Here is a 56,820-nt window from a genome sequence, read left to right as displayed (position 1 = left end):
CGAGCTGGTTGACATCATCGTCGCCGACGGCCGTTGCCAGGGTGCCATCATGCGTAACCTCATCAATGGTGAGCTGACCGTTCACACTGCTCACGCAGTTATTCTGGCTACCGGCGGTTACGGCAACGTCTACCACATGTCCACGCTGGCCAAGAACTCCAACGCTTCGGCCATCATGCGTGCATACGACCAGGGTGCTTACTTCGCATCCCCGTCCTTCATCCAGTTCCACCCGACCGGTCTTCCGGTTAACGCGCACTGGCAGTCGAAGACCATTCTGATGTCCGAGTCCCTGCGTAACGACGCACGTATTTGGACCCCGAAGAAGAAGGGCGACGAGCGCCCGGCCAACGACATCCCGGAGGACGAGCGCGACTACTTCCTGGAGCGTCGCTACCCGGCATTCGGTAACCTCGTCCCGCGTGACGTCGCTTCCCGTGCCAACTCTCAGCAGATTAACGCCGGCTACGGTGTTGGTCCGCTGAAGAACTCCGTCTACCTGGATCTGCGTGACGCAATTGAGCGCCTGGGCCAGCCGGTCATCAAGGAACGCTACTCGAACCTGATTCAGATGTACGAAGAGGCAATCGGTGAGGACCCGTACAAGGTTCCGATGCGTATTGCTCCGACCTGCCACTTCACCATGGGTGGTCTGTGGTCTGACTTCAACCAGATGACCTCCATCCCGGGTCTGTTCACCGGTGGCGAGGCATCCTGGACCTACCACGGTGCAAACCGTCTTGGTGCAAACTCCCTGCTGTCCGGTTCGGTCGACGGTTGGTTCACCCTGCCGTTCACCATTCCGAACTACCTTGGCCCGCTGCTCGGTACCGACCGCCTGGCTGAGGATGCCCCGGAGGCCAAGGAAGCACTGGACCGCGCTCAGGCTCGCCTGGACAAGCTGATGAGCATCCAGGGTAAGCACGGCGCTGAGTACTTCCACCGTCAGCTCGGTGAGATTCTCTACCGCGACTGTGGTGTGGCTCGTAACAAGGAAGACCTGGCTCGCGGTATCGAGGAGATCCGCGAACTGCGTAAGGCATTCTGGTCTGACCTGTTCATTCCGGGTGAGCCGAACGAGATGAACCAGCAGCTCGAGTACGCTAACCGCGTTGCTGACTACATCGACCTCGGTGAGCTCATGTGTGTCGACGCCCTCGACCGCGATGAGTCCTGCGGTGCTCACTACCGCGATGACCACATCTCCGAAGATGGCGAGGCAGAGCGCGATGACGCTAACTGGTGCTTCGTTTCCGCATGGGAGCGAGGCAACAATGGTCCTGCATGGGATCAGTCCGGTCACGAATTCATTCGCCACGCCGAGCCGCTCACCTTCGAAGCCGTCCCGCTCATGACAAGGAACTACAAGTAATGAAACTGCACCTTGAAATCTGGCGCCAAGCAGGTCCGAACGTCGAGGGACACTTTGAATCCGTTGACGTTGACGACGCCGTCGCAGAGATGTCGATCCTGGAGCTGCTTGACCACGTCAACTCCAAGTACGTCGAGTCCGGCAAGGAGCCGTTCGCGTTCGCATCTGACTGCCGTGAGGGTATCTGTGGTACCTGTGGTCTGAACGTCAACGGTCGTCCGCACGGCCCGGGCCAGAACACCCCGACTTGTCAGCAGCGTCTGCACCAGTTCAGCGATGGTGACACCCTGAAGATTGAGCCGATGCGCTCCGCCGCATACCCGGTCATCAAGGACATGGTCGTTGACCGCTCCGCTCTGGACCGTGTCCTCGAGCAGGGTGGCTACGTCTCCATCAACGCTGGTACCGCTCCGGATGCAGATACTCTGCACCTGAACCACGAGACCGCTGAGTTCGCACTTGACCACGCAGCCTGCATCGGCTGTGGTGCTTGTGTGGCAGCTTGCCCGAACGGTGCTGCACACCTGTTCACCGGCGCAAAGCTGGTTCACCTCTCCCTGGTCCCGCTGGGTAAGGAAGAGCGTGGCAAGCGTGCTCGCAAGATGGTTGACGAGGTCGAAGGCACCTTCGGTCCGTGCTCCCTCTATGGTGAATGTGCTGATGTCTGCCCGGCCGGTATCCCGCTGACTGCGGTTGCCGCCGTTACCAAGGAACGAGCTCGTTCGTTCTTCCGCGGTAAGGACGACTAAACTCTTTCTCGATTAGAGTTTTCCAGAAGGGACATAGATTATGGCGAATGCAGTCAAGCGTTACCAGGGCGAAGAGCACTTCGTCGACGGTTACGTGCCTCAGAGCATGAATGCCGAATACTCCTCGCTTCACAAGAGCATTACCTGGATTGGCATGGGACTCATGCTCGCCTCTCTGGCGGCTTGGGGCACCTTCATTTTCGGTCTCGCAACGACCGTTTTTGCCGACCAGACTGCTGCCTCTCACAGCAACGGTTTCCTGGCTAAGGATGCCGCCAACTACACCGACTACACCGGTGGTTGGAACTTCGACGGCAGCGTGTTCATGTGGGCTGGCCTGGTAGTCGGACTGGTTATGGTTATTGCGGGTCTGGCCTGCATCTCCATCGGTCGTCGTGACTACAAGGCTTACCGAAAGGAATTCGGCACTCACCACTAAAGGCTTGCCCCAGTTTAAAGGGGCTCGCCTCTAGGCGGATGCAACGCTAGCCTTTTGAACTAGCACCTCCACAGTTGATGCCACTGTGCACAGTGCGCTGGAGTAGGGAAGTATTGAGAAGTACCTCTCTCACCAACAGCGGACTGCGGCGCGGTGGCATTTTCGCGTTTTTGGCGCCTAATCTATACACATGGATAACAACCCCGCTAAGCTCCCGGCAGCTGTAGATACGGTCTCGGACCGTCTCGAAGTTCCCGGGCCATCACCAGAGGTTGAGGCGGAAAAACGTGCGCAACTGCGTAAGGCTAAGGCCTTCGCTACGATGCTGCTGGTCATCGCAACCGCTGTGTATTTCACATGCCGCGGTATTGAGTCTTCACACTTATCCGCGGGCGAAGTTGTGCCCGCGTGGGTGGGCTACGTTCGCGCTGCTTCTGAGGCTGGCATGGTCGGTGCCCTCGCCGACTGGTTCGCAGTCGTAGCTCTGTTCCGCCACCCGCTCGGCATTCCTATCCCACACACCGCTATCGTCCGCCGCAAGAAGGACCAGGTCGGTGAGTCCCTGGCGCAGTTCGTCGGAGACAACTTCCTGAACCCCGCTTTGATTGTGGACAAGGTGCGTAAGGCCGAGATTCCTGAGCGTATCGGCGAATGGCTGGTAGCGCCGGGAAACGCCGACAAAGTGTCAGCAGAGGTCGGTAAGTTCACTGGAAATGTGCTGGAGGCGATTAATCCCGACGATGCCGCCGCAGTGCTGAAGTCAGCAGTCATCGACGAAGTTGCAGCTCCGGAGTGGGGGCCACCAGCGGGTAAGGTTCTCGAGCAGCTCATCGAAGAGGGGCGCACCGAGCCTATTGTCCAGCAGATGGCTGAGTGGCTGCACCGGAAGTCGCTGGGCTCGCAGAATCTTATCGACCGCCTCGTCGGAGAGCGCGCCCCATCCTGGGCGCCGAGCTTTGTCAACGATCTCATCGGCGACAAGGTCTATCGCGAGCTGGTTGATTGGACCTGGCAGGTGCAGCATGACCCTAAGCACGACGCGCGCCTGGCGCTCCACCGCTTCCTCACGCAGCTCGCCATTGATTTGCAAAACGACGAGAAAACCATCGCCAAGGTCGAAGAAATTAAGACTGACATTCTTTCGTCCGCCGCCGTCACACAGGCACCGGCGAAGATTTGGGCATCGACATCCGCAAAGCTTGTCGACGCTGCCCGCGACCCGGACTCTCTGCTCCGTCGGAAGGTCTCGGAAACGGCCGCCCGCTACGGCGAGCGGATCCAGTCCGATCCTGAGTTGCGCAAACGAATGGACCGCCGTCTGGAAGCGGCTGTCGTCTTCATCGCTGAGAATTACGCGGGCGAGATTACCTCGATCATTTCCGAGACCGTCGAGCGTTGGGACGCCGATGAGGCTTCCGACAAGATTGAACTGATGGTCGGTCGCGATCTGCAGTTCATTCGCGTTAACGGCACTGTTGTCGGATCACTGGCCGGTTTGGCTATTTACACCCTATCGACCTTGGTGTTTGGGGCTATTTAGCAGCACAACCCAGCACATCAGACCGTGTGCGTTAGCATGTAAAAAGCAATGCATCCCTGTTAAAGGAGTTGTTCCCCCGGTGCGCCTGTTACCATCTTTGCCCAGTCTTGCGGATTCGCCGCTGATGGCAATTTCCGTCTATGTGGACGTCCTGTTTCAGTTCGCCATTCCGTTTGTCATCGGCATCTTGGCGCTAATCGGTGCGGTGCTTGTCATCACCACCCGCGCGGATGCCTTTGACGCCGCAGACCGCAAGAGCCGCAACGTCTGGGCCGGCATGCTGGTCGGTTCGGCTATCTTCCTGCTCCTGCCGTGGCTGGGCTGGGCAATGCTGGGCATCCCGCTGATTGCCGGGCTGGTCATCACGGGTATTTACTGGTTGGATGTTCGCCCACAGATCAAGGACATTTTGTCGAACGCACAGGGCGGGTATTAGTCCCGGGCGGGTGCTAGCCCAGGGCGGGTGTTAGCCCGCACAACTGAGAAAGTGTCTGGGTTTATGACAGTTTCTGGGTGAAAACCCGGTTATTTGGTCATAAACCCAGACACTTTCTTTTTGGGGGAGAGGATAGGGATAGGTCTGGCTCCCCGAAAACCTACTGGAACACCACGGTAACCTACTGGAACACCACGGTGCGGTTGCCGTAGACCTGCACACGGTCCTCCAGGTGCCAGCGCAAACCGCGGGCGAGGACCTGCTTCTCCGCATCGCGGCCCTCACGCTGCATGTCCGCAGCGGTGTACTTGTGGGAGACACGCATGACGTCCTGCTCAATAATCGGGCCGTCGTCGAGGTCCTCAGTGGCGTAGTGGCAGGTGGCACCGATGAGCTTCACACCACGTCGATAAGCCTGCAGGTACGGGCGCGCGCCCATGAACGACGGCAGGAAGCTGTGGTGGATATTGATTGCGCGGCCTTCCCACTTTTCGCACAGATCCGGCGGCAGAATCTGCATGAAACGTGCGAGCACGATGGCATCCGGGTTTTCGGCGTCGACAATCTCGGCGACCTCATCGAATGCCTTACGCTTGCCGACGGCATCCTTGGGGAAGGGCACGTGGTGGAAGGGAATGTCATACGCTGCGACCAGTGGCTCCAGATCGCGGTGGTTACCAATTACTGCAGCGATTTCCATCGGATAGTCGGACTGTGCGACGCGGCCGAGCAGATCCTGCAGGCAGTGGCCTTCCTTGGTCACCAGGATGACAGCGCGCTTCGGGACAGCGTTGTCGGTGACCTTCCAGCGGACCTCAGGGCCCCAATCACCGACGAGCTCAGCGAACTTCTCGCGCAGCTCTTCTACCGTCAGGTCGAGAGCGTCGGCGCGGACCGCCTGGCGAGTGAAAAACCATCCGGTCTCCGGGTCGGAGAAGAAGTCCGCCTCGGTAATCCACGCACCAATGTCGGACAGGAAGGTCGACAGGGTGGAAACGATACCGGTACGGTCTGGACAGCCGAGCGAGAAGATGTACTGGCGCTCGGTGGGAGTACCGCTATTTGCGGTGATGAGAGAGCGAGTCATTCTCGGTATCTTACCTGCTAGCTAAAGGTAAGTTCGCTCACGGTCGACAAAGGCAGATTTGCGCCCGTCAGCGTCAACGCCAGGCCCTCCCCGGTGACGTGCGCTTCCTCCACCTGCATACCGTGGCCGATGTCGTAGCTCAACAGCGTACCGCTCGCTTCTCCCAGCCAGCCGGCCAGGCCATCGAGGTTTAAGCCGAGGATTGAGCCGCCCTCCAAGTTGATTTCGATATGACCGCCGTTGGCAATCGGGCGGAACTTGGAGGTCGCAAATCCGGAGGCGAATTCAATGTTGAACAGGCCTTCGTCCGGCAACGGCGTGATTGTGGAAGCGCGTACACCGCTTTCCCGGTTAATTAGCGCCTGCAGCAGTTGAGGTGGGATTGTGACGTCTACTCGCAGCGACTCTGCCGTCGGATCCGCACGATTGCTCAGATCCACGTTTTCCAGGTGCACTTCCGCTGCCGGGTCACCGTTGATCTCCGGTGCGCCACCCAGCGCCTCCGGGTTCTTGACCTCCAGCGTGTTCGGAGTGGACAGATCCATCGAGGGCACTGACTTGGTGGCCAAGGCGAGCAGCATCGGGCGGGTGCCGAAAGAAACCTTGGGGTCCTCAGTGACCGTCGCACCACGCTCTTCAGCGGAGGTGCGGTAGCCGTCGGAAATCTCCTTGCTCACGAACATCCGGACGCCGATTTCGCCGGCAATCGCAACGAGTGCCACCACGATGATGACACCGAGGACGGTGGGCAGGACTTTGACGCTCGATGAGCGTTTAGCAGAACTCATGGTTCCCAGTCTTGCTTAACGACGGCTCCGCCGCTACCACCTTTCTTCGCCCGGGTGTCCGCCCCCGGTGCCGCCTCGGTGTGCCCTGCTGCGCAACCTACTTAGTGACGTAGTCCGCCAGCACAGCGGTCTCAGCGTTGAGGACGCGCTCCAGGTACGGAGCTGCCTTCTCCTCGAGCTTGCCACCGAGCAGCGGCACGTTGATGGCGAACTCGGAGTTGGTGGTCAGCACTGAACCTTCACCCTGGGCGGTGAGCTTCTGGGACGCACTGAAGGACGCCGGTACGCCCGAAGCTTCTGTGGTCACGGTGGAGGTCGCGCCGTCGTCGTTAAGCGGGCTGATGACGAACGTGCGCGTCATGCCGACCCCGGACTTAACGAACTTCTGTGCCTGCGCCGGAATCTTGTCAGCAGAGACGGTCTGGCGAATCACGACGGTGGTGCCAGCGTCGGTGGTCTCGAACTTTTCCACCTTGCCGTCAGCTGCCGAGAAACGGTTTGCGACCTTCTCCCAGAAACCGGCGTCGGTGAGGGCCTCGTAAACCTTCTCAATCGGCTGGTCGAAGTTGACGGTGTGCGTGTTAGTCGTAGTCATGCGCTTGATGATACGTAATTTGCACTACGCTAGGGGCGTGGAAAATCTCGACCAATCGCCGAACCCAATTCACCTGACCTCCGACATGGAAGAAGCCATCGATGGGCTTGCGGGGCTAGAGGGGGTGGAGCTCAGCACGCATACCGCTTTCGCGGATTTGACGACGCTCCGCCTCGGCGGGGTGCCACGCGCGGTCGTCCGGTGTAGCACGACGGACGCTGTGGTCGATGTCGTACGCGCGCTTGACGACGCTAACGTGCCCCTCCTCATCGTGGGAGGCGGATCCAACCTGGTGGTAGCCGATGAACTCGAGCCGCTGGTGGCTGTGGTGATCGAGGCCGACAACGTGACCATGAGCACTCGCGGACACGGGCTGGAGTCCGTGTCGGCAATCGTGGAGGCCGAGGCCGGTGCGGTCTGGGACGAGGTCGTGGCGATGAGTGTCGACGCAGGTTTTGGCGGCCTGGAATGCCTGTCGGGTATTCCGGGATCGGCCGGAGCCACTCCGGTGCAAAACGTGGGCGCCTACGGTGCTGAGGTGTCGCAGGTCCTGGACGCGGTGCAGCTTTACGACCGCGCAACCGGCTCGGTCGAGTGGGTGGAACCGGAGTCTCTCGACCTTTCCTACCGCTACTCGAACCTGAAGTTCACCGCACGGGCAGTGGTGCTGGCCGTGCGGTTCGAGCTCAGCGTGGATGGCATGTCCGCGCCACTTCGCTATGGCGAACTGGCGCGGCGCCTGGGCGTCGACGAGGCCGAGGCTGCGGCTGGCGAGATTCGCAGGCCGGCTGCGCTGGTGCGCGAAAAGGTGCTTGAGCTGCGTCGGGGCAAGGGCATGGTGCTCGAAGATGCTGACCGCGATACCTGGTCGGCGGGTTCTTTCTTTACCAACCCGATCATTCCGGAGAACTCGGTGGAGGCCGTGCGTGCAAAGGTTGCCGCGCTGCGTGGGGCCGATGAGGCCGCGAATATGCCCGCATTCCCCGCTGGCCCCGGCCACGAGGGAGCCGTGAAGCTCTCAGCGGCGTGGCTTATCGAGCGCGCCGGGTTCCCCAAGGGCTACCCCGGTGACGGTGCGCCCGCGCGACTGTCGACTAAGCACACTCTTGCCCTGACCAACCGCGGGGAGTCCGGCGATGGTACGCCTACGACCGCCGCCGACTTGGTGGCTTTAGCGCGCGATGTGCGCGCTGGTGTGGAAAAGGCCTTCGGCGTGACCCTGGTGCCCGAGCCGGTGTGGGTCGGCGTGAGCATCGATTAGGCCCGCGGCGGGTGGCTGATGGCCAGTGGGGGCGGACTGGAGAGGCTGGCGTGCCTGATGGGGCTGGCGGGCTTGATGGGGGCGCTGGAGCCGCTGGAGCCGCTGGAGCCGCTGAGTAGTCCTCAGCTTGCGCTCCCGGGCCTTCTCTCAGGGTCGGGGATAGAGAAAGTGACTAGGTTTATGACATGTGAATATTATTCACCCTCAGTTTTTTGTCATAAACCTAGTCACTAAGTCCGGGGGGAGCCGGGGATCAACCTTAAGGGGATAGGAGCCCGCTCTACTCAGGCCCCTATCCCAACTACAAAACCACCGTGAACTAATGGTGCTTGCGGTGGGAAAGCGAATCGACGCTCTGGCCCTTCTGCTCCAGCTGTGTGAGCAGTACGTCGCGGACATCGCGGCGGCGGACCTTGCCCATCTGGTCGCGAGGAAGTTCCTCCAGGTGGAAGAATGCGCGCGGCACCTTGTACCGGGTCAGGTTGTCGTAGCAGTGGTCGCGGTAGGCGTCGGAATCCAGTCGGGCGTAGTCAGCAAGGGTGATCGCGGCTACGACCATCTCGGAGCCGTCGCTCTTCGGCAGGCCGACGACCGTGGCATCGGTGATGTCCGGGTGAGAGAGCAGTACTTCCTCGACTTCGGCCGGGTAGACATTGAAGCCACCTGTGATGATGACCTCCTTGATGCGGGCAACCAGCTTGATGAAGCCGTCCGACTCCATGACTCCGACATCGCCGGTGCGGTACCAACGGTCGCCAGCGGGAAGCTCAGCAGGCCCATCGGTGAAGGACTTCTCCGTTGCCTCCGGGAGGTTGAGATAACCGGCGAAAACCTGTGGGCCTCGGACGATGACCTCGCCCTCCTCGCCGTCAGCGCGGAGCTTGGTGGGATCTTCGGGGTCAACGATGGCGACCTCGGTGTCAGGGAATGGCAGGCCAACGTAGCCGGGGCGGCGGTTGCCGTCCATTGGGTTGCCGACGATAATCGGTGACGTTTCGGTGAGGCCGTAGCCCTCGACGAGACGACCTCCAGTGAGTTTCTCCCACTTCTGCACGAGGGAAACCGGCAGGGTAGCAGCACCGCAGAAGGCGAACTTCACGCCGGAGAGGTCGACATTATCGCGCTCGGCGGCTTCGACAATCTTCTCGTAGAGAGTCGGCACACCAGGCACCCATGTCGGGCGATTGTTCTTCATCACCTTCATAATCAGCGGAATCTCCGGTGCCGGCACCAGCACCAGTTCAGCGCCAATCAGCATGGACAAGTTGGTGACAATGGTCAGACCGTAGGCATGGAACATTGGCAGGATGCCGAGGGAGATTTCCCGCTCCTTGCCAAGACCCGGCACCCAGGCCTTACCCTGCAGAATGTTGGCGACCAGCCCGCGGTGGCTCAGCTGAGCGCCCTTCGGCGATCCCGTGGTACCAGAGGTGTACATCATCACTGCAGTGTCATCGGCAGTGATGGATTCATCGGCCTGGAGGTCGTGGCCGTCTCCGCCGACGGCGTCGTGAAGCAAAGCGTCAAAACCCATGACCTGCGGTGCGGAGGAGTGCAGCTTAGCGCGGGCGGCGCGGAGTTTCGGCAGCGGGATCGACAGGGCGGTGCGCATGACAAACGGCAGGTCCTGCAGCATATTGACCGCGATGATGGTCTCGAGCGGGGTGTTGTTGCGGAGGTCTTCAAGTACGGGGACGATCTTGTCCCAGCAGATGGCAAAGCGGGCGCCGTGGTCGTTGAATGGGTGGCGCAGTTCGTGGGCGGTGTAGAGGGGGTTGTGCTCTACGGCAACAGCGCCGAGGTGCAGAACTGCCCAGTAGGCGATGACGTGCTGCGGGCAGTTCGGCATGAGCAGTGCCACGCGATCGCCTTTGCGTACGCCAAGTGCGCGCAGGCCGGCGGCAACGCTGCGAACCTTGGCATCCAGCTCGGCGTAGGAGGTGGAGCGACCGAAGAAGGTCAGTGCCTTGCGGCGCGGGTGGTTGCTCAGAGTGTGGCGGTAGACGTCTAGGAGGGTGTCGAAGTTGTAGTCGATGTGGGGTGGGGTCCACTCCGGATACAGGTTCAGCCAGGCTTTGGAAACCGCAGCGTTGGGTGTGGAACCGTGAGCTGGGGCGGAGTCATTTGCAGCGTGTGAGCTGGATGTATCGGCCATGGGGTCCTCCTAAATTTTTGTTTAGCACCTGAATACGTCGTGAGGTGATAATAACCTACGACGTAGTAGGTATCGACCTTTATTGTGCCGTACGTCGCACTGCGATGCCGGAATTCCGATACACGTATTTGAGGTATCCATTTGCGGGGTTGCCCCTGGCGTAGGCACTCTGGGCAGTATGAGCGAAACATTTCCGGCGGCAACGGCGGGCGCAGACGCGGCGACCTCTAACACCCCGGCGTGGCCGAACCGCATCGCGATGATCTCCATGCATACCTCTCCGCTGGAGCAACCGGGCATCGGTGACGCTGGTGGCATGAATGTCTACGTGCTGCGCACCTGCGAGGAGCTGGCGCGACGCGGTGTGAAGGTGGATGTTTTCACCCGCGCCACGCGTTCCAGCGATGGGCCGGTGATTCAGGTCAGTGAGAACTTCCGCGTCATCAACATTGTGGCTGGTCCATATGAGGGGTTAGAGAAGTCAGACCTGGCTACGCAGATGCCGGCCTTTGCCGGTGGGGTCATTGAATTCGCCCGCAAACAGGGGATTGAATACGACCTCATTCATTCGCACTACTGGCTCTCTGGCCAGGTGGGGTGGCTGCTGTCGGATTTGCTCGACATTCCGTTTGTGCACACGGCGCACACACTGGCGGCAGTGAAGAATCTCCATCTGGCGGAGGGAGATACCCCGGAGCCGGAGTCGCGTCGTATCTGTGAGCAGCAGATTGTGGACAATGCGTGCCGGCTCATTGTCAACACAGATGCCGAGGCTAAGCAGCTCGCGGATCTTCACGATGCCGACCCGTGGCGCATTAATGTCGTGCCGCCCGGGGTGGACGTGGAGCTCTTTTCGCCGGGCAGTGATCGCGCCACCGAGCGGTCCCGTCGTGAGTTGGGCATCCCGTTGCACACTAAGGTCATTTTGTTCGTCGGTAGGCTGCAGCGGCTGAAAGGCCCGCAGGTATTGCTGCGGGGTGTCGGTGAGCTCATGCGTCGCCATCCCGCCACTAATGTCCGAGTGATTATCTGCGGTGGACTTTCCGGTTCTGGGCTGCATGCGCCCGACGAATTCACCAATCTCGCCGCGGAAGAGGGGATCGACCACCTGGTCCGTTTCATGCCCCCGCGCCCGCCGCAGGACCTGGCGAAGCTCTACCAGGCCGCAGATATTGTCGCCGTGCCCAGTTACAACGAAACTTTCGGGTTGGTGGCGATGGAGGCTCAGGCCACCGGTACTCCCGTTGTCGCGGCGAATGTCGGCGGACTCTCCATCGCTGTCGACGATGGGGTCAGCGGTTTGCTTGTCGACGGTCACGAGTCCGCAGCCTGGGCCGATGCCCTCGGTCGCCTGGTGGAGGACGACGAGCTGCGCATTAAGTTGGCCACCCAGGCGCGCGAGCACTCCTTGGAGTTTTCCTGGCAAAAGACCGTGGATCGGTTGGCCGATGTCTATCATCGAACCGAACTCCAAAAGGAAAATTGTCCCGGCTCTATCCGGGATGCGGGCGGCTCCCGGTAGGTTTCGTTAGCTTCAGTACCGCCAGAGCCGTAGCCACAAAAGCAGGGAGATGATTCACGATGAGCACGGACATCCAAGTACAGCTGAAATCCCTCGGTGAGCAGCTGGAACGCCTCGGTGTCGAGCATGGTCTTGCAGACAATGCCGCCGTGGTGGTCCTGCCTGGTAAGAAGAAGCTCAAGACTGTCGTCGGCCTCATCCCGGCGCCCGACTCCCTGCGTGTTGAAGCCTTCGTCTGTCGCGCGGTCGAAGAAAACCACGAGGCCGTCTACAAGTGGTTGCTGCAGCGCAACCGTCGTCTGTTCGGCATCGGTTACACCATCGATGCCGCCGGCGACATCTACCTGGTCGGTCAACTGCCCGCTGAGCTTTCCGACGATGACCTCGACCGTCTCCTCGGTCAGCTGCTGGAGACGGCCGATGGGGACTTCAACCAGATCCTCGAACGCGGCTTTGCATCGGCAATTAAGCGCGAGTGGGAGTGGCGGGTTGACCGTGGGGAAAACCTGGCCAATCTGGAGCAGTTCCGCCACATGGTTGAGTAGCCGGGGGTAGCAACCCACATAGCGGGGCAACGAACGGCGGGCTTTCCCGTTTTGGGGCACAATTAGGGGTATGAGCAATGGAAAACTGATTCTTGTCCGTCATGGCCAGAGTGAGTGGAACGCATCCAACCAGTTCACGGGCTGGGTCGACGTTGCACTGACCGACAAGGGCCGCGCTGAGGCAGTACGTGCCGGTGAGATGCTCGTAGAGGCAGGCCTGAAGCCGCAGGTTCTCTACACGTCGCTGCTGCGTCGCGCAATTAACACCGCACACATTGCCCTGGATACCGCTGACCTGTTGTGGATTCCGGTTATCCGTGACTGGCGTCTGAACGAGCGCCACTATGGTGCTCTGCAGGGTCTGAACAAGGCAGAGACCAAGGAGAAGTACGGCGAGGACCAGTTCATGTCCTGGCGTCGCTCCTACGACACTCCGCCGCCGGAGCTGTCGGATGACAGCGAGTTCTCGCAGGCTAATGACCCGCGTTACGCCAACCTGGATGAGGTTCCGCGCACGGAGTGCCTCCTGGACGTCGTGAAGCGTTTCATTCCTTACTTTGAAGAGGAAATCCTGCCGCGTCTGAAGTCCGGTGAGACTGTCATGGTGGCAGCTCACGGTAACTCCCTGCGTGCACTGGTCAAGCACCTGGACAACATCTCGGACGAGGACATTGCCGCTCTGAACATCCCGACCGGTATCCCGCTGGTTTACGACTTTGATGCTGAGGGCAAGGTTTTGAACCCGGGTGGCACCTACCTGGATCCGGAAGCTGCAGCTGCAGGTGCTGCTGCTGTTGCTGCTCAGGGCAACAAGTAAATATGTAGGTGTTTGATAGGCCGATAAGGGGCGCAGCCAAGTGGGGCTGTGCTCCTTGGTCTATTTAGAGCTAGCTAGCGCAATGATTTTTCAGCGCGCGCGGATTGTGAAAAGAGCTTAGGGTAAGACCCGTGTCAAAAATCATTATCGCCGCTCTATTAGGTGCTGCGGTTATGGCAGCTGTGCTGATTCTTGGTGGAGTTGTCTCGGGTGCCTATAACGCCGCTCGGCGTCAGAAGAGCGACGAGGAAAGTTCAATAACCACCATGGCGCAGGTCATGCACCTGGCCATTCAGAAGTCTCCGACGGGTGTGGTGGTCGTTGACATCTCACGTGATTTGATTTTGTCGAACTCCATGGCGCACAAGTTGGGGCTGGTCTATGAGCGCCGCCTCAATGACGTGGGCTGGGAAGCTGCGCTCAAGGTCTTTGACTCGCAGGAGGACCAGGAGCTAACGCTGGTGCTGCCGTCGCGCCGGGCGGGGGCGCCGGACACAATTGTCCGCTGTCAGCTAACTCCGTTGTCGCTGGTGGACGACCGTTTTGTGGTGATTTATGCGGCGGATGTCTCCGAACAGGCCCGTATGGAGGCCGCGCGACGTGACTTTGTGGCTAACGTTTCCCACGAGCTCAAGACTCCGGTGGGGGCCATCAGCCTCTTGGTCGAGGCGCTGAATGAAGCTACCGACGACCCGGTTGCCGTGCGTCACTTCAGTGAGAGCCTGACGCAGGAGTCCAAGCGGATGTCGACCATGATTACGGAACTCATCTCGCTGTCGAAGCTGCAGGGGGCAGAGCCACTGCCGGACATGTCTCCCGTGAAGGTTGAAGAGATTGTCCAAGGAGCTGTGCGTCGTAACCAGATGCTCTCGGAGCAGGCGGGTATTGAAATCACCGTTGACTGTGAGCCGGATTTGGTGGTTGAAGGTGAACGCAGCCTGCTGATCACCGCGGTGTCCAACCTGATTTCAAATGCGATCAACTACTCGCCAGAGGCCACGCCTGTATCTGTGACTGCGGTCAAGGAGGATAACGACACCGTCGCTATCCGCGTCACTGACCGCGGTATCGGCATTTCCCAGGCGAATCAGAAGCGTATCTTCGAGCGCTTCTTCCGTGCGGATAAGGCACGCTCGCGGGCGACAGGCGGTACCGGTCTGGGCTTGGCAATTGTTAAGCACGTCGCAGCGAATCACAAGGGAACCGTCAAGCTGTGGAGTCGGCTGGGCACAGGATCGACCTTCACCATTGAGCTCCCGCTGATGGAAAAGAACGGTTCCGCGTCGAATGATGGCGATGTATCTGCACGTTTGCCAATCGGCCACACCCAGCCTGCGGGTAAAATTGCGGCTAAGAAAAACGCGCAGCGAGGTACGGGCAAAACCCGTGGCAAGGATAAGGATTCCCAGAACAAGGATTCCAAGGAAGGAATGAAGTAATCCGTGACTGAGGTACTTATTGTCGAAGACGAGACGGCTTTGGCGGAGCCGCTTGCGTTTCTGCTGCAGCGCGAAGGATTCGAGGTGCGGATGGCCGCTGACGGCCAGGAAGCACTTGCAGAATTCTCCAAGGCAGAACCGGACATTGTGCTGCTGGACCTCATGCTGCCAGGTATGAGTGGCACCGAGGTCTGCAAAAACATCCGCTTAAAGTCCTCTGTCCCAGTGATTATGGTCACCGCCCGTGACACTGAGATTGACAAGGTCGTCGGCCTCGAAATTGGTGCGGATGACTATGTGACCAAGCCGTATTCCTCCCGGGAGCTTATTGCCCGTATCCGGGCTGTGCTGCGCCGCGGTCGCCACGACGACTCCGACGATGTCGAGGATATCTACGAGGAGGTCTTGCGCGGCGGTCCGGTCGTGCTGGATGTCGAGCGCCACGTGGTCACCGTTGACGGTGATGATGTCGCAATGCCGCTCAAGGAATTCGACCTGCTGGAGTACTTGCTGCGCAACCGTGGTCGTGTGCTAACCCGTGGCCAGCTCATCGACCGCGTCTGGGGCTCCGACTACGTCGGCGACACCAAGACGCTGGACGTACACATCAAGCGCCTGCGCTCCAAGATTGAGCGCAATCCTTCCTCGCCGGAATTCCTGGTCACCGTTCGCGGCTTGGGTTACAAGTTCGAGGACTAGCTCAGCAGACTGCTGCCGACGATCTCCGCCGGCGGTCTGAGAAACCTCGACTTAAACCTCGTCCGGTGCCAGCCCCTCGGCCGCTGCGCGTGTGGCCGGGTGAATCGCCAGCAGTGGGTAGCCACTCGGCCCGAAAACCTTGGCCGCGCCCGCTGCTTCTCGGGCACGGCAGTGCTCCGCGAGAATTTCGTAGCACTCTTCGCCGATGAGCTCTATTAGCTCGGACTTGTGCGTGCGCCACACCGGCTCGCCACCGGTATGTGTGGCCGGCGCGCCCGTGCAGAACCACTCAAAGTCCTCGCCGCCATCGCCCCAGGCACGACGATCATATTCAGTAATGGTCGTGCGCAGAATCTCCTGGCCGTCTGGGCGTTCCTCCCAGTCCTCCAGTCGGCGCAGCGGCACCTGCCAGCACACATCCGGCTTGACCTTCACGGGGTCAATGTCGTTGGCCATTGCCCACTGGTGGATGGCACAGCCCGCACCATTGCGCCACCCGTCACGGTTGGCAAAAATGCAGGCATTCTTCACGACCTTCGTTTTCAGAGCAGGCTCAGGCTCTCCGTTTTCGTCGTCAAGCTCGTCCCACACTAACCACGGTTCCAACGGTTCGGAGGGGTCGGTTTCGTAGGTTTCGAGCCACTTCAGGGTTTGTTTGGGGCGGTTTTGCCACCACTGGGGCTCTGCGGAGTCGCCTTCCATTCGCTTTACGACGTCAATAACCCTCTCGCGGTCTTCTTCGTCGGTGATAAAGGCGCCATGGCCGCAGCATCCGACATCCGCGTTCGCGGAGTCGATGCCCTGGCAAGCGGAGGTGCCGAAAGCGCATTGATAGGAGCTCATCAACCAGGTTAGGTCGCAGGTGATGATATGTTCTGGGTCCTCCGGGTGGGCGAACTCGAACCACTCGCGGGGAAAGTCATAGGCGACTTCAGCGGGAGACGGTTGCGGTCCGCGACCGGGGCGGGGGTGGGGTTGATTCACACCAATACACCGTAGACCGTCTAACCTACTAAGAGTGAGATTAGGTGTATTAGATGTAGGTAGTAATACCGTCCACTTGGTGATGGTGGACGCCCGCCGGGGCGGACATCCGACTCCGATGAGCGATTCCAAGTCGACGATGAAGCTGGTCGAGTACCTGGATAAGGACAACAACCTGTCCAAGAAAGGTATTGACAAGCTGACGGGCTACGTCGCTGAATCCAAGGAATTGGTTGAGCAGATGAAGTGCGAAGAGATGATTAGCTTCGCCACTTCAGCTGTTCGCGATGCCACGAATGCGGACGAGGTTCTCGCCCACGTTGAGAAAGAAACTGGCATTAAGCTGCAGATTCTCTCCGGTGAGGATGAGGCTCGTCTGACCTTTTTGGCAGTACGGCGCTGGTACGGCTGGTCTGCTGGTCGTCTAATCAACCTGGATATCGGTGGCGGTTCTCTTGAGCTGACGTCGGGTACTGATGAAGATCCGGAGGCGGCGTACTCACTGCTGCTCGGTGCGGGACGGTTGACCCACGAGTGGTTCGAGACCGATCCGCCGGAGCGCAAGAAGATTGACCTGCTGCGCGATTACATTGATGCTGAGCTCGCTGAGCCAGCTCGTCATCTGCGTACGCTTGGTGAGCCGGACTTGGCTGTCGCCACCTCGAAGACTTTCCGCACTCTCGCCCGCCTGACCGGTGCGGCGCCTTCCGCCGCTGGTCCCCGGGTTAAGCGCACTCTGACTGCCGCTGGTTTGCGCCAGTTGATTGCGTTTATTTCCCGCATGACGGCGGCTGACCGTGCTGAACTTGAGGGTGTTAGTGCGAATCGTTCTCACCAAATTGTCGCAGGTGCTCTCGTTGCAGAGGCTAGTATGCGAGCATTGGGATTAGAGAAGGTCGAGATTTGTCCTTGGGCGCTGCGCGAGGGCATCATCTTCCGACGACTGGACAGTGACCTATACGGAAAGGGTTGAGATGAGCGAGGAAAAGCTCACCGTTGCCGAACTGCTGGCGCGGCGGCAGAAGGAGGGAGCCCCCTCTGAACCACCGCGGCGCCGCCGTCGACGCAGCCTTGAAGAAGGCGGTGTGTCCGTTCAGGAACTCACCGGCTCAATCCCTCGTGTAAAGGCCGACGAACCGCGACGTGGTGCTCACGCTCTTTCCAACGCAGACGACGATCAGACGACTACGAGCGATCTGCTTGCCGACGAAGCTGCGGCCAACGCCGCCGACGAAGCGCAGGCAACCGAACCGGAGGTAGAAGCTCCGGAGCACTCGGAGGCTGTCGCTGAGCCAGTGGTAGTTGCTGAAGGGGCGGATTCTTCGGAGCATGAGGTTCAAGCTGAGGCCGAGGCTGAAGCTGACGAGGTTGCCGAAGTTGCTGAAGAACCGGCTGCACCGGTTGCACCGGCAGCTCCGCAGCAGGAGCAAGCCGCGCAGAGCACACCAACTGCGCAGCCAGCAGCCCCTGCGGTGCCATTGGCAATTCCGATGGAACCCCGTCCGGTCATGGTCAACTCCGAACGTTCGGAGATTACCTACACCTTCACCGAACTGCGTGACATGGCAGACGAGTCGCAGCAGATTGGGGAACCGGGGCCAGTCGCTCGTGCAGTACTCACCGGTTCCAACGCTTACGACGACCGTCCGACCGCCTCCATTCCGGTTGTCCAGGACAAGGTCGACGAAGCGTCTGAGGCATCCGTTGAAACGGATGGCGTCGACGGTGAACAGCTTGCTGAGGCTGAAGCCGCTCAGGAAACCGCTACTTTCGAGGCTGTCGACGCTGACGCCGATACCGGTGCCGCTTCCAAGGCGGCAGTGGCAGCCGCTGTCGCTCCTGAAGTTGCACAGGCAGAAGACGCACAGGCCGATATCGAGCAGGCCGAGGACGCCCCCGCTGAGGCTGCGCAGGTCGAGACCACACCGACCCAGGCCGCAGCTGACGAGAAGCAGGCGGAGCCCCGGGACGTCGTTAAGCGTGAAGAATCCAAGAGCTCCAAGGGCAAGGCCGTCGCGCGCGATGGCTACGCCGAGGACAATTCCCTCTCGGTGCCGTTGCTGCTAATCCAGGTCTTCGTGGGTCTGATTGCTGGTGCATTGGTGTTCCTGGGCTTCACCATGGCCTGGTCGTCGCTGCCAAAGATTGTGGTTGTCATCATGGCTCTCGTGGTCGCTGGTGGCTTCGCGGGAATGGCGAACTACCTGCGCCGTGAGAAGGACAAACTGACACCGATTCTCGCAGGACTTGTCGGTTTGGCGCTGACATTTGGCCCCTGGATTCTCTTCCAGTTGTAGTGGGGTCAACAGAATAATCATCACCTGATGCAGGGGTCGGAAGCGTAGTTTTCCGGTCCCTGCATTCGCATGTGTGGGCCAGTTTTGGCACACTTAGCGTCCATGACAAGAATTGCTGTAATTGGTGGCGGAAAGATAGGTAGCGCACTCGTCGGTGGTCTCATCGACGGTGGTGTCTCGCCCTCCTCGATTTATGTGGTGGGGCGCACCAAGGAGAGCCTGGCCGGTCTGAAGGAGACCTACGGCATTGTCGATACCGACGACCCAGTAGGGGCCGTCGACGGTGCCGACGTGGTGTTCTTGTGCGTAAAACCGTACTTGATTATCGACATGCTCGAGCAGATTGCCGACGTGCTCGATGACTCTGAGGTCGACACCATTGTGGTGTCGATGGCGGCTGGCATCACGCTGGACAAGATGGAAAGCGTCTGTGCTGTCGGTACTCCGGTGATCCGCGTCATGCCGAATACCCCGATGCTGGTGGGCAAGGGTGTCTGTGCAGTCGCGCCGGGCCGCTTTGTCACGGAGAGCCAGACCGACGAGGTTGTCGAACTGTTGGAGAAGGTCGGCAGCGTTGAGGTTGTCGATGAGTCGCTGATGTCTGCAGTTACTGCAGTCTCGGGCTCCGGTCCGGCTTACTTCTTCCAGTTCGTCGAGGCGATGACCGATGCGGGTGTGAATCTGGGCCTCAAGCGTGATCAGGCTAAGCGTCTGGCGTCGGCTACGGCTGCTGGTGCAGCCGAGATGATGATGCAGGAAGGTGCGGACCCGACTGCGCTGCGTGCCGATGTCACTTCGCCGGGCGGTACAACCGCTGCGGCCACCCGAGTTTTCGAGGAAGAAGGCATTCGCCGCGCGGTGCATCGCGCGCTGCAGGCTTGCTACGACAAGGCCAACGAGATGGGTAAATAGGTATTTCGCCGCGTGGAAGCGGGTGTACAAGTAACCCCAATATTTGGGGCATTGGAAATGGTCAGGGGCAGTAGCTAATCCGATACGCAGGGACGATGGGTTAGTCACAACTGTCACACCATTCGCCAATGCCCCTATTTTTTATCAAAAATCGCACCGGCACCTTGCCTACCGGTAGGATATGAAAAGCACGTGCGTGTCACGATTTTCTGCAGGAGGGGAAGCCTGCAGCGCGTCGCGTGCGCTGAAGGGAATATTTACTAATGCAGAATGCAGATAAAGGCACCTTTCTGACCGTTGCGGAAGTTGCTGACATCATGCGCGTATCTAAGATGACCGTCTACCGCCTGGTTCACGCTGGCGAGCTGCCGGCAGTGCGCGTTGGCCGTTCTTTCCGCGTCCATGAGTCCGCAGTCAAGGAATACCTGGACTCCTCCTTCTACAACGCGGGTTAATTTTTTCTGCCTTTAAGCGGGGCTGTTTGACCTGAACGCATATGTCCCCGCTATGATTAATCCGATTAGTACATGGTGCTGTGCTGCGCCCCTGTTTCCTATCGTCTTCAAGTCATGAAGTATCTAGCTGTGAAGGCGGAAGGAAAAAGGGCGTGACATCTCGGCGGTTGTAAGGCCGCATTGAGTACGCCGCCATTGTGCAAGAAAAGAAATTTCCGTCAACGAATAGCGAGGTCGAGCCGATGGGTTCCGTCATTAAGAAGCGTCGCAAGCGCATGTCGAAGAAGAAGCACCGCAAGATGCTTCGCCGTACCCGCGTGCAGCGTCGTAAGCTCGGCAAGTAAGCCAGCATTCCTGCCGTTATCGCAGGAGCGCGCGTGCTGCGTCGCGTACACGTTTTAAAAGCAGAACCCGCCCGGTCTCGTTGAGATAGGGCGGGTTTTGTCGTTGGGGGGGGGCTAATCACGGGCTGCCGATTACGGGCTGCAAATGTGAAACTGTAGGAGTTTATGACACTTTCAGGCCATTTTTCGAGCCATTTTTGTCATAAACGCAGTCACTAACTCTCGAGTGCGCCTAGCAGCGCTTAACTTTCCTTGTTCGCGTCCCACAGTCGCTTGCCGACGAGTCCCGCGCCCCCGACAGCTCCTGCCAGCAGTGCTCCAATCGAGAGCCACCGCATCGTGGCGAAGGTTGCGGAGCGGAAGTGGCGATAGTCGTAGATAGTCCACCCCATCTTCTGGGCGTAATTCCGCAACTTGCGGTCCGGGTTGATGGCCACGGCGGTGCCCACCATGGACAGCATGGGAATGTCGTTGGCGGAATCTGAGTATGCCGTGCAGCGAGACATATCCAACCCGGAAGAGGCCGCCAGAGCTGCCACCGCGTGCTTTTTGCCCGGGCCGTGGAGAATATCGCCTACCAGGCGGCCAGTGAACTTGCCATCTTTGACCTCGGCGACCGTACCAAGGGCGCCGGTCAGTCCGATGTGCTTAGCGATAACCTGGGCCAGCTGCACCGGGGTGGCGGTGACCAGCCAGACCTCTTGGCCAGCCTGGATATGTAGTTCCGCCAGATCGCGGGTGCCCTGGTAAACGCGGTCGCTGATCTTTTCTTCAAAGATTTCTTCGCCGAGTTTGACCATTTCATTCACATCGTGGCCGGCGAAAAACTCCAATGCCTGTTCACGGGCCTTAGCTACGTCGGCAGCGTTTTCCGCGCCTGAGATTCGGAATTTCAGCTGCTTCCAAATCATGCCGGCCAAATCACGCTTCTTGATGAAGCCGCGCTCGACCAAACCCATGGCAAAGAGGAAGATTGATGCGCCTTGGACAAGCGTGTTGTCCACATCGAAGAAAGCGGCTGCGCCCTGATCGCGTTCGACACCTGGAATGGGCTGCGAGAGCACACGTGCACCGCCAGCGGCATCTTCGGCACCAGCTACACTGCGAAATCCCGTAGCCAGTTCTTCGCCGCCGACGTCGTAGACCTCGCCGAGAGCTTCCAGTGCATTGGCAGCCGCTGCAGCACCAGCTTCCTCCTGTGCTTCGTCATTGAGCGGAGCGAGAACTACCTGCTCGAGGAAGTTGCGGACGTTACCCTGCGAGGACGCAAGGTCACCCAGCATGTCGATGGGGAAGGGGGAGCGGTTGTCGGCACTGAACTCACTCACGGCACGAAAATCTCTTTCCACGGTGTATGCAACCGACATCCGTTATCGGAAGCTCTTGTTGAATAGTATCCGCTCTTTAGGCAAAGCTGCGCGCTGAGATTCAAGGAGCGGATGGGGCAAGGATAAGAAGAGTCACTTTTGCAGGGGAAGTGTGGGGAGGGGGACGTCGTAAAGCGAAACAGTCGACCTTTAGACTGGCCGTTATGGTGACTGTGACGGTGATGAGTAGGAAGACGTGCGGTTCGTGCGCCCGAGTGATTGCGCAGATTGAGCCGCTAGTTCGGGACCAAAATGCGCAGTTCCAGGTGGAAGATGTCGATACCGATCCGAACTTGGCCATGGAATTTGGCGATCGCGTGCCGGTGATTTTGGTCAATGATGAGGAGATCGCTTGCTGGGAAATCGATGATGATGAACTCCTGGAAGCGATAGCGGAGGCCGAATAAGTTCGGGAGACAACTCTGCCGAACTGCTAGGAGCTGCGGAGACATGGCAGAATGTGGAGTAGCGGCAAAGAAGTAGGGGAGTGCTGCGAACATCGAGGTAGAGACTAAGTAAAGTATGCCTTTGTTGTGACGAGATGGCGGAGTTGTCTAGCGTTAACAGTCATAGCTGTGTGAAAAAGCCCGTAGCGGGGCCTGTGAAGGAGCAATAGAGCGGTGATTGAGCGGTGAGTGTGCTTCTCGTCGGAATGTCGTACCGGTCTGCACCGGTGACCCTTCTTGAAAAGGTCTCCGTCGGTGAAACTGAGCGAGAGGCCATTTTGGCTCGGCTGGTCGCGGATGAAGCGATCAGCGAAGCGATGCTGTTGTCGACCTGTAACCGCGTTGAGTACTACGTGGTGGCCAACGGCTTCCACTCTGGGCTATCGGCCGTGGTCCGTGAAATTGTCGGTCGTACTGGGCTCGAACTCGATGAACTGACACCGCACCTCTATGTGCGGTACGCACAGGCCGCAGCGGAGCATGCCTTCTCGGTGTGTGCTGGTCTTGACTCGATGGTGCTGGGGGAACAGCAGATTATCGGTCAGCTTCGCAATGCTTACCAGGAAGCGGACGAAGCCGGCACCGTCGGTCGCATGCTGCATGACTTGGCGCAGAAGGCGCTGCACACAGGCAAGCGAGTCCACAGCGAAACACTGATCGATAATGCGGGCGCATCGATGGTCTCCGTGGCCATCGACGAGGCGATTGCTGCGCTGCATCCTGGGTTCAACTCTGGTGTTGACGTCGCTGAGGGTACCGATATTCTGGCCGGACGTTCGGCCCTTATCCTCGGCGCCGGTGCGATGAGTTCGCTGGCCGCCAGTTACCTGGGGCGCTGCGGCATTGATCGTCTGATTATTGCCAACCGCACCGTTGACCGGGCGCAGAACCTGGCTAACCACTCGATCGAAGCGGGCATCCCCGCTACTGCTATTGCGTTGCATGATTTCGCTGATGTCCTCGATGATGTGGACATTCTCGTCAGTGCCACCGGAGCCATGACGCCAGTGGTCTCAGCTGCAGATGTTGTCGACCACGGCCCGCTCGCCATCGTCGATTTGTCTATGCCTCGCGACGTCGCGGAGGATGTCTCCGGGCTTGAGGGGATCGCACTCTTCAACATCGAATTGCTGCAGATGACTCGCACGGAGGTTCCGGGTCGTGATGATGAGGCTGCAGCGCGCGACATTGTGGCCGAAGAGTTGGAGTCCTACCTCACGGCGCAGCGCGCAAGCGAGGTAGCACCGACTGTTCGTGCTCTGCGTGAGCGTGCGGCAGATGTGGCGGCGGCTGAGCTCGCTCGCTTGGAGGCGAAGACACCGGGTCTTACTCAAAAGGAACGTCGCGAGGTCGAGTCCACGGTTCGCCGCGTCGTCGATAAGCTCTTGCACGCGCCAACGGTTCAGGTCAAGAAGCTTTCTAGCCAGCAGGGTGGTGGCAACTACGCGCTTGCCCTGCAGAAGCTCTTCGACCTGCCCCTATCCACCCCCTCTGGCCTGTATGCTGACACCGATATCCCCGCAGATCTCATGGTAGAGGGCCGAATTGGGCGGATGCAGGGATTTGAGCAGTATGGTCTTGACAGTAGTGCCATCATTGAAGGCGTTGCTGAAACCACCAAAAATTAACACCCGGAGGGAAACATGCCTGACCCAGCGACTATTCGTATCGGTACCAGGGGCTCGGAACTGGCCACGACACAGGCCGGTCACGTCCGTGATGCACTGATTGAGCTGGGACAGCCTGCAGAGCTGGTGATTGTAAAGACCGCCGGTGACCATAACCGCCACGACCCGGTGGAAAAGATTGGCATCGGTGTCTTCACCCAGGCGCTGCGTCATGCACTCCGCGAGGGGGTGTGCGACATTATCGTGCACTCGTTTAAGGACCTGCCGACCCTGCCGGAAGACGACATGATGGTCGCAGCCGTGCCGGAGCGCGTCGATCCGCGAGAAGCGCTGATTTCCCGCGATGCCACGCCGCTGATGGACCTGCCTGAGGGGGCTCGTGTGGGTACCTCCGCGCCGCGTCGTGTCTCTCAGTTGCGTGCGCTGCGCTCCGACCTGGAACTTGTACCACTGCGTGGAAACATCGAAACCCGCATGGGGCGCGTCTCTGAGGACTTGGACGCTGTCATTCTGGCTCGCGCTGGGCTGGAGCGCACGGGTCGCCTCGGAGAGATTGCGGAATCCCTGGACGTGGACGTCCTCATACCGGCCCCGGCTCAGGGCGCCCTGGCGCTGGAGTGCCGCACTGCTGACCGCGAAATTGTGGATATTCTGCGCAAGATTGACCACCCGGTGTCCCATGCCCGCGCTGTCGCTGAGCGCGCGGTACTCAATGAGCTGGAAGCGGGCTGTACCGCTCCGGTCGCGGCCTACTCAACCGTGAGCGACAGTGGTGAACTCACCCTGCAGGCGGGGGTGTTCGCACTCGACGGTTCGCGTCAGTTGCTCGAGACCGCTACCGCAAACGTGGATAAGGCCGATGAGCTTGGCCGGAAGGTTGCGGCGGCCCTGCTCGAACGGGGTGCTCATGAGGTAATGGGCGATACCCTGCGGGAATCTCAAAAGTAGCCGGTTAGTTAATTTGGCTCAAACCCTTTATGCTAATAGGCCTGTATGCATGCCGTTGGGATAAGGGTTTCCTTCGTGTGCTCGCATGTGAGATTCAGGTGTCCACCTGCCCCTCACATGCGTTGGCGCATGTCCGCTTTCTTCCTTAGAGACTCATCGGCACGAAAAGTGAACAACCAATAGAAAAGAAATCACTCCGCAACGATGAACACCTCCCTCCCCTCAGCAACGGGACGCATCCTGTTCGTCGGCGCTGGTCCTGGAAATCCCGACCTGCTGACGCTTCGCGCCCGTGAGATTCTCGCAGACACCGCTATCGCCTACGTCGACGCCGATGTCATGCCGGGGGTTCGAGAGCTCGTCGCAACCGATGTGCCTGTTCCTCCCGAGCTGCTGAAGGAAGCCGAGGAAGAGTATGAGCGCATGTGCGCCGCAGCCAAGGCCAAGGGGTCTCGTCGTAAGCCGCCGCGTCCGGCACCACCGACCGCCGCAGATTTGCGCACGCCTATCGACGATCCCAAGAAGATGGCCAACCTGCTCGTCGAAGAAGCCGCTAAAGGCAATGACGTGGTGCGTTTGGTGGCAGGCAATCCGCTGACCAACGATTCGCTGCTGGCCGAAATCAACGACGTCTCGCACGCCGATGTTGAGTTCCAGATTGTCCCTGGCATGTCCGTGCCCTCCACCGTCCCGGCATTTGCCGGTATCGCGTTGGGCTCGACGTACACGGAGACCGATCTCGGTCGCGCCGATGTGGACTGGGACGAGCTGGCCCAGGCACCGCAGCCGCTGGTACTGCAGGCCGTGCAGGACGACCTGTCCGCCATTGCAACTGAGCTCGGCGAACGCGGCCTGCCGTCGTCGTTGCCGGTGTCGGTGACTGTCAACGGTACGACTCGTCTGCAGCGCACCTACGACGTCACGCTGGGCACCTTGGCGCAGCTCTCGGGTGACCTGACCGGTCCGCTGGTGGTCACGCTTGGCAAGGGTGTGGACAATCGTTCGAAGTACTCATGGTGGGAAAACCGCGCTCTCTACGGATGGAAGGTGCTGGTCCCACGTGCCAAGGCGCAGGCAGGCCCGATGAGTGCCCGTCTCGTTGCGCACGGCGCCATCCCGATTGAGGTCCCGACCATCTCAATCGAGCCACCGCGCAGCCCGGCGCAGATGGAACGCGCCATCAAGGGGCTTGTCGACGGCCGTTACCAGTGGGTTGTCTTCACTTCCGTCAACGCCGTCACCGCAGTGTGGGAGAAGTTCCAGGAATTCGGCTTGGACGCGCGCTCCTTCGCTGGGGTCCGCATCGCAGCCGTCGGCCATCGCACTGCCGCTGCCATCCGCGATCTCGGCATCACTCCGGAGCTGCTTCCGGATGACACTCGTCAAAATGCCGCGGGCATTGTCGACGTGTTCCCGGAGTACATCGAGGATCTCGATCCGGTCAACCGCGTGCTGCTGCCGCGCGCCGATATCGGCACTGACGTGCTTGTCGACGGTCTGATTGATCTGGGCTGGGAAGTTGATGATGTGGTCGCTTACCGTACCGTGCGGGCAGCGCCACCGAGTGCGGATATCCGCGACATGATTAAGTCCGGTGGCTTCGACGCAGTGTGCTTTACCTCGGGGTCGACGGTGAAGAACCTGGTCGGTATCGCGGGTAAGCCGCATGCTCGCACCATCATTGCCTGCATCGGGCCGATGGCCGCAGCCACGGCTCGCGAGTACGGCCTGCGGGTAGATGTCGTGCCGGAGCGCGCAAGCATCCCGGAGCTGGTGGATGCGCTGGCAGAGCATGTTGCGCAACTGCGGGCGGCAGGGCAGCTGCCACCACCGCGCAAGAAGCGTCGTCGTTCGCGTAAAACCAAGGACTGAGCAGGGGCGTACCGGAGCGAGTTCGCGTTTTGATTAAGGTTGTCTTTATGACTACATCTGGAGCTTCTGAATCATCCCGCGAAATCGATCTCGAACAGTTTGGATTTCCTCTCCCGATTCGTCGCCCACGCAGGCTGCGCACCAACCCGGTGATGCGTGCGATGACGGCGGAGACGACACTGACTCCGAAAAATCTCATCCTGCCCATGTTTGTTGCAGATGGTATTGATGAGCCGAAGCCCATCAGCTCCCTGCCCGGGGTAGTGCAGCATACCGAGGACTCCCTGGTAGAAGCTGTGCGCGAGGCTGTTGAGGCAGGTATCTCGGCAGTTGACCTCTTCGGTGTCCCGCTGGATGCGGACAAGGACGGCGAGGGCTCTGAGTCCTGGAATCCGGAGGGCGTACTCAACCGTGCCCTGCGTCGTCTCCGCGACGAGTTCGGGAATGACATTTTGATCATGGCCGACACCTGCCTGGATGAGTTCACTGACCACGGCCACTGTGGTGTGCTGGGCACGGATCGCTTCGGCAACACGGTCGTTGAGAATGACCGCACGCTGATTAACTACATCAAGATGGCCGTTGCGCAGGCCGACGCCGGTGCCCATATCGTGTCCCCTTCGGGCATGATGGACGGCCAGATTGCCGCAATTCGCGAGGGCCTGGATGCCGCTGGCCATGAGGATGTCTCCATCATGGCGTACTCGGCAAAGTACGCCTCCGCCTTCTACGGTCCATTCCGTGAAGCTGTGGGCAGCTCGCTACAGGGTGATCGCCGTACCTACCAGCAGGATCCTGCAAACCGTCGTGAGTCCCTGCTTGAAGTGCAGCTCGACGTTGACGAAGGTGCGGACATGGTGATGGTCAAGCCGGCCATGAGCTACCTGGATATTCTGCGCGAGGTCGCGGATATGTCGCCGGTGCCGGTTGCCGCCTACCAGGTCTCTGGTGAGTACGCGATGATTCACGCCGCTGCCGCCAACGGGTGGATTGACCTGGATGCTGCGATGATGGAAGCAGTGCTGAGCATTCGCCGTGCCGGTGCGAAGCAGATTTTGACGTACGCAGCGGTGGACTTGGCGAAGAAGCTGCGCGCCCAGTTCTAATTCGCTCGGGTGAACGTGCAGTAATAAATATCGAGAAGTGGACGGATGACTAAAGAAGAGAAGAAGCCCGCAATTCCCGAGCAGGTCGAGGGAGCTAGGCAGGCGTGGCGGGTTACGGCCGTGTTGCAGCTGCTCGTCGCTGCGGTAGCTACGGTGACCTACTGGCTGCATCCGGAAATGCTGATGAGCCCCTCAACCGCTAAGGAGAATTTCCCGGGTTTCAGCGAGGGCCAGATTGATGCTGCCATGAAGGCGACTATCGTTATCGCGTTCTTTTTCGCAGTGGGGCTTTGCATCGCGTTCTTCGCCATTATCGAGCGAATGCGCAAGGGGAGCGAAGGTGCTCGCACCGTGCTGGTTATCGGCTCGCTTTACCTGGCACTGTCGGCGCTGATGTCCTTCTTCTCTTCTACGGCTTCAGAATCGGGAGTGCCGGCATCCCTCGTTCTTATCAGCGGAATTGTGCGAATCGCCTCGGCCACTGCCGCGGTAGCGGGCCTAGTGCTCGCCGCTTCGAAGGAATCCAAGGACTACTTCGATCATCAGCGCCCGTCGAAACCGTGGACTCCGTCCGCTCCGGAATCGCATCTGCCGAGAGCGTCGAAGCATGGCGCTGATCCAAAGCGGCAACAGCAGCTGGGCCAGTCACAGCCCAAGCAATCCAAGCAGCCTGAGGAGTCCAAGCGATGATGACCCTGCCGAGTCGGCCCTGGCAGTGGGTGCTCTTCGTCGCGCTCATCGCCCAGATTGTCCTGAGCTTGATACTGGTCACCGGCGACTATTCGCAGGCTCCCGCCGCCGTTGGCCGCGATATCTACATCGTCGCCGGTGTGACGCTGGTCTGCTCGCTTATTGGTAGCGGCTGCTTGCCGACGGCCACTGAGTTCAAACTCTCCCGGAACTGCCTGCTCATCATGGTGATTATCACGGCTCTCGCCATGTTCTTTGCCATTATGGCCGGCGCGCTGACTGTATGGGTTATCGCGCCCAGCCTGGCGATGGCGTGTGGACTACTGTTGCTCTATCGTGAATTAGCGCTCACGCGCGCCAACCAGCCACAGGATTAGACGGAAAGTTTCAAAGGCCATGAGTGACACCGGTGAGTTTGATTTCTCTCTGGACAATCGCGTTGAACAAGCGATTGTGGATGCCAAGGTCGCTGCTCGTAAGGCATTGCCACGAAGCCGTCAGGACATCGACGAAGAAAGTGCCCATCAGCGGCTTGCACACCGCAGAGGCCAGTCCAACACAGCTTTCGCACTCATCCTGGAAAACTTGGAAAACGCCGAGAGTGCTGAGCGTGCTGAGCATGTTTTGGAATCCTTTCCAGATGTGACGGCCTCTGTGGTCTACAAGCCCGGACGCGCGTGGATTACAGCGCCCGATACCATCGATCCGAATCAGTTCATCGAAGCTCTCCGCGAAATTGGGGTCGAGTCGTACCTCACGCGCAGTACGCTTCGGCGTCGTGCAACTCGGCTGGATGTGTCACAACATCGCCGTCCCGCTGTTCCGGCTGCCGCTCAACAGAATGAGGAGGAGCGCATTCGCCGTCGTGAAGCGGCCTTGCGCCGAAGCGGCGGCGGCGCGGAAGTACTGTTCACGGCGCGTGAACTGGTGACCAAGCAGCGCTTTTGGGGCAGCCTGTTTCTGTCGATTCCGGTGCTGGTGACGTCGTTGAACGTCAACTGGCAGTTCCCGGGTTGGCAGTGGATGTGTCTTGTGCTGACCACGATTGTGGTGTGGTGGGGTGGCTGGCCGTTCCACCGTGCAATGGCGGCGTCTCTGCGTCGGCGGATGTCGGCGCTGGATGGGGCGAGCTCCATTGCCATCCTGCTGGCGTGGCTGTGGTCGCTGGCGCAGCTTATCTTTGGCCCCGCGGGACAGATTGGATATACCACTGCGCCCACGTGGTTTGCTTTCAACTACCGGGAAAGCGCCTCGGCAGAGGTGTTTTTCGACGTTGCTTGCGGCCTGACCGTGCTGTTGCTAACAGGTCGCATGTTTACGCGCTACAACAAGGTGCGTACTGGACAGATTTTGCGCAACCTGCGCATTCCAGCTGAGCGAAACGTGACAGTCGTGCGCAAGAGTGCCAAATCCGCGGAGCCGAAACGGGTGGAGGTGACGGTCGCGGAGCTCAATATCGGTGATGACATCGTGGTTCCACCGCACTCGGTGATTCCGGTTGATGGCTCAGTCATCGGTGGTGCGTCCATGATGGATGCGCAGCTACTCGGTATCGGCGTTGAACCACAGAAGGTCAAGGTCAATTCCAAGGTTTGGGCCGGCGCAATCAACCTGGATTCGGAGCTCAAGGTGCGCGTGGAACGCACCGGTTTCAAGACCCGGGCGTCGTCGATAGCGCGTTGGCTTCGTCAAGCGGTTCGAGAAGAAACGGTGATGCACCAGACCGCAGTGCACTCGGCATCAGAGCTGGTGCCATGGACGCTGTCGTTGGCGGGCGTGGCTTTTTGCGGCTGGTGGCTGGCTACGGGCACGATGAGCGGTGCCCTCGCGGTAGCGCTGGCTATGCTCTCGGGCATCGCGCCGGTGGCATTGGCAATGTCTACGTCGACCGTGCAGCGCATCGGGATTCTGGCCGGTGCTAGTAACGGAATCTTGATTCGTGGCAATGAGACTTTCCGAAAGCTGGCCGCTGCCGATGTGGTGATTTTTAACCGAGTTGGAACGCTGACCGAGGGTGACACCCACGTGCTCGGTGTCGCCGCTGAGCGCAATGAAAATCCGGATCTGGTTCTGCGTGTGGCGGGCGCTCTCATGATGGAGAGCAACCACCCGGCATCGGCGGCCATCGTACGCGCGTGCCGTGCATCCCGCGACGCCGGTTCCGGCGGTGGCGAGGTGCCGCACTGGATTGAGACCGTACACGTCGCAATTGCGGAAGATGGTGCGTTCGTTGGCCAGGTAGAGATTCCGGTGAAGGACTCCGACGACAAGTTAGAGATGCGCTTTGTTGAGGGGCGTGTTTGGCGTCCGCGTGATCTCACTGCACTCAGCGAGAAAATGGCTGTGGCTGCGCTCAGTGGCGGTACTCCGATGGTGGTGTCGTGGCGTGGCAAGGTCCGTGGTGTCATCACCATTGGTGAGGACATTAAGCCCGATGCGGTCGAGAGCATTGACCAGCTTGAGGATATGGGCGTGGACACCATGATGATCACGCGAGATCCGTATCCAGTAGCCCGTCGTTTTGCTGACCGGCTGAATATCTCACGAGTATTCGCGGGCATCATTGCCTCCCGCAAGGCCATTGCGGTGCGTTCGGTACACAGTGACGGCGAGACTGTCGTGATGGTTGGCGACAAGGACATCCGGGACTCTCTGCGTGCCGCTGACGTGGGTGTTTTGATGGACAACACCGAAGGCAATCAGAATCTTGATGTTGATTACGCCGATGTCGTGGCACTGCGTAACAACGTGTTGTCGATTCCGGAGGCCATTGAAATCGCACGTGCTGTGGTGCGGATGATGGACTCCAACATCTACTTTGCGTGGTTCTACAACGTTGCGGTCATCCTGCTGGGTATGACCGGTATGATTCACCCGCTGCTGGCATCGCTTTTGATGATTTTCTCCAGCTTGTGGATCGACTGGCGATCCCGTCGAGTGTCCTCTCGCCGCAAGCATCTATTCAGGGTGAAGCTGGGACGTTGGTAGGGCAGGGTAGCCCTTCATCCGAGTGGCCGTCTACGATGGTCACCGTGACTCAAGACATTAATGCTCCTCATGTCCCAGAAAACGTTGAGCTCACCGATCGTTCGGCAGAGTTCTTTACGCAGGCTCAGGCAGTGACGCCGGGTGGCGTGAACTCGCCGGTCCGCGCCTTCGGTTCCGTCGGTGGCACCCCACGTTTCATTGACCACGCCGCGGGCTCTCGTCTCGTGGATGTTGATGGCAACGAATATGTGGACTTGGTCTGCTCGTGGGGTCCAATGATTCTGGGCCACGCGCACCCGGCAGTGGTGGAGGCCGTTCAGAGCGCCGCCACTCGCGGTTTGTCTTTCGGCGCTCCGACGACGGCTGAGACCGACCTGGCTCGTCACATCGTTGAGCGCACGTCGGTAGATGAGGTGCGTCTGGTCAACTCCGGCACTGAGGCCACCATGTCCGCAGTTCGCCTGGCTCGCGGTTTCACTGGCCGTTCCAAGATCATTAAGTTCGCCGGTTGCTACCACGGTCACGTGGACGCGCTGCTGGCATCGGCCGGTTCTGGTGTCGCTACTTTTGGTCTGCCGGATTCGCCGGGTGTCACCGGTGCATCGGCTGCCGACACCATTGTTGTCCCTTACAACGATATTGAGGCCGTCAAGGCCGCATTCGCTGAGAACCCGGGCGAGATTGCCTGTGTCATCACTGAGGCGGCAGCGGGCAACATGGGTACCGTCGCACCGCAGGACAACTTCAACGCGAAGTTGAAGGAAGTCTGCCATGCAGACGGCGCACTGCTGATTCTCGATGAGGTCATGACTGGCTTCCGCGCTTCCTACAACGGCTGGTACGGCATTGATGGTGTGGCCGGTGACCTGACCACCTTCGGCAAGGTCGTCTCCGGTGGTTTGCCGGCAGCTGCCTTTGGTGGTCGCCGCGACGTCATGGAGTACTTGGCTCCGAACGGTCCGGTGTACCAGGCAGGCACACTCTCCGGTAACCCGGTCGCTATGGCAGCTGGCCTGGCCAACCTGGAAAATGCCACGAAGGATGTCTATGACACCGTTGCGGCCAATGCAGATCGCCTGGCCACGATTCTGTCCGACGCCCTGACCAAGCAGGGCGTGGCCCACCACATTCAGCGTGCGGGCACGATGCTCTCGCCACGCTTCGCCGAGGGCGAGGGCCACAACTTTGAGCAGATGCAGGCAGCGGATACTTTCCGCTACCCGGCTTTCTTCCACGCCCTACTGGCCAATGGTGTCTACCCGCCGGCTTCTTGCTACGAGACCTGGTTCGTCTCCGCTGCGCTGACCGACGCCGACTTCGAAATCATCGAGCGTGCAGCAGCCCGCGCGGCCGAGGCGGCGGCAGCCGCCAAGCCGGAGTAGGTGACACGTGTCGAACAAGACCAATTCGCAGGCCGAGCAGCAGGCAGCACAGCAGGAATCGCAGCCGACACCGCCGGAAAACCAGGCGTCTAAGCGTGCAACAAAGCACGCCAAGACCACGGTCGTACATCTCGTCCGCCACGGCGAGGTTTATAACCCGGATAAGATTCTCTACGGTCGCCTGCCCGGCTGGCACTTGTCTGAGCGCGGTCAGCGCCAGGCAGCAGCCACGGCCTCGTCCTTCGAAGGCCACGACATCCGCTACTTCGCCTGCTCTCCGCTGCAGCGCACGCAGGAAACCTCACGGCCCTTCACCGAGGTAATCGGCATGAAGCCGACCCTGGATGAAGATTTGCTGGAGGCTGGCAACTCCTTTGAGGGTTTGCACATCAAGGGCATTGACTCCGCACTGTGGAATCCAAAGTACTGGCCACGGCTGCGTCGTCCGAGCGTGCCCAGTTGGGGCGAGCCCTACGAGGAGATCGCGGACCGTATGTTCCACGTCATCGAGCGAGCCCGCGAGGCCGCCGAAGGAGCGGAAGCGGTGCTGGTGACGCACCAGCTGTGCATCATTGCAGCTCAGCGTCGTGCGCGGTACTTGAAGCTCGCCCACAACCCGGCAACTAGGCAGTGCGATCTGGCCAGCGTGACCTCCTTGGTCTTCGTCGGCGACACCATTGTCGACGTGCGCTACAGTGAACCGGCCGGTCACCTGTAAGGTGAATAAATAGTTTTGTTGAAGTTTCACTGACCCCCGGAAGGTGGCACCCCAAGTGGCCAAGGTCTCATCGTCCCGAATTGCAGCAACGCTAGCGGCAGCAACTCTGTCTCTGTCGCTCGCAGCATGTAACCCCGGAGATTCAGTGGGACACGATGCCGTTGCCGTCGGCGGTCAGTTCGAGTTTGTTTCTCCAGGGGGTCAGCAGATCATTGACTACGCACCCGAGGAGCGCAAACCGGTCGGCAAGGTGTTCGGTCCTTCTCTAGAGGACGACGACAAGAAAATCTCCCTCGATGACTTCAAGGACCAGATTGTGGTCCTAAACGCCTGGGGGCAGTGGTGCGCACCGTGCCGATCCGAATCGGATGACCTGCAGTATGTCCAGGAACAGATGGAAGAGCAAGGTATCGGCACCGTTCTCGGCATCAACGTCCGCGACAATGTCCGCCAGGCTCCCATCGACTTTGTGAAGGACAACGGCATCACCTACCCGTCCATCTATGACCCGGCCTTCGTCAACGCCAGCGCACTCGGCGGCATCCCGGCTTCGGTGATTCCGACAACCATCATTCTGGACAAGCAGCACCGCCCGGCCAAGGTCTTCCTCCGCGAGGTCGATCACACCATGCTGATGAAGGCTGTTAATGAAGTGAAGGCGGAGGGCTAGGCCCCAGCATGGGAACTCTTGCCATGGACACGATTTATCTTGCCGATGGCATCGGCCAGCAGTTCGCCGACGCCGCCACCGGCGGTCCCATCCTATTAGGCCTGCTCGCTGCTGCGCTGGCTGGTCTCGTCTCGTTTGCCAGCCCGTGCGTCATTCCGCTCGTGCCCGGTTACGTCTCGTATCTCACCGGTATTTCCGGAGCATCGGGGGCGCAGGGCCAGGGCTTGACGACGGGCACTGCGGACGCAACCTCCGTCGATAAGCATGACGGCGATGGAGGCCGTGGCCAGCGTTCCTCAACAGCCCGCGTCGGCCTGGCTGCGTTGCTGTTCGTGCTGGGCTTCACTGTCATTTTCGTGCTGGGGTCGGCCTCAATTTTCGGGCTCGTGTCCACGCTGCGTCTGCAGGCGCGCACGCTGACGATTGTCGGTGGCGTGGTGACCATCGTGATGGGGCTTGCCTTCATGGGTATGGTGCCAGCGCTGCAGAAGGACACCCGCATGGCGCCGAAGCGCTGGACCACGTGGCTGGGAGCGCCACTGCTTGGCGCGGTGTTCGCGCTGGGGTGGACGCCGTGTCTGGGGCCGACGCTGACTGCAATTATTTCGGTGTCCGCAGGTACACAGGGAATGACCGCGGCCAGGGGAGTGGCGCTGATTATCGCTTACTGCCTGGGGCTGGGGCTGCCGTTCATCTTGGTGGCGCTGGGGTCGGCACGCGCGATGCGCGGAGTGGAATTCCTGCGTAAGCACTCGCGAACTATTCAGCTCATCGGTGGTGTGGCGCTGGTGCTGGTCGGAATTGCCCTGGTCACGGGACTGTGGGATGTTTTTGTTGCCTGGGTTCAGGCCGCTTTTATTACTGATACGGTAACGCCAATTTAGTGAAAGATTTTTCGATGTCGGTGAATTGGAATAAGGTACGACAGCCCTTCCAGCAGGTCTGGAACTGGTTGACTAGCATGCGCACAGCGCTGATTCTGCTGTTCATCCTCGCTTTCGCAGCGGTTCCGGGCGCCCTGTTGCCACAGCGCTCGCTGAATAAGGACAAGGTCGACCAGTATCTTGCCGCCAACGGCAAGACCGCCGAGATCATGGATAAGCTGCAGCTTTTCGATGTCTTCTCGTCCGTCTGGTTCGTCGCCATCGTGGCCTTGCTGCTGATTTCCCTGGTCGGCTGCATTATTCCGCGCACCATCGACCACTACAAGGCCATGAAGACACCACCGGCCAAGGCGCCGAAACGGTTAGCGCGTCTTCCGCTTCACGACGAGGCCGTGGTCGACTCCTCCGCGGATGAAATCTCCGAGCGGGTGCGTGAGCGCCTGACCAAGTGGGCGTTGACCGAGACTCCAGCAGATGAAGATCGCGCTGGGGCGCGCTCCTTTTCCGCGGAGAAGGGTTACTTGCGTGAGTTCGGCAACTTGGTGTTTCACCTGGGCATTGCGGTGCTGATTATTGTCGTCGGTTGGGGTCGCATGACTTATTACGAAGGTCAGGTCATTTTGCTGACCAACACCGGCACCGAAATTTCTGACGACAACGTCAACAGCGCGGTGGGCGTTCCGTTCTGTAATACTGCTGCGGCGAACTTTGACTCGCTGCGCGCTGGCAACACCTTTGACGGTACGACGTTGAACCCGTTCTGTATTCAGGTCGATGACTTCTTCGCCGACTACCTGCCGAATGGCCAGGCCAAGATGTTTACCTCTCATATCCGTTATGCGGAAGAGAAGGACATGCGCAAGCCTGTCGATGAGTGGGAGAAGACCACGCTGCAGGTCAACCACCCACTGCGCATCGCAGGTGACCGCGTGTACCTACAGGGCCACGGCTTTGCCCCGGCGTTCAAGGTGACCTGGCCGAATGGTGAGTCGCGTACCTCGATTGTTCAGTTCCGACCAGATGACCTGACGTACTTCCTGTCTTCGGGTGCTCTGCGTTTTGACCCGCCTGCAGGCATGTACCCGGACCTGTTCGAGCGCCGCCAGAACCAGATTGCGATTGAGGGCCTGTTCGCCCCGACCGCCGAGTTCACTGGTGAAGGGGGTGCCCTGTTGCAGTCCTCTTACCCGGCGATGCAAGACCCGGCTGTGGCTGTCGACATTTACCGCGGCGACGCGGGCCTGGACACTGGTCGCTCGCAGGGCCTGTTCTCGCTCGACCGCGACCTGATGCACTCGGGTCAGCTGGAAAAGGAGGCCCGCGTCAACCTCAAGCAGGGCGAATCCACAGAGCTTGCCGACGGCACCAAGATTGAATTCCTCGGTGCGAAGGAATTCGTCAACTTGCAGGTTTCGCACGATCCCACGCAGTTCTGGGTGCTGGTGGCGACTGTGGCCGCACTGGCGGGCATGGTGATGTCGCTGGGCATTAAGCGCCGGCGTGTTTGGGTGCGCATGTTCCAGCTGGAGGATGGCCGCACTCGCGTTGAGTTCGGTGGCCTTGCCCGCACAGACAAGGCAGGTTGGGGCGAGGAGTTCCAGTACATCGTCGACGACATCCTGGAACGCGACAGTGATGACGAGGACAGCGAAGGAAACGATGCTGCCAAGGATGACACTGCCGATAAGGACAGCACGGACAATAAGACCAAAAGTTAACTGACCACTAAGTCCGTCCCATCCCTGCCACAGGGTGAATGCGCGGAGGCGAAAATTGCGCCTCCGCGCAACTTTTTTGCGTCCCCCGTGTCCACGGCCCCCTTTTGCTTAGTCCTGCTTTAGTACTAGGGTTTGAAGAAGTATTCCGCTAATTCCACATTTTGGAGCCAAGTACATGCTCGTCAATAAGACACTGGCGCAGTTTTCGGACTGGTCGTACTTTACGGCCTTCGCCTTTTATCTTTTGGCCTTTGTTGTATCCATTGCCTACTACAGCCGTCGTATCGCAGTCGCTGAAGCGAAAAGCCAGGTTGCCGAGCGTGAGCTGGTAGCCGCCGGTGCTGGTGATGGAGCTACCACCACTAGTGTCGCTGACTCGGGGGAGTTGGCGACGAAGTCGTCGGCAAGCGAGCCTAAGAACCAGGCGCTGACGAACCGACTCGGCGTTGTGACGGAAATGCTGATTTATGTCGGTGTGGCCGTGCACTTTGCATCGGTGCTGCTGCGTGGTTTGGCCGTGCAGCGTTTCCCGTGGGGCAACCTCTACGAGTACGTCTCAGTTTCCATTCTGTTTGCTATGGCAATTGCAGCTGGCGTACTGCATCGTGAAACCATGCGTGTGTTCTGGCCGTGGATGCTGGCTCCGATTCTGGCGCTGATGTTTTACGGTGGTAAGAACCTATATGTTGAGGCTGCTCCGGTGGTGCCGGCACTGCAGTCGATTTGGATTCCGGTTCACGTCTCGATTATTTCTATCGGGTGCAGTATCGCACTGATTTCCGGTGTCGCCTCGATTCTGTACATGCTGCGGATGTACAACCGCGAGGGCAAGGAAAAGGGTTTCCTAGGCAAGCTGGTCTCGCCGCTGCCGGATGCACAGAAGCTGGATGCGATTGCCTACCGCACCGCTATTTGGTCCTTCCCGCTGTTCGGTCTGGGCATTGTTCTCGGCGCTATTTGGGCGGAGTCCGCATGGGGCCGCTACTGGGGCTGGGATCCGAAGGAGACCACGGCTCTGATCTCCTGGATTATCTACGCTCTGTACCTGCACGCTCGCGCGACCTCGGGTTGGCGTAATACCAAGGCCGCGTGGATTAACATCTTCGGTTTCGCGACCATGGTGTTCAACCTCTTCTTCATCAACATGGTGGTTTCGGGCCTGCACTCGTACGCTGGCCTGAACTAAGCCGATCACACACGTACCAAGCCGGCATCGCCGGGTGAACTAGAATCGCTTCCATGCGCGTTCTCGTCACCGGTGGTGCCGGCTTTATTGGTTCCAACTTCGTTCTCCGTACTCTGGCCACGCGGCCGGATGTGAATGTCACGGTGCTTGACGCTTTCACCTATGCCGCGAACCCTGCGAGCTTGGAAGGAGCGGACTGTGAGATCATCCGCGGCGATGTCCGCGACGCTGAGCTGATCGATCGCCTCGTTCCCGGCTTCGATGCCGTCGTCCACTTCGCCGCAGAGAGCCATAACGACAACTCGCTGGTGGATGCCGACCCCTTCGTCACCACCAATGTCATGGGCACCGTGAATCTGGCGAAGGCCTGCGCCACCCACGATGTTCGCTTTCACCACATCTCTACAGACGAGGTCTTCGGCGATCTCGCTCTCGACGATCCAGCACGCTTTACGACGGCCACCGCGTACAAACCCTCCAGCCCCTACTCGGCCTCCAAGGCTTCAGCGGATCACTTTGTCCGGGCGTGGGTGCGCAGCTTCGGGTTGGTTGCGACGATTAGTAACTGCTCGAACAACTACGGGCCGAGGCAGCATCCGGAGAAGCTGATTCCCCGCCAGATCTGTGGTCTGTTGCGCGGTCGTAGCCCTCGCGTGTACGGCACTGGCGAGAATGTTCGGGACTGGATTCACGTCGATGACCACAACGACGCGGTCTGGGCAATCTTGGATTCTGGCGAGGTGGGGGAGACCTACCTGATTGGTGCCGATGGCGAGCGTTCCAACCTCGACGTGGTCGGAGACATCCTCGAGGGCTTCGGACGTGCGCGGTCCGATTTCGTCCGTGTCACTGACCGCCCGGGGCATGACCGTCGGTATGCGATTGATCCCGCATCCATCCGTACCCTTGGCTGGCAGCCGCGCTACCAAGACTTTTCCGCGGGGCTCGCCGAGACCATTGACTGGTATCGTGCCAACGAGTCTTGGTGGGCCGCGGCCTACGATGCCGCTGAGGCTGGCTACGCCGAGCGTGAGCAGGAGTTGTAGTTCGCTGCCACGGCATGCCCAGCACACTCCCAACGCACGCTCAGTGCACACTCAACGCGCGCCGCAGCCTCAGGCCAGCACCCGCGTCTACACTTGTTACCCATGAGCCCTAAGAGCACATTCCAGCCCACTTCCATCGACGGCGTTTTCACCTTCGAGCCGGTCATCCACGGCGACAGCCGCGGTAGTTTCCACGAGTGGTATCGCCTCGACGCATTCGCCGAGGCCACGGGCTACCCGTTCTTCCCGGAGCAGGCCAACATGAGTGTCTCCGCCGCAGGCGTTGTCCGTGGCCTGCACTTCGCTGACGTCAGCACCGCGCCAGATGGCCACCCCGGCCAGGCGAAGCTGGTTACTTGTCCCGCGGGCCACATCCTCGACATCGCGGTTGACCTGCGTCGCGGCTCCGACACCTTCGGCAAGGTTGAGGTCTTCGAGCTCGACAGCAAGACCCGCCGAGTGGTCTATCTGCCCAACGGCATCGGACACGGTTTCGTCTCGCTTGCCGACGACTCCGTGCTCACCTACCTCACTTCCACCGGTTACAACCCGGAGGCAGAGCGTGCTGTTAGCATCCAGGACCCAACTCTCGGAATTGACCTGGCCGCGCTACTGGCCAAGGGTGGTCTCACCGAAGCGGACATGATTCTCTCCGAGCGCGATCAGAAGGCTCCGACTATCGAGCAGTTCGAGGCCGAGGGCAATAAGCTCCCCAGTGAGTTTGACTGCAAGGATCTTGAGAACATGGCTCGCGACGAGTGGGCAATCGCCAACGAAGCGGCCGGGCAGTAAGGCAGAAAGGCGCGAGCACTATGAAGGGCATCATCCTCGCAGGTGGTACGGGCTCTCGGCTGTTTCCCATCACACTTGGCGTAAGCAAGCAGCTGGTTCCCGTCTATGACAAGCCGATGATCTACTACCCGCTGAGCACGCTGATGCTAGCGGGAATCAGGGACATCCTCGTCATCACCACGCCACATGATGCCCCGCAGTTTGAACGCTTGCTTGGCGACGGCTCGCAGTGGGGCCTCAACCTCACCTTTGCCACCCAAGACGAGCCCCGTGGTCTCGCTGAAGCGTTCATCATCGGTGCGGACCACATCGGCGATGACTCCGTTGCGCTCATCCTCGGCGACAACATCTTTTACGGTGCTGGCTTGGGCACGCAGCTGCGCCGCTTCCATGACGTCGATGGCGGAGCGATCTTCGCCTACTGGGTCGCAGATCCCACAGCCTATGGAGTCGTGGACTTCGACCAAAGCGGCAAAGCCGTGGCGATCCAGGAGAAACCGAAGAAACCACGCAGCCATTTCGCGGTGCCTGGTTTGTACTTCTATGATGCCGAGGTTGTTGAGATAGCTCGCTCGCTGCAACCGTCGTCACGCGGCGAATTGGAAATCACGGATGTTAACCGCGTCTACTTGGAGCGAGGAAAACTGCAGGTAGAGGTGCTGCCGCGCGGCACGGCGTGGCTGGATACCGGCACGGTGGACAATCTGATGGCCGCGGGCGATTTTGTGCGCACAATCGAGCAGCGGCAGGGGCTAAAGATTGGCTCGCCGGAAGAGGTGGCGTGGCGCATGGGATTCATTGACGATGCTGCGCTTAGCGCGCGTGCCGACGCCCTCAGCGCCAGTGGCTACGGGGAATATCTACAGCAGTTGTTGCTGCGTGGCAAGGACGTTTAGTCAGTTTCGCCGGGATTATCGGGGTTGTCGTCCTGCTCCCGTTCGCGCCGCTCCTGCAGCTCCTGCTCACGTTTACGGCGATCGAATTCGGCCTTCTTGAGCTTCCAGAGGAACTCCGGATCATCGTCGGGAGCGAGCGGACGGGGTTCCGGTTGCGGAGCGGAAATACGTCGCATGCCGTTGCCGCGACTGCCGGGACCAAATGCCTTCCACAGCATGACTACGACAAGGATGATGAACAGCAGCAGAATGAGCCGACCCATGTAATAGCTAACCTCCTGGATTTACCGACTAGAATACGCAACGAGTCCAGTAGTGCCCACGAGGGGTATCGCACTGCATGCGGTACGGCGTACAGAGTCCGTTAGGGTACAAAGGAACGTTGGACACGAACAGCCATGGACGCTAACAACGCCCGGGGCGCAGTACAGGCGTAACACGTAGAGGTGAGGGTTTAATGACCAATCCAGCAGAGCAGGACAAGTTGGCTTCTGAGGCTGAAGTGGAGGCGACTCAGGCTCCGGCTTCAGCAGCTCCGAAGCAGTCAGCTCCGGTGACCAAGAATGCTGGTCGCGGCAATGCCATGAAGGGGCTGTTCTGGTACGGCCTTGCGCGTCTGCTGCTGTTCCTGGTGCTGTTCTTCATTCTGCTCGTGATTATCTACCTCGTTAATGTGCAGATTCCGGCCGCAATTACGGCTGTGTTCGCACTGATTATTGCGATGCCGCTGTCGGTTTTTGTGTTCCCGAAGCTGCGCGTCCAGGCCAATGAGTCTGTTGCAGTGTGGTCGGAGAACCGCCGCGCGCACAAGGAGTACATTGCGCAGCAGATTAAGGACCGCGAGGAAAACTAGCGCACCTTCTCTAACACTCGCTCGATTGCCCGGTTCACCGCTTCCGGAGCCTCGAGCGGCAACATGTGGCCGGCCCCGTCGACTTCAACCAGTTCGGCGTCCGGCCACTTTTCCATAATTAGGTCTGCTTGCTTGCGCGGAGTGACATCGTCCTTCGTGCCCACCAGTACCGCTCCTGGCAAGCCCTCCAAGTAAGGCCCGGCTGCGAACTCGTCGTGATCCTGCAGGTCGTCGAGATATCCCACGAAAGTTTCCAGCGGTGTTTCATTAATCATGGCCGCGTGGAACTCGATGATCTCGTAGTCCGTGCGCCGGGCGAACACCGCAACTGCCAACGACGGCGCCATCAGTGACGCGATTGCCTCGCGGAACTTGCGAATCTCCTTCGGCGAGGACTCAATTGCATTGCGCGCCGCATCCGCCACCGGGGACGCCAGAATCTGCGGCACACCCTGGGCGGCCAGCTTGTCGATAGACGTGGAAATCAACACTACGCCTGCTATCCGACGGCGAATGCTTTCCTCTGCAGCCCGCACCATGTGCAGTGCAATCAAACCGCCTAGCGAATGCCCAACCACGATGAGTTTTCCGGTCGCGGCACGCTCGGCGATCACGGCCAGCGCATCGGCCGCAGCACCTTCGACCGTGCAGAGTGAAGCCGGAACCGCTCCGGTCTGGCCGTGGCCGCGCAAATCCATAGTCAACAGGCGTGCTTCCGGGTGCGACTTGCGCAGCTCGTTGAACTGTCGGTACCAGGACTCGCCAGCCAGGGTGAAGCCGTGGACGAAGACGATGGTCACGGGTTCTTTGGCGGGCTCGCTAGGTTCTACCTCGTACCAGTGCACCGGAATATCGGTGGTGACAGCATCCGGCTTGTCGCTGGCCTTCCGCTCATCGTCCTTGGCCGCAATCTCGGCTGCGACCGGTGCGGTCTTGATATGCACCACGCCGGTTGACGTGAGGTCGGTTAGGCCCGGTTCACGGGTCTGCGAATGCAGCGCGCCGTGCTCCAGCGCCAGTCGCCGGCGTCCCGATTTGGTCAGGCGCAGAGCAGCGCTGCGGGCGAAAGCTGGAGCCTTGGCTGCTGTGTCGCCAACTCGGGTTGCGGCCTCCTGGACGTCGTCAAGCGCCTTGTGCGTCAGTGTGCGGAAGTCCATCGGTACCCCCCTAGCTGAGCGCGAGTGCGAGTGCCGTAATGACGGACCAGGCAAGCATCATCTTGCCGGTAAGCCCCAGTACCGGGATGAGCTCTTTGCCCTTCTTATGCATGCGAATTGGCTCGGAGGCCTTTACCCACAGCGGCACGATGAGCAGACCCACCAGCGCCCATGGGCGCCAGAAAGCGATAAAGATGCTGGCCAGCGCGGGCATGAGGGAGAGAATCTGCCAGACGATGCGGGTGCGGAAGTCGCCCAGGCGAACTGCCAACGTGATCTTGCCGGTGGCGGCGTCGGTGGGGATGTCGCGCAAGTTGTTCGCCAGGTTCACGGCAGAAGACACCGAACCAATACCAATTGCGCAGGCCAGGCCGACCCAAGACAGCGAGCCCGTCTGGGTGAATTCCGTGCCGAGCACCGCGACGAGACCGAAGAAGACGAAGACCGAGACCTCGCCAAGTCCGCGATAACCGTAGGGATTTTTACCGCCGGTGTAGAACCACGCAGCCGCGATGCACAGTGCACCGACCAGAATGAGCCACCACGCGCTCATCAGGGATAGCGAAACACCGGCAAGACCGGCGACACCAAAGGAACCGAACGCCGCGTACTTCACAACCTTCGGCTCGACCAGACCAGAACCCGTCAGGCGCAGCGGGCCCGAGCGGTCATCGTCAGTGCCGCGGATGCCATCGGAGTAGTCGTTGGCGAAGTTCACGCCCACAATCAACGCCCACGCGACAACCAGCGCGAGCACCGCACGTCCCCAGATAATCGGCGCGTGCGTCGACGCCGCTCCGACACCGACGATGACCGGCGCAAACGCATTCGCCCAGGTATGGGGGCGCGCGCCTTCCAGCCAATCGCTTAACGACGCCGTTGCAGGACTCTTTGGTGCTTCAGACATGAATTAATAATAGGACGTGACACCAAATGCCTTGAACTAATGCGTGTCTGAATGAGCTAAAAGAGCGCCGCGACTTTCTTCCGGTCGACCTTGCCCGGACCAATCAGCGGCAGGGCCTCCACGCGACGCAGATCCTTGGGAATCATCCAGTGATTGATTCGCCCGGCGTCTTCAGCATCGCCGAGGCCGTCCATAATATCGCCGAGCTCAGCGGTGCCTTCATACGCTGCGACGATGGCTTGGCCGAGCCGTGGGTGCGGCACGCCCACCACGCAGGCACCTGTTACTCCGTCGATGGCGAGCAGTTCACGTTCGAGGACTTCGGGGTGCAGCTTTAACCCGCCGGAGTCGATGATGGTGTCCAGGCGTCCCATAATGACTAGTCGGCCATCGCGGATTTCGCCCGCATCAGAGGTGGCGAACCAACCTGGTTTATGGAAAGCCTCGTGACCGGGCGCGTTGCGGTAACCGTGTGCGATCATCGGTCCACCCAGCCAAACGCGACCATTTTCGATGGCTACCTGTGCACCCTCGATGGGCTGGCCGTCGTAGACGCAGCCGCCGGCTGTCTCGGAGGAACCATAGGTGGTCACGACGTTGATGCCGAGCTCTTCGGCCCGCGCTGCCACCTGCGGGTTCAAAGCTGCGCCGCCGACGAGGATGGCGTCGAAGAGGCGCAGGGCAGCCGCACCAAAGGGTTCTTCCATCGCCTTGGCCAGCTGCATCGGAGCCAGCGAGGTGTAGGCACGGTCGCCTGTGAGGGCCTCGGCGCCGTCGGCGAATGCGGCTACATCAAAACCGTCGGTCACATCCACACACACCGGCTCCGTGCCCGCGAGCAGCGAGCGAATAAGAACCTGCAGGCCAGCGATGTGATAGGCCGGCATCGCCAGCAGCCATTGCCCTTCACCGCCGAGCCACTGATGTGTAGCGGTAGCAGAGGAGACCAAGTTATCCACCGTCAGCTGTGCACCCTTCGGTGTACCGGTGGAACCGGACGTGCCGACAACAAGCGCGATGGACTCATCAATCGGCTCACCTGCGCGTTGCGAGTTCCGCAAGATTGAGGCGCGCGTGCCGTCGTGAAGCGGAACGGGAAGAAGAGAGACCTCACCGTCCAGCGCGGCGCGGAGGTCGGGCAGGATGGCGGTCGGGTCGTGGGGATTGACGGAAAGCAGGCTGAGCGTACGCACAACCCAAACCATAGCCCGTGTTGTGCCGTAGTTTCTGGTGGCGAGGTCGGAACAATCGTGGCCTCGGGCGCGTTGCGCAGACCAAAGACAGTCATAGATAGAAAGGCGTAGAAGATGGGTTGGATTTTTGGCAGGTCCGCAGAGCTGGTGCCGGAAGATGAGGCGCTCAAGGGCGGCTCGCACCCGGTGTTGGAAAATCCGAAGCCGCATGCGGTGCTCGGCACGCCGATCACCGGCCCATGGGAGGAAGGCCAGGAGGTCGTCTACATCGGGATTGGCTGTTACTGGGGTGCTGAGAAGCTGTTTTGGGAAACACCGGGCGTGCTCAGCACGTCGGTCGGGTTCGCCGGTGGCGTGACGCCGAATCCCACCTACCGCGAGTCCTGCACCGGACGCACCAACCACACCGAGATTGTGGAGGTCGTCTACGACCCGGAGCAGATTAGCTTCGACCAGCTGATCGCCAAGGCCTTCGAGGCCCACGATCCCACGCAGGGCTACCGCCAGGGTAATGATGTCGGCACGCAGTACCGTTCCGCGATCTACACGACGACGCCCGAGCAAGCGCGCCGGGCACAGGAGATCGCCGATGCCTACGCGCCGAAGCTTGCCGACGCTGGCCTGGGGGCCATCACCACGGAGATTAAGCCACTCGCGGAGACCCCGGCAGGGGAGTACTACCGGGCTGAGGATGAGCATCAGCAGTACTTGTTTAAGAATCCGAACGGCTACTGCCCAGTGCATTCGACCGGCGTGGCCTGCGGAATTTAAAGGCGAAACTTCGTAGAACGCTTAATTGCGATTAGTAAAACTCACTGAGAAAAGTAAGGTGGTTATATCAATCAGATAGTCGAATAGGAGTGAACCCTTGTGGTGAAGCAAGTACTGCGCGTTGCATTTGCCTTCGTCGGCGTGGTCGTCGGCGCGGGCTTTGCGACGGGTCAGGAAATCATGCAATACTTCGTCGCCTTTGGCATCAATGGTGTCTGGGGTGCCGTTCTCTCAGCGGTGATCATGAGCCTGATGGCGATGATCATTTTGCAGCTGGGAAGCTACTTTCAGGCCAGCGAGCACGGCGAAGTTTTCCGACGCGTATCGCACCCCATCTTCTCGCGAGTACTGGACATTGGCGTGATTATCACGCTCTTCGCCACAGGGTTCGTTATGTTCGCCGGTGCCGGTGCCAACATGGAGCAGCAGTGGGGCATCCCCGTGTGGATCGGTGCCGTAATCATGGTGCTGGTGACCATTGCAGCCGGTTTCCTCGATGTGGACCGCGTGACCACCGTGATCGGTTCCATCACGCCGTTTATCGTCGGCTTTATCCTGCTGGCCAGTGTTTATACGCTGGCGTTCACCGATGCCACCCCGGCCGCGGAGCAGGCAGCTGCCGTTGCGGAAGTCCCGACCACTCTGCCGAACTGGGTTGTCGCCGCAGTGAACTATGTTGGTTTTAACCTGATGGTTGCGGTTTCCATGGCGATTGTTATTGGCGGTAGCCTGTTCAATCCCCGCGCCGCTGGAGCCGGTGGGTTTACCGGTGGTTTGATTTACTCCGCGATGCTGCTGATTACCACCATCACGCTGTTCCACACTGTTGGTACTGTCGCCACCGATGCCGTGCCAATGCTCACTGTCATTAATCGTCTGCACCCGTGGCTGGGCCAGGCCATGGCCGTGGTAATCCTTGGCATGATCTTCAACACGGCACTTGGCATGTTCTACGCTCTGGGGCGTCGCGTCACCGCTAAGCACCCGGAAAAATTCAAGATTGTCTACGTCGCCCTGGTCTTGCTCGGTTTCGCCTTGAGCTTCATGGGCTTCCAGAACCTAATCGGTTGGGTCTACCCAATCCTGGGCTACATCGGTCTGCTGCTCATTACTGTCATGCTTGTTGCCTGGTTGCGCGGCCGCGAGCGCATCAGTGAAGAGACTTCCCGCCGCAAGCGCATCTTCCGTCTGGTCCGCCGTGGCCGGAACAAGGAGGCCCGCGAGGAGATTGAAGACTCGAACCTCAGTGTCGAAGAGGTTCGCGAGGCGATCGAGTAGTAGGTGGGCTGCTCGTAGCGCCGCCGTCAGTCTTGGGATTGGATCGCCTTCAATGATGTCGCCCGAGCCCAAGCCACGAACGCCGCCATCACAATGGCGGACACGAGAACCATCACTGGCCACCGCTCGGGGTAATCACGGACTACCCAAGTCCATCCCCATTCCGAGGTCCACCACAACGGTGAGGCGCTGAGGACATCACCGCCAACCATCACCGCCCAACCGCCGAGCGCGACCGAGACAAAGATTGCGGCCGCCACACTTCGACGCGCAATTAAGCCGGTCACGGCCACAATCATCGCGGCCACAAGAGGAGCGATGACCGCCTGGTACGGCCAGGGGTTAATGCCGGTCTGGCTATTGGTCTGGCCGCCTGCGCCACTAATCACCACCGCAACCACGAGCACCGGTACGAGAAACGCCATATCCAAAGCAAACAGTCGGAGTGTGATGCTCCGTCGCGCACGCCGATACATCAGCGCTGGCCAGGCATCAGCTTGCGAGGTCCATGTCATGATGGCCACCACGGTTGCAGCCGTCGGCACGCAGACGAAACTCAGCAGCCCCAGCGCATACTCCGGGTTCCACACCACACGCACGACCGCAAGGCCGGCAAGCATCAGCGCTGCGAGACTCCACCAGGTGCGCCACGGAAGGGTCGCGCTCATGCCATGGCTTAACGACGAAGTGCTGCGTTCGCGGCCCGTCGGCAAGCTGAGAGATTTTCCGTGCGCAAGCAATGCGATGGCAAATAGACCTAGCCCGAGGAGTAAATGCAGCAACGCGGGCGGCAGGATGGCGATGTTCCAGATCTCGCTGTCGGCGGGAGCCGAGATGGAATTAGCCTGCACTCCGTGGATAGGTAACGTTGGGCGGATTGCCCAGGTCCACGGGAGAACTTTCCAGTTTGGGCTCATGGCGTCCAGTGTTCCTGCGATGGCCCAAGCGATGGAAGCGAGCGGAGCGAGGAAGAGAGCTGCGCGTGGCACAAGGCGCCATAGGGCAAGGCCGAATGTCCAGAAGACGAAGAATGACAACGTGCTAAAGAGCGTGAATTGCAATGCGGTGCTCACGCTCCGGGCAAGGAGTGCAGCCATCAATGCGTGACCGAGGGCCGCGGAGGCAATGACAGTGGCTGCGCGGGCAAGGAGCACTCGAGTGCCCGAGATATTGCGCCAGATTAGGCCGCCTTGGCGGAGTTTTTCTTCACGGTTTTGGCCGATGACGGACGTAATAGCAGCCAGGGGAGGAAGCAGGATAAGCGAGTAGATGTGGGCGCTCGCCATGGCGGTGGCGTCAACGCCTCTAGAAAAGACCATGCTGACCAGAGCGACTGCCACCATGATGATGGGAAGAAACATGGTGAGTGACCACTTCGCCCGCAGTAGCTCGGCGCGGAAGTAGCGGCGAGTAGGAACGGTGCGCGTGTTAAGAGTGCGCGTGTGCGGTTGAGTGCTCATCGGGCAACACCTACTGCGGTGAAGAAAGCTTGCTCGAGGGATTGACCAGAGGCCGCAAAGTCAGTCAGCGGGCCTTCGTAGACCAGTCGGCCACCGGCGAGGACACCAAGGTGGTCAACGCTCTTTTCGACTTCTCCGAGTTGATGGGAGGACACCACGACGGCCTTGCCACTAGCGGCAAGATTTCGCAACAAGGTGCGCAGGCCCACGATAGCTTCGGGGTCGAGGCCGTTGGTGGGCTCGTCGAGAAGCACAATGTCGGGGTCGGTGAGCAGCGCCATCGCCAGGGAAAGACGAACCTTCATGCCGGTGGAGAATGCACGGGCACGCTTGTTACCAGCATGAAGCCCGACTAAGTCGAGGACTTCGGCGATACGGCTCTTGTCCGTGCCGGTCAGATGTGCGTGCACTTTGAGATTGTCGGTGGCTGAGAGCTGTGGGTAGAACGCCGGGCCATTGATGGAGGCGCCGATGCGGTCCAGATCGACAACGGACCACGGGTGTCCCGCGATGCTGATTTCACCGGAGTAGGGAATTAGCCCAAGCACCGTGCTCATCAGCGTGGATTTACCTGCGCCGTTGAGTCCCAATAGCCCGTAGACCTCGCCGGCGCGGACGTTCATATCGAGGCCGTTCAGGACAGGTTCGTTCTTGCCGTAGGAGACAGTGATGCCGCGCAGCTGAAGGAGGGGAGCGGCGGCATCTGCGGAAGGGCCTGAGGTAGGGGTTGGTGCGTTCATGCCTTAAGTAATAGGCATGGCTGGTTCGGTTCGCGCCCTCCCTGAGGATGAGGTGGCGGAAATATCCTCCCTAGGGAGGAGACGATAGCGAGGATGACGGTACCAGCGAGGAGAAGCTACAGCAGCCCGTTTTTCGCAGCCCAAATGACAAGATCCACGCGACTGCGTGAGCCCGTCTTGGTCAACAGGGATTTCACATGGGTTTTCACTGTCGTCGTGGCGACAACCAACCTGCGAGCAATTTCGTCATTGGAAAGCCCTTGGCAGACGAGGTTCAAAATCTCCTGTTCGCGGGGTGTGAATTGGGTTCCTGTGTGAGTGGGGTCTGAGTCAGCGCCATGCGTCGAGAACGCTCTCGCTGGCTGTCCTGAGTGCGGTGCGCGCGGTGAAACATGCCGCAACACCATCGGCGTCACCTTCGGATCGATGACTCCTTCACCACGGTGGATACGCATGATGGCCGAAAGCAGCTCACGGGGATTGGAGTCTTTGAGCAAAAAGCCTGCGGCCCCAGCTTCTAAAGCGCCGAGCACCAGGTTTTCTTCGCGGAAAGTGGTCAGCACCAGGACTTTCGGAGTGGAAGCGCGAGCCGCACCTCTGGACGGCACGCCTTGCACGATCTGCCGGGTGGCCTCGATACCGTCCATCACGGGCATTCGAATGTCCATGACGACCACATCGGCTCCGGAGGCAAGACGCACAGCCTCGGCGCCGTCGCCCACGGCACCAATGACTTTCATCTGCGGGTGGGCATCAATAAGCTGCGCGAAAGACTGCCGAATCAGAGCCTGATCTTCAGCCACTAATACTCGAATTACATCCATTGCTCGTCTTTCTCGACAGGATTGACAGTCAGCCCTGCTTCGGTCGAACTGCTTACAGCCGAATACTGACGCGGAACATGCCGTCGCTTTCACCATAAGTCATCTCGCCACCGAGCTGCGCCACGCGTTCATTCAGACCAATCAGGCCAGCGCCAGCTCGCTTCCTGGGTTCCAAGGTATCGCTCTCAGCCCGGTTTGCAGTCACCAAATGAACCCGCGCCGGGCTGTCATCAGCATCGGCAGGTGGATCGATTGTCAGTGCCAGCTGACCAGCGCCCGATGAGTGCTTGGCCATATTCGCGGCCAACTCCGTCACTGCCCGCACCAGAGTCAGTCGCTTCGCGAGTGGCCAATCCGCCAGGTCTCCATAAGACTCCGGCAGAGTCACCGAAACATCGCGACCCGGCGGACAAACTGCCGCAACCAGACGCGGAATCTCATTCGGGTCAGCGCTAATCTCGCTGCCTTCACGTAGCGCATCGACAAGCGCATGCACATCCCGCAACGATTGTTCTGCGGTCTGGGCAATACCTTCCAGCGTGGTCTTTTCAGCAGCGGATTCCGCTCGTGAGCCATCCATCTCCGCCAGGTACAGAGCGGTTTGGGCCTGAACCTTAATAGAGGTGAGTCCGTGCCCCACGACGTCGTGAAGCTCCCTGGACAACTCCAGCTTGTTGAGCGCCACGACGTTCTCCAACTCCGCGGCATGTTCCTCGGCGTTGATGCGCAGCCATAGTGGCACTGCGTACGCGCTCGCCGTGATGAGCACCGCCGGTAGTCCGAAGACCAATAGTCGTTCCGGGGTAAAGCCGAAGGCAGGAACTGCCGGGTTGAGGAAGCTGCCAATTAACCCTAAAAACAGCCCAACGATGCCCCAGGTGCGATTCGGTTCCCACCTGCTCACAGCCCATAGTGATAGTGGGGCAGCAACAATAATAGGGTCTAGCCCAAGGTTTACAGGGGATAGCCACACCAGCAAGGCGAGACCCGCCAGGGCAATGTACGTAACCACAAACGATGCACGCACTGCTTTACGACGAAACGCTGCGGCTCCGGCAATCATCGCGGACAGAATCACATTGGTGACATATGTGAAGCTCGGGCCATAAGTAAGTAGCGGCGTCATGCTCAACCAGCAGCACAGCAGGAAAGCAGCCGCAATAGCGAGATCGGCAGTTGGGAATGAGCCGACGAAGTAACGCACCCGGCTGTGCCAGTCGAGTGGGGCAGGAGTCTGCGTGGTGGCAGGCTGTGCGTGCATGGAGGAAGCGGTGCGCTGCATGTGTCTAGGCTAGCGGTCGGTGGCTTGCGCGGTTTAGTGTGAGTTTTCCACTTGCCGGAATGTGATGTTGATGCGGCCCTCTTTAAGCCCGCACCCTTCCGGCAGCGTGCCCGGACGAGTCTTGGGCACACCATGAAACGCAAGCCGCTTCGGACCACCAAACACAATCACATCCCCGCTGGCGAGAGTCACGTCATCCCAGGGTTTGTTGCGGTTTTCAGTCCCGCCAATGCGGAACAGAGCCTCATCGCCGATAGAGAGTGACACAATCGGGGCAGGGGAGTTTTCGTTTCGATCCTGGTGCATCCCCATGGTGGCCCCGGGCGGGTAGTAGTTGACCAACGCCATGTCGGGCCGAAAAGTGGTGGGCCACTGGCTGAGGGATTCGTCGTAAAGCGCGGCAGCGCCGAGTGCTTCGGTAGCGAGCTGTAGCAGATTGTCAGGCACGGGCGGGACGCGAACGCCGCCGACGTGCGTGACGTAGCGGTATGGATTTGTGGCCCACATGCGGCCGAGATGCAGCATGAATACCTGCATCTGGCCGCTTTTGAGCTGCGGACGAGTCATGGCCAGGGGAGTGCCGGCAACGTCGCGGGCGATGTCGCGGAGTTGCGTGATGATGCCCGATTGCCGCTCCAATGGAAGCCATCCCGGAAGATGAACAACTCCCGGCGTGATGCGGGCATCATCGCGCGGGAGTTGATCAAAGAGCATAGGTCTAGTTTGCCTCTTAACCCGCGATGATTGCGTTAACCGGGCGGGACAGGAACTGCGGACCAATCTTGCCCAGGTAGCGCAGGATAAAGTCCGCTGCCGACACCGAGTAGAAGTGGCGCTGGCGCTCAATGAAGTTCTGCGGGTGCGTTGCCTTCCACACAGCATCAGCGACCTGGTCCGGCGTGATGCGCACGCCAAGACGGCGGGTGGAACCAGCGGAAACGTCCGCCAGCTTGGTCTTCGCCCACAGCGGCATGATTGCGACGACGCGGATCTTGTCCTTGCGCCATTCCAGATCCAGAGCCTGCGTCAGACCAGAGACGTAGAACTTCGACGCGGAGTACGGCGCGATGTGCGGCTGGCCGTAAATGCCCGAAGCCGAACCCATGTTGACCAGGTGAGACCCCTTAGTGCGCTTCAGGTACGGGTGCGCCGCCTTCGCGCCCAGAGTCAGACCGGTGCAGTTGATGTCCACCTGCGCGCGAATAATCTCCGGCGACTGGTCGATGATATCGCCATCGCCGATGATGCCCGCGTTGTTGTCCAGCACCGTCAGCTTGCCGCCGGTGTGGGAGGTGAAGTCCGCAAGCGCGTCTTCCCACTGCTGATAGTTCGTCACGTCCAGCTTGCCGACGATTACCTCCGGGCGCTCAGCTTTAAGCTTTGCCAGGGCATCCTCGTTGATGTCGTAGACGCCGACGGTCCAGCCTGCAGCCAGGAACTTCTCGGCCACCGCACGGCCAATACCCTGCGCGCCGCCGGAGATGAAAATGGACGGGGAATCAGAAGTGGCCATGGTGCCTCAATCCTGCCTTTTCTTGCTGTTTTTATAACTTGAGAGTGTTATCCGCCAGCTTAGGCGAGCATTTGTTGTTTAACAGCGGATTGGTGGAAGTGTGACCCGATTACAAACGCGCCCTCTACACTGGTCACCATGAAACCCCTGAACATCCCACCAGGTTCTGGCATCCCAAAGGGCCTCGTCATCCCCGCGGCGGAGCTCACCGAACGCTTCGCCCGCTCCGGAGGACCAGGCGGTCAGGGCGTTAACACCACCGACTCCAAGGTGCAGCTATCGGTGGATATCGCCGAGCTCAGCGTGCTTTCCGACGTCCACCGCCGCCGCGCTCTCCAGAACCTCAGCCACCGACTCGACGGCACCACACTCACCGTGTCCGTTACCACGCAGCGCTCCCAGGTACGCAACCGCGCGGAAGCCAGGCGGCGCTTAGCGGAACTCATCCGAGAAGCTGTGCAGCCACCGCCTCCGAGGCGCCGGCGGACTCGACCGAGTCGGGCCTCGATTGCCCGTCGTAAAGCGCAGAAGCAGCGCCGCTCCGAGCTCAAAGCCAGCCGACGTCGCCCCAGCGCCTACTAGGGAATATGGGATTTTCGCGCATCCGTTGCAATATAGATGGTATGAGCGAAAACCAGGCCCCTACCGAAAAGGCAGCTGAAGCTGTTGCGGAGTTCAACCGCGTGCCCTCGATTCTGTCCATCCAGTCGCATGTGAGCTATGGCCACGTGGGCAACTCCGCTGCAGTCTTCCCGCTGCAGCGCGCAGGTTTTGAAGTGTGGCCGGTCCACACCGTCGATTTCTCCAACCACACCGGCTACGGCCAGTGGCGCGGCCCGATGATTCCGGCCACGGATGTGCGCGAGGTCATCAAGGGTATCGATGAGCTGGGCAAGCTTGACGACGTCGACGCGATTATCTCCGGCTACCAGGGCGGTAGCGATATTGCGGATGTCATCATCGAAGCCGTGGCGCTGGCCAAGCAGCGCAACCCGAAGGCCATTTACTCGTGTGACCCGGTGATGGGAAATGCCAAGAGTGGCTGCCACGTGTCGGATGACATTCCGCCGCTGCTGCGCGACAAGGTCGTGCCGGTGGCAGATGTGATTACGCCAAACCAGTTCGAGCTGGGATACCTGACGGGCCGCGAGGTCAGCGACCTGGAGTCCACCATTGCGGCAGCCCATGCTGCCCGTGAGATGGGCCCGGAGGCCGTGTTGGTCACCAGCGTGCTGCGTCCGGAGCGCAAGGAGGGCGAGATTGAGATGCTCGCCGTCAATGGTGCGGGCGCATGGTTGGTGGCGACACCGTACCTGCCGCTGAAGCGCAACGGTTCCGGCGATGTCGCGGCTGCGCTGTTTGCAGGCAACCTGCTGCGTGGTCGCGGTATTGACGGTGACCTTTCGGTCGCGCTGGGCAACACCGCGGCCAGTATCTTTGAGCTGCTGAAGGTCACGCACGAGTCCGGCTCTGGCGAGCTGGAGCTCATTCGCGCGCAGGAGGCCTATGTCCACCCGGAGCAGCGCTTTGAGGTTACGAAGGTTCAGTAGGGCTGGGGTGCAGTAGGGCTGGGGGGCTCACGCCGCTAAGCCAGCCCTAGCAGTGTCCCAACAGGCCTAGTAATAGAACGGGAACTCGTCCCAGTTCGGGTCGCGCTTTTCCAGGAACGCTTCCTTGCCCTCGACGGCCTCGTCGGTCATGTACGCTAGGCGAGTAGCCTCACCCGCGAAGACCTGCTGACCCATCAGGCCGTCATCGGTCAGGTTGAAGGCGAACTTCAGCATGCGCTGCGCCGTCGGGGACTTACCGTTAATCATGCGACCCCACTCGACCGCGACATCTTCCAACTCAGCGTGGTCGGCGACCTCGTTGACGGCGCCCATGCGGTGCATGGTCTCAGCGTCGTAGGAGCGGCCGAGGAAGAAAATCTCACGGGCAAACTTCTGGCCAACCTGCTTCGCCAGGTAAGCCGAGCCATAGCCGGCGTCGAAAGATCCCACGTCAGCGTCGGTCTGCTTAAAGCGGGCCTCCTGGCGCGATGCCAGCGTCAGGTCACACACGACGTGCAGGGAGTGTCCGCCACCTGCGGCCCAGCCATTGACCACGGCAATGACAACCTTCGGCATAGTGCGAATTAGGCGCTGCACCTCCAGGATGTGCAGGCGACCTCCCTCGACCTTGGCGCGCGCGGTATCGATGGTGGATGCGTCCGCGGTAGCGTCGTCATGCTCGTGGGACGTTGCGTACTGGTAGCCGGAACGACCACGAATGCGCTGGTCACCACCCGAACAGAATGCCCAGCCACCGTCCTTGGTGCTCGGGCCGTTACCGGTCAGCAGCACTACGCCGACATCGGGAGTGCGACGCGCGTGGTCGAGCGCGCGGTAGAGCTCATCGACGGTATGCGGGCGGAATGCGTTACGAACCTCCGGGCGATCAAACGCAATACGCACAATGCCGTTCTCGCGGCCCTCGCCGACGTGCCGGTGGTAGGTGATGTCGGTCAAATCCTCAAAACCATCAACCGTCTTCCACTGCTCGGGGCGGAAGGGGTTATCGGTCGAGTACTTCGCGGTATCAGTCATGGCTTCCAGCATAAAGGTCTCTAGCATGAGGGGTATGTCTGTGTCCGCTGCGCCCAACATCCAGCTTCCGCCAATCGACGACATCCTCGACCGCGCCCACGTCGTCGCGCTGCCCATGGCAGTGGAATTCCGTGGCGTCACCACCCGCGAGGCACTCCTCATCGACGGCCCCGTCACCTGGGGCGAGTTCGCTCCCTTCCTGGAATACGAGGCGTCCGAGGCCGCCGCGTGGCTGCGCTCGGCCATCGAATGCGCATACGTCGGCCTGCCCATCCCGAAGCGCGAGTTTGTCGAGGTCAACGCCACCATCCCCGCCGTCACACCCGACCAGGTGCCGGAGGTCGTGGCGCGCTACCCCGGGTGCCGCACGTTTAAGGTCAAGGTCGCAGAGAGCGGCCAATCGCTTAACGACGACATCGAGCGCGTAGCCGCCGTCCGCACCGCGGTGGCCGAAGCTTATGGCTATGAACCTGTCGTGCGGGTCGATGCGAACCGTGGCTGGTCGGTGGAGCAGGCCATCCGCGCCGCCCATGAGTTGGGCCCGCTGGAATATATGGAGCAGCCAGTTGCGACTGTCGCCGAGCTTCGCGAGGTCCGCGACGCAGTGGGGGAGTTTTGCCCGATTGCTGCCGATGAGTCGATTCGCAAGGCCGAGGATCCGTATTTGGTTGCGCGCGAACAGGCGGCGGACGTGGGCGTAATGAAGGTCGCACCGCTTGGCGGGCCACGCCGTTTGCTTCGGTTGGCCGAGGAACTGGAGATGAAGGTGACCGTCGCCAGCGCCTTGGATACCGGCGTTGGTATGGCCGCCGGTTTGTTCACGGTGGCGGCCCTGCCTGCTACCGAGCTGCAGCCGGAGCCGAATGCGGCGGGGTTGGCCACGTCCTCGCTGTTTATCGAGGACATCATCGAGCCCCGGCCACTTTTCGATGGCCGACTGCCCGTCACCAACCCCGCGCCCGACCCTTCCCGCCTGGCCGAGCTCGCCGCGCCGGGCCCCCGCCGCGATTGGTGGTTCGACCGCCTCCGCGCGGCGTACGCCCATCTATAACGCCAAGAAAGTGACTAGGTTTATGACACTTTGAGCCCGGTAGGTTCAGGCGGTGAATGCATCACCACTTTCGACCAGGAGAAGTAGTGAAGCAAACCCGCCGAACGAAATACAGTGCCATCAAACCCATTGCGCTTCAACACATCGCCAACGGGGCATCAGCAAGCGCAGTTGGACGTGAGTTAGGGATACCCTCACCAACAGTCAGGCGGTGGGCGCGACAAGCCGGAATTGAGATCCAGCACCAATCGCACTACCCGAAGGTCTCGATGATGCATAAGCATCGCGTGATCTACGAGATGCTTATGGCCGGCTCATATAGTGTTGCCGAGATTGCCGCGCAGGCTGGGGTGTGCACAACCACGGTGTATAACCGGCGGGCTAGATTGACCACTATGAATACCCGCAGTCGGATAACACCTGGTGATGTATC

The 56,820-nt window shown here is 60.1% G+C and carries 57 protein-coding genes (1 of these 57 only partly in view); 40 read left to right on the top strand and 17 right to left on the bottom strand.

All coding sequences use genetic code 11. The features are described 5' to 3' along the window. The 5 genes from QP981_RS01040 to QP981_RS01020 form a co-directional block, all read left to right on the top strand. Nucleotides 1-1,372 carry the 3' portion of a fumarate reductase/succinate dehydrogenase flavoprotein subunit gene (locus tag QP981_RS01040; protein WP_016421965.1) on the top strand. It extends 647 nt beyond the left edge of the window, so the window shows 1,372 of its 2,019 coding nt (coding positions 648-2,019); the start codon falls outside the window, past its left edge; it ends in the stop codon at nt 1,370-1,372. Further along, nucleotides 1,372-2,121 carry a succinate dehydrogenase/fumarate reductase iron-sulfur subunit gene (locus tag QP981_RS01035; protein ID WP_016421966.1) on the top strand — a complete coding sequence of 250 codons (750 nt, stop codon included), beginning with the start codon at nt 1,372-1,374 and terminating at the stop codon, nt 2,119-2,121. The genes QP981_RS01040 and QP981_RS01035 overlap by 1 nt, the downstream gene beginning before the upstream one ends. Nucleotides 2,122-2,161: 40 nt before the next feature. Then, nucleotides 2,162-2,560, top strand: coding sequence for a hypothetical protein (locus QP981_RS01030; protein WP_016421967.1), 399 nt, complete (start codon nt 2,162-2,164; stop codon nt 2,558-2,560). Nucleotides 2,561-2,750: 190 nt separating this feature from the next. Continuing rightward, nucleotides 2,751-4,100 (top strand): DUF445 domain-containing protein, encoded by a 1,350-nt coding sequence (locus QP981_RS01025; RefSeq protein WP_150963537.1) that lies wholly within the window; start codon nt 2,751-2,753, stop codon nt 4,098-4,100. A 79-nt stretch (nt 4,101-4,179) separates the two neighbouring features. Beyond that, complete coding sequence (locus QP981_RS01020; RefSeq protein ID WP_016421969.1) at nt 4,180-4,536, top strand: DUF2516 family protein; 357 nt, start codon at nt 4,180-4,182, stop codon at nt 4,534-4,536. Between the two features lie 181 nt (nt 4,537-4,717). On the opposite strand, the gene purU is transcribed toward QP981_RS01020, so the two are convergent. The 3 genes from purU to QP981_RS01005 form a co-directional block, all read right to left on the bottom strand. Next, nucleotides 4,718-5,623, bottom strand: coding sequence for a formyltetrahydrofolate deformylase (purU, locus tag QP981_RS01015; protein ID WP_016421970.1), 906 nt, complete (start codon nt 5,621-5,623; stop codon nt 4,718-4,720). Nucleotides 5,624-5,640: 17 nt separating this feature from the next. After that, complete coding sequence (locus QP981_RS01010) at nt 5,641-6,411, bottom strand: LmeA family phospholipid-binding protein (RefSeq protein ID WP_284857284.1); 771 nt, start codon at nt 6,409-6,411, stop codon at nt 5,641-5,643. Between the two features lie 97 nt (nt 6,412-6,508). Continuing rightward, the gene (locus QP981_RS01005; protein ID WP_069359365.1) at nt 6,509-7,006 is read right to left on the bottom strand and encodes a DUF2505 domain-containing protein; all 498 of its coding nucleotides are present in this window, start codon (nt 7,004-7,006) and stop codon (nt 6,509-6,511) included. 85 nt (nt 7,007-7,091) lie between these two features. On the opposite strand from QP981_RS01005, the gene QP981_RS01000 reads away from it, so the two are divergent. Beyond that, nucleotides 7,092-8,267 (top strand): UDP-N-acetylmuramate dehydrogenase, encoded by a 1,176-nt coding sequence (locus QP981_RS01000; protein ID WP_284857315.1) that lies wholly within the window; start codon nt 7,092-7,094, stop codon nt 8,265-8,267. A 319-nt stretch (nt 8,268-8,586) separates the two neighbouring features. On the opposite strand, the gene QP981_RS00995 is transcribed toward QP981_RS01000, so the two are convergent. Further along, nucleotides 8,587-10,422: a long-chain-fatty-acid--CoA ligase gene (locus QP981_RS00995; RefSeq protein ID WP_284857283.1), complete on the bottom strand. Its 1,836-nt coding sequence runs from the start codon at nt 10,420-10,422 to the stop codon at nt 8,587-8,589. A 259-nt stretch (nt 10,423-10,681) separates the two neighbouring features. On the opposite strand from QP981_RS00995, the gene mshA reads away from it, so the two are divergent. From mshA to QP981_RS00970, 5 genes are all read left to right on the top strand, one after another. Further along, nucleotides 10,682-11,944, top strand: a complete 1,263-nt coding sequence (gene mshA, locus QP981_RS00990; protein ID WP_180950668.1) for a D-inositol-3-phosphate glycosyltransferase — start codon at nt 10,682-10,684, stop codon at nt 11,942-11,944. A 59-nt stretch (nt 11,945-12,003) separates the two neighbouring features. Beyond that, the gene (locus tag QP981_RS00985) at nt 12,004-12,489 is read left to right on the top strand and encodes a type III secretion system chaperone family protein (RefSeq protein WP_070643274.1); all 486 of its coding nucleotides are present in this window, start codon (nt 12,004-12,006) and stop codon (nt 12,487-12,489) included. A gap of 70 nt (nt 12,490-12,559) precedes the next feature. Continuing rightward, nucleotides 12,560-13,306: a phosphoglyceromutase gene (locus QP981_RS00980; protein ID WP_070643272.1), complete on the top strand. Its 747-nt coding sequence runs from the start codon at nt 12,560-12,562 to the stop codon at nt 13,304-13,306. Nucleotides 13,307-13,437: 131 nt separating this feature from the next. Next, nucleotides 13,438-14,745, top strand: a complete 1,308-nt coding sequence (locus QP981_RS00975) for a sensor histidine kinase (RefSeq protein ID WP_016421978.1) — start codon at nt 13,438-13,440, stop codon at nt 14,743-14,745. A 3-nt stretch (nt 14,746-14,748) separates the two neighbouring features. Beyond that, entirely contained in the window at nt 14,749-15,444 is a 696-nt protein-coding gene (locus QP981_RS00970; protein ID WP_016421979.1) for a response regulator transcription factor, read from the top strand. 51 nt (nt 15,445-15,495) lie between these two features. Here QP981_RS00970 and QP981_RS00965 read toward each other — a convergent pair whose 3' ends face one another. Continuing rightward, on the bottom strand, nt 15,496-16,428 hold the full coding sequence (locus QP981_RS00965) for a DUF3109 family protein (RefSeq protein WP_070439088.1): 933 nt from the start codon (nt 16,426-16,428) through the stop codon (nt 15,496-15,498). Nucleotides 16,429-16,462: 34 nt separating this feature from the next. Here QP981_RS00965 and QP981_RS00960 point away from each other — a divergent pair, with 34 nt between their 5' ends. From QP981_RS00960 to QP981_RS00940, 5 genes are all read left to right on the top strand, one after another. After that, nucleotides 16,463-17,401 (top strand): Ppx/GppA family phosphatase, encoded by a 939-nt coding sequence (locus QP981_RS00960; RefSeq protein ID WP_161798518.1) that lies wholly within the window; start codon nt 16,463-16,465, stop codon nt 17,399-17,401. 1 nt (nt 17,402) lies between these two features. Further along, nucleotides 17,403-18,725, top strand: a complete 1,323-nt coding sequence (locus tag QP981_RS00955) for an Rv0497 family membrane protein (RefSeq protein ID WP_284857282.1) — start codon at nt 17,403-17,405, stop codon at nt 18,723-18,725. 102 nt (nt 18,726-18,827) lie between these two features. Continuing rightward, complete coding sequence (gene proC / locus QP981_RS00950; RefSeq protein WP_284797596.1) at nt 18,828-19,637, top strand: pyrroline-5-carboxylate reductase; 810 nt, start codon at nt 18,828-18,830, stop codon at nt 19,635-19,637. Nucleotides 19,638-19,900: 263 nt separating this feature from the next. Further along, complete coding sequence (locus QP981_RS00945; RefSeq protein WP_005509751.1) at nt 19,901-20,092, top strand: helix-turn-helix domain-containing protein; 192 nt, start codon at nt 19,901-19,903, stop codon at nt 20,090-20,092. A 242-nt stretch (nt 20,093-20,334) separates the two neighbouring features. Next, on the top strand, nt 20,335-20,436 hold the full coding sequence (locus QP981_RS00940; protein ID WP_003855542.1) for a 30S ribosomal protein bS22: 102 nt from the start codon (nt 20,335-20,337) through the stop codon (nt 20,434-20,436). A 242-nt stretch (nt 20,437-20,678) separates the two neighbouring features. Here the strand turns inward: QP981_RS00940 and QP981_RS00935 are convergent, their stop codons facing one another. Then, complete coding sequence (locus QP981_RS00935; protein WP_016421984.1) at nt 20,679-21,803, bottom strand: HAD family hydrolase; 1,125 nt, start codon at nt 21,801-21,803, stop codon at nt 20,679-20,681. A gap of 164 nt (nt 21,804-21,967) precedes the next feature. Between QP981_RS00935 and QP981_RS00930 the strand changes: the two genes are divergently transcribed. The 17 genes from QP981_RS00930 to rfbA all read left to right on the top strand — a co-directional run bounded on the left by QP981_RS00930 (nt 21,968) and on the right by rfbA (nt 40,773). Then, complete coding sequence (locus QP981_RS00930) at nt 21,968-22,210, top strand: glutaredoxin family protein (RefSeq protein ID WP_016421985.1); 243 nt, start codon at nt 21,968-21,970, stop codon at nt 22,208-22,210. Nucleotides 22,211-22,434: 224 nt separating this feature from the next. Continuing rightward, complete coding sequence (locus tag QP981_RS00925) at nt 22,435-23,877, top strand: glutamyl-tRNA reductase (protein ID WP_042388369.1); 1,443 nt, start codon at nt 22,435-22,437, stop codon at nt 23,875-23,877. 15 nt (nt 23,878-23,892) lie between these two features. Then, nucleotides 23,893-24,825 (top strand): hydroxymethylbilane synthase, encoded by a 933-nt coding sequence (gene hemC / locus QP981_RS00920; protein WP_016421987.1) that lies wholly within the window; start codon nt 23,893-23,895, stop codon nt 24,823-24,825. A gap of 204 nt (nt 24,826-25,029) precedes the next feature. Further along, the gene (locus tag QP981_RS00915; protein WP_016421988.1) at nt 25,030-26,697 is read left to right on the top strand and encodes a bifunctional uroporphyrinogen-III C-methyltransferase/uroporphyrinogen-III synthase; all 1,668 of its coding nucleotides are present in this window, start codon (nt 25,030-25,032) and stop codon (nt 26,695-26,697) included. A gap of 47 nt (nt 26,698-26,744) precedes the next feature. After that, nucleotides 26,745-27,803 carry a porphobilinogen synthase gene (hemB, locus tag QP981_RS00910; RefSeq protein WP_284857281.1) on the top strand — a complete coding sequence of 353 codons (1,059 nt, stop codon included), beginning with the start codon at nt 26,745-26,747 and terminating at the stop codon, nt 27,801-27,803. A gap of 45 nt (nt 27,804-27,848) precedes the next feature. Then, nucleotides 27,849-28,493: a hypothetical protein gene (locus tag QP981_RS00905; protein ID WP_016421990.1), complete on the top strand. Its 645-nt coding sequence runs from the start codon at nt 27,849-27,851 to the stop codon at nt 28,491-28,493. Continuing rightward, nucleotides 28,490-28,870 (top strand): hypothetical protein, encoded by a 381-nt coding sequence (locus tag QP981_RS00900; protein WP_284857280.1) that lies wholly within the window; start codon nt 28,490-28,492, stop codon nt 28,868-28,870. Before QP981_RS00905 ends, QP981_RS00900 begins: the two co-directional genes overlap by 4 nt. Before the next feature lie 19 nt (nt 28,871-28,889). Continuing rightward, on the top strand, nt 28,890-31,481 hold the full coding sequence (locus tag QP981_RS00895) for a heavy metal translocating P-type ATPase (RefSeq protein WP_070603563.1): 2,592 nt from the start codon (nt 28,890-28,892) through the stop codon (nt 31,479-31,481). Nucleotides 31,482-31,516: 35 nt separating this feature from the next. Continuing rightward, the gene (gene hemL / locus QP981_RS00890; RefSeq protein ID WP_016421993.1) at nt 31,517-32,863 is read left to right on the top strand and encodes a glutamate-1-semialdehyde 2,1-aminomutase; all 1,347 of its coding nucleotides are present in this window, start codon (nt 31,517-31,519) and stop codon (nt 32,861-32,863) included. 7 nt (nt 32,864-32,870) lie between these two features. Further along, on the top strand, nt 32,871-33,581 hold the full coding sequence (locus tag QP981_RS00885; RefSeq protein ID WP_284857279.1) for a histidine phosphatase family protein: 711 nt from the start codon (nt 32,871-32,873) through the stop codon (nt 33,579-33,581). A 55-nt stretch (nt 33,582-33,636) separates the two neighbouring features. Beyond that, nucleotides 33,637-34,251, top strand: a complete 615-nt coding sequence (locus QP981_RS00880) for a TlpA disulfide reductase family protein (RefSeq protein WP_016421995.1) — start codon at nt 33,637-33,639, stop codon at nt 34,249-34,251. 23 nt (nt 34,252-34,274) lie between these two features. After that, on the top strand, nt 34,275-35,135 hold the full coding sequence (locus tag QP981_RS00875; RefSeq protein ID WP_284857278.1) for a cytochrome c biogenesis CcdA family protein: 861 nt from the start codon (nt 34,275-34,277) through the stop codon (nt 35,133-35,135). Nucleotides 35,136-35,149: 14 nt separating this feature from the next. After that, nucleotides 35,150-36,853 carry a cytochrome c biogenesis protein ResB gene (gene resB / locus QP981_RS00870; RefSeq protein ID WP_284857277.1) on the top strand — a complete coding sequence of 568 codons (1,704 nt, stop codon included), beginning with the start codon at nt 35,150-35,152 and terminating at the stop codon, nt 36,851-36,853. A gap of 175 nt (nt 36,854-37,028) precedes the next feature. After that, nucleotides 37,029-38,039 carry a c-type cytochrome biogenesis protein CcsB gene (gene ccsB, locus QP981_RS00865; RefSeq protein WP_284857276.1) on the top strand — a complete coding sequence of 337 codons (1,011 nt, stop codon included), beginning with the start codon at nt 37,029-37,031 and terminating at the stop codon, nt 38,037-38,039. A gap of 53 nt (nt 38,040-38,092) precedes the next feature. Continuing rightward, a complete protein-coding gene (gene rfbB, locus QP981_RS00860) occupies nt 38,093-39,085 on the top strand; it encodes a dTDP-glucose 4,6-dehydratase (RefSeq protein ID WP_284857275.1) in 993 nt (330 codons plus the stop codon). Nucleotides 39,086-39,187: 102 nt separating this feature from the next. Then, nucleotides 39,188-39,877, top strand: a complete 690-nt coding sequence (locus QP981_RS00855; RefSeq protein ID WP_070643254.1) for a dTDP-4-dehydrorhamnose 3,5-epimerase family protein — start codon at nt 39,188-39,190, stop codon at nt 39,875-39,877. A gap of 20 nt (nt 39,878-39,897) precedes the next feature. Beyond that, nucleotides 39,898-40,773: a glucose-1-phosphate thymidylyltransferase RfbA gene (rfbA, locus tag QP981_RS00850; RefSeq protein ID WP_076772577.1), complete on the top strand. Its 876-nt coding sequence runs from the start codon at nt 39,898-39,900 to the stop codon at nt 40,771-40,773. On the opposite strand, the gene QP981_RS00845 is transcribed toward rfbA, so the two are convergent. Continuing rightward, on the bottom strand, nt 40,770-41,036 hold the full coding sequence (locus QP981_RS00845; protein WP_016422002.1) for a hypothetical protein: 267 nt from the start codon (nt 41,034-41,036) through the stop codon (nt 40,770-40,772). The two genes, rfbA and QP981_RS00845, sit on opposite strands and share 4 nt — an antisense overlap. Before the next feature lie 194 nt (nt 41,037-41,230). On the opposite strand from QP981_RS00845, the gene QP981_RS00840 reads away from it, so the two are divergent. Beyond that, the gene (locus QP981_RS00840; protein ID WP_284857274.1) at nt 41,231-41,626 is read left to right on the top strand and encodes a DUF4229 domain-containing protein; all 396 of its coding nucleotides are present in this window, start codon (nt 41,231-41,233) and stop codon (nt 41,624-41,626) included. Here the strand turns inward: QP981_RS00840 and QP981_RS00835 are convergent. The 3 genes from QP981_RS00835 to menE are packed head-to-tail and all read right to left on the bottom strand — an operon-like array spanning nt 41,623 to nt 44,895. Beyond that, nucleotides 41,623-42,783, bottom strand: a complete 1,161-nt coding sequence (locus tag QP981_RS00835; protein WP_284857273.1) for an alpha/beta fold hydrolase — start codon at nt 42,781-42,783, stop codon at nt 41,623-41,625. The genes QP981_RS00840 and QP981_RS00835 overlap by 4 nt on opposite strands. 10 nt (nt 42,784-42,793) lie before the next feature. Then, nucleotides 42,794-43,690, bottom strand: coding sequence for a 1,4-dihydroxy-2-naphthoate polyprenyltransferase (locus QP981_RS00830; protein ID WP_284857272.1), 897 nt, complete (start codon nt 43,688-43,690; stop codon nt 42,794-42,796). A gap of 56 nt (nt 43,691-43,746) precedes the next feature. Then, nucleotides 43,747-44,895, bottom strand: coding sequence for an o-succinylbenzoate--CoA ligase (gene menE, locus QP981_RS00825; RefSeq protein ID WP_284857271.1), 1,149 nt, complete (start codon nt 44,893-44,895; stop codon nt 43,747-43,749). Nucleotides 44,896-44,997: 102 nt separating this feature from the next. Here menE and msrA point away from each other — a divergent pair, with 102 nt between their 5' ends. Both msrA and QP981_RS00815 read left to right on the top strand, forming a co-directional pair. Further along, nucleotides 44,998-45,654 (top strand): peptide-methionine (S)-S-oxide reductase MsrA, encoded by a 657-nt coding sequence (gene msrA, locus QP981_RS00820; RefSeq protein WP_016422007.1) that lies wholly within the window; start codon nt 44,998-45,000, stop codon nt 45,652-45,654. Between the two features lie 99 nt (nt 45,655-45,753). Further along, on the top strand, nt 45,754-46,932 hold the full coding sequence (locus QP981_RS00815) for a YkvI family membrane protein (protein WP_284857270.1): 1,179 nt from the start codon (nt 45,754-45,756) through the stop codon (nt 46,930-46,932). Nucleotides 46,933-46,958: 26 nt separating this feature from the next. On the opposite strand, the gene QP981_RS00810 is transcribed toward QP981_RS00815, so the two are convergent. From QP981_RS00810 to QP981_RS00785, 6 genes are all read right to left on the bottom strand, one after another. Then, the gene (locus QP981_RS00810) at nt 46,959-48,392 is read right to left on the bottom strand and encodes an ABC-2 family transporter permease (RefSeq protein ID WP_284857268.1); all 1,434 of its coding nucleotides are present in this window, start codon (nt 48,390-48,392) and stop codon (nt 46,959-46,961) included. After that, nucleotides 48,389-49,132 (bottom strand): ABC transporter ATP-binding protein, encoded by a 744-nt coding sequence (locus QP981_RS00805; protein ID WP_070643242.1) that lies wholly within the window; start codon nt 49,130-49,132, stop codon nt 48,389-48,391. Before QP981_RS00805 ends, QP981_RS00810 begins: the two co-directional genes overlap by 4 nt. Before the next feature lie 116 nt (nt 49,133-49,248). Then, complete coding sequence (locus tag QP981_RS00800; protein WP_101687723.1) at nt 49,249-49,956, bottom strand: response regulator; 708 nt, start codon at nt 49,954-49,956, stop codon at nt 49,249-49,251. Between the two features lie 52 nt (nt 49,957-50,008). Continuing rightward, nucleotides 50,009-51,238 (bottom strand): sensor histidine kinase, encoded by a 1,230-nt coding sequence (locus QP981_RS00795; RefSeq protein ID WP_284857266.1) that lies wholly within the window; start codon nt 51,236-51,238, stop codon nt 50,009-50,011. Between the two features lie 33 nt (nt 51,239-51,271). Continuing rightward, nucleotides 51,272-51,952 carry an alpha-ketoglutarate-dependent dioxygenase AlkB family protein gene (locus QP981_RS00790; protein ID WP_284857265.1) on the bottom strand — a complete coding sequence of 227 codons (681 nt, stop codon included), beginning with the start codon at nt 51,950-51,952 and terminating at the stop codon, nt 51,272-51,274. A gap of 16 nt (nt 51,953-51,968) precedes the next feature. Further along, the gene (locus QP981_RS00785) at nt 51,969-52,751 is read right to left on the bottom strand and encodes an SDR family oxidoreductase (RefSeq protein WP_284857264.1); all 783 of its coding nucleotides are present in this window, start codon (nt 52,749-52,751) and stop codon (nt 51,969-51,971) included. Between the two features lie 138 nt (nt 52,752-52,889). Here QP981_RS00785 and arfB point away from each other — a divergent pair, with 138 nt between their 5' ends. Then, a complete protein-coding gene (gene arfB / locus QP981_RS00780) occupies nt 52,890-53,333 on the top strand; it encodes an alternative ribosome rescue aminoacyl-tRNA hydrolase ArfB (protein WP_284857263.1) in 444 nt (147 codons plus the stop codon). Nucleotides 53,334-53,374: 41 nt separating this feature from the next. Then, complete coding sequence (pdxY, locus tag QP981_RS00775) at nt 53,375-54,301, top strand: pyridoxal kinase PdxY (RefSeq protein ID WP_284857262.1); 927 nt, start codon at nt 53,375-53,377, stop codon at nt 54,299-54,301. Between the two features lie 66 nt (nt 54,302-54,367). On the opposite strand, the gene QP981_RS00770 is transcribed toward pdxY, so the two are convergent. Next, nucleotides 54,368-55,348: a 1,4-dihydroxy-2-naphthoyl-CoA synthase gene (locus tag QP981_RS00770; protein ID WP_016422029.1), complete on the bottom strand. Its 981-nt coding sequence runs from the start codon at nt 55,346-55,348 to the stop codon at nt 54,368-54,370. Between the two features lie 13 nt (nt 55,349-55,361). On the opposite strand from QP981_RS00770, the gene QP981_RS00765 reads away from it, so the two are divergent. Continuing rightward, nucleotides 55,362-56,387 (top strand): o-succinylbenzoate synthase, encoded by a 1,026-nt coding sequence (locus QP981_RS00765; RefSeq protein ID WP_284857261.1) that lies wholly within the window; start codon nt 55,362-55,364, stop codon nt 56,385-56,387. Between the two features lie 86 nt (nt 56,388-56,473). Continuing rightward, the coding region (locus QP981_RS00760; protein WP_350309459.1) for a helix-turn-helix domain-containing protein at nt 56,474-56,820 on the top strand (347 nt) is incomplete at its 3' end.

This window comes from Corynebacterium sp. MSK047 (assembly GCF_030232285.1).
Taxonomy (GTDB): domain Bacteria; phylum Actinomycetota; class Actinomycetes; order Mycobacteriales; family Mycobacteriaceae; genus Corynebacterium; species Corynebacterium jeikeium_D.
The sequence above is the reverse complement of the archived record's forward strand: the minus strand, read 5'-3'. Positions and strand labels throughout refer to the sequence as shown.

Coding starts and splice junctions, on each gene's coding strand:
- QP981_RS01035 (WP_016421966.1), top strand. CDS start 1,372: ATGAAACTGCACCTTGAAATCTGGCGCCAAGCAGGTCCGAACGTCGAG.
- QP981_RS01030 (WP_016421967.1), top strand. CDS start 2,162: ATGGCGAATGCAGTCAAGCGTTACCAGGGCGAAGAGCACTTCGTCGAC.
- QP981_RS01025 (WP_150963537.1), top strand. CDS start 2,751: ATGGATAACAACCCCGCTAAGCTCCCGGCAGCTGTAGATACGGTCTCG.
- purU (WP_016421970.1), bottom strand. CDS start 5,623: ATGACTCGCTCTCTCATCACCGCAAATAGCGGTACTCCCACCGAGCGC.
- QP981_RS01010 (WP_284857284.1), bottom strand. CDS start 6,411: ATGAGTTCTGCTAAACGCTCATCGAGCGTCAAAGTCCTGCCCACCGTC.
- QP981_RS01005 (WP_069359365.1), bottom strand. CDS start 7,006: ATGACTACGACTAACACGCACACCGTCAACTTCGACCAGCCGATTGAG.
- QP981_RS01000 (WP_284857315.1), top strand. CDS start 7,092: ATGGAAGAAGCCATCGATGGGCTTGCGGGGCTAGAGGGGGTGGAGCTC.
- QP981_RS00995 (WP_284857283.1), bottom strand. CDS start 10,422: ATGGCCGATACATCCAGCTCACACGCTGCAAATGACTCCGCCCCAGCT.
- mshA (WP_180950668.1), top strand. CDS start 10,682: ATGATCTCCATGCATACCTCTCCGCTGGAGCAACCGGGCATCGGTGAC.
- QP981_RS00985 (WP_070643274.1), top strand. CDS start 12,004: ATGAGCACGGACATCCAAGTACAGCTGAAATCCCTCGGTGAGCAGCTG.
- QP981_RS00980 (WP_070643272.1), top strand. CDS start 12,560: ATGAGCAATGGAAAACTGATTCTTGTCCGTCATGGCCAGAGTGAGTGG.
- QP981_RS00955 (WP_284857282.1), top strand. CDS start 17,403: ATGAGCGAGGAAAAGCTCACCGTTGCCGAACTGCTGGCGCGGCGGCAG.
- proC (WP_284797596.1), top strand. CDS start 18,828: ATGACAAGAATTGCTGTAATTGGTGGCGGAAAGATAGGTAGCGCACTC.
- QP981_RS00945 (WP_005509751.1), top strand. CDS start 19,901: ATGCAGAATGCAGATAAAGGCACCTTTCTGACCGTTGCGGAAGTTGCT.
- QP981_RS00940 (WP_003855542.1), top strand. CDS start 20,335: ATGGGTTCCGTCATTAAGAAGCGTCGCAAGCGCATGTCGAAGAAGAAG.
- QP981_RS00935 (WP_016421984.1), bottom strand. CDS start 21,803: ATGTCGGTTGCATACACCGTGGAAAGAGATTTTCGTGCCGTGAGTGAG.
- QP981_RS00930 (WP_016421985.1), top strand. CDS start 21,968: ATGGTGACTGTGACGGTGATGAGTAGGAAGACGTGCGGTTCGTGCGCC.
- hemC (WP_016421987.1), top strand. CDS start 23,893: ATGCCTGACCCAGCGACTATTCGTATCGGTACCAGGGGCTCGGAACTG.
- QP981_RS00915 (WP_016421988.1), top strand. CDS start 25,030: ATGAACACCTCCCTCCCCTCAGCAACGGGACGCATCCTGTTCGTCGGC.
- hemB (WP_284857281.1), top strand. CDS start 26,745: ATGACTACATCTGGAGCTTCTGAATCATCCCGCGAAATCGATCTCGAA.
- QP981_RS00905 (WP_016421990.1), top strand. CDS start 27,849: ATGACTAAAGAAGAGAAGAAGCCCGCAATTCCCGAGCAGGTCGAGGGA.
- QP981_RS00900 (WP_284857280.1), top strand. CDS start 28,490: ATGATGACCCTGCCGAGTCGGCCCTGGCAGTGGGTGCTCTTCGTCGCG.
- QP981_RS00895 (WP_070603563.1), top strand. CDS start 28,890: ATGAGTGACACCGGTGAGTTTGATTTCTCTCTGGACAATCGCGTTGAA.
- hemL (WP_016421993.1), top strand. CDS start 31,517: ATGGTCACCGTGACTCAAGACATTAATGCTCCTCATGTCCCAGAAAAC.
- QP981_RS00875 (WP_284857278.1), top strand. CDS start 34,275: ATGGACACGATTTATCTTGCCGATGGCATCGGCCAGCAGTTCGCCGAC.
- resB (WP_284857277.1), top strand. CDS start 35,150: ATGTCGGTGAATTGGAATAAGGTACGACAGCCCTTCCAGCAGGTCTGG.
- ccsB (WP_284857276.1), top strand. CDS start 37,029: ATGCTCGTCAATAAGACACTGGCGCAGTTTTCGGACTGGTCGTACTTT.
- rfbB (WP_284857275.1), top strand. CDS start 38,093: ATGCGCGTTCTCGTCACCGGTGGTGCCGGCTTTATTGGTTCCAACTTC.
- QP981_RS00855 (WP_070643254.1), top strand. CDS start 39,188: ATGAGCCCTAAGAGCACATTCCAGCCCACTTCCATCGACGGCGTTTTC.
- rfbA (WP_076772577.1), top strand. CDS start 39,898: ATGAAGGGCATCATCCTCGCAGGTGGTACGGGCTCTCGGCTGTTTCCC.
- QP981_RS00845 (WP_016422002.1), bottom strand. CDS start 41,036: ATGGGTCGGCTCATTCTGCTGCTGTTCATCATCCTTGTCGTAGTCATG.
- QP981_RS00840 (WP_284857274.1), top strand. CDS start 41,231: ATGACCAATCCAGCAGAGCAGGACAAGTTGGCTTCTGAGGCTGAAGTG.
- QP981_RS00835 (WP_284857273.1), bottom strand. CDS start 42,783: ATGGACTTCCGCACACTGACGCACAAGGCGCTTGACGACGTCCAGGAG.
- QP981_RS00830 (WP_284857272.1), bottom strand. CDS start 43,690: ATGTCTGAAGCACCAAAGAGTCCTGCAACGGCGTCGTTAAGCGATTGG.
- menE (WP_284857271.1), bottom strand. CDS start 44,895: ATGGTTTGGGTTGTGCGTACGCTCAGCCTGCTTTCCGTCAATCCCCAC.
- msrA (WP_016422007.1), top strand. CDS start 44,998: ATGGGTTGGATTTTTGGCAGGTCCGCAGAGCTGGTGCCGGAAGATGAG.
- QP981_RS00810 (WP_284857268.1), bottom strand. CDS start 48,392: ATGAGCACTCAACCGCACACGCGCACTCTTAACACGCGCACCGTTCCT.
- QP981_RS00805 (WP_070643242.1), bottom strand. CDS start 49,132: ATGAACGCACCAACCCCTACCTCAGGCCCTTCCGCAGATGCCGCCGCT.
- QP981_RS00800 (WP_101687723.1), bottom strand. CDS start 49,956: ATGGATGTAATTCGAGTATTAGTGGCTGAAGATCAGGCTCTGATTCGG.
- QP981_RS00795 (WP_284857266.1), bottom strand. CDS start 51,238: ATGCAGCGCACCGCTTCCTCCATGCACGCACAGCCTGCCACCACGCAG.
- QP981_RS00790 (WP_284857265.1), bottom strand. CDS start 51,952: ATGCTCTTTGATCAACTCCCGCGCGATGATGCCCGCATCACGCCGGGA.
- QP981_RS00785 (WP_284857264.1), bottom strand. CDS start 52,751: ATGGCCACTTCTGATTCCCCGTCCATTTTCATCTCCGGCGGCGCGCAG.
- arfB (WP_284857263.1), top strand. CDS start 52,890: ATGAAACCCCTGAACATCCCACCAGGTTCTGGCATCCCAAAGGGCCTC.
- pdxY (WP_284857262.1), top strand. CDS start 53,375: ATGAGCGAAAACCAGGCCCCTACCGAAAAGGCAGCTGAAGCTGTTGCG.
- QP981_RS00770 (WP_016422029.1), bottom strand. CDS start 55,348: ATGCTGGAAGCCATGACTGATACCGCGAAGTACTCGACCGATAACCCC.
- QP981_RS00765 (WP_284857261.1), top strand. CDS start 55,362: ATGAGGGGTATGTCTGTGTCCGCTGCGCCCAACATCCAGCTTCCGCCA.